Consider the following 57,671-nt stretch of genomic DNA (forward strand, 5'->3'; position numbering starts at 1 on the left):
TTTAAGAACTTTTGCGCCTCTCCATCTCGGTTCGGCTTTATTTCAATTGATTTCACCGATTTGACCTGGCGATTTCACTGATTTTACTTTTTCAACTTTCGCTTTCTGCGTTGCGCTTCGGCGACCCTTTTGGTTTGGGACTGCAAAGATGAGAAGTTTTTTGTTTCTCTGCAAATTTATTTGAAGATTTTTTTTCTTCGTTTAAACTTGCTCTCTGCTGGTTTTCAGTATCGTTAAAGCGTTTTGCTTTTGCTTTCAAACCTTCCCGTTTCGGGACTGCAAAGGTGAGAATCTTTTTTTAATCTGGCAAGAACAATTTTAAAATTCTTTTTGCCTTCTTTTTTCTCTCTTCTTTCAACTCCGGTAAGCCTTGCGCTCTTCCGTTTTTCCCAGCCCTGTTCGTTTTGGGACTGCAAAGGTGGGAGTTTTTTCTTTAGCCGTCAAGCTGTTTTTTAAAATAGTTTAAAACAAGTTGATGATCTGCGTGTTAGTGTTGGTTTTCCTCTCAGCAGATCTCCCATTCCTGTAAAACCTACTCCAAAACGAGGGGATTTTGTCCTTTAGTATTTGAGGGCTTCATTTTTTATTTTTTTCAATTTAGTGCTTTCCATCGGACTATCTATGCTTTATCTGTGCTTCATCTACGCACTAATTATGCTCTATCTATGCCTTTGGTATTCATGAGATATGTCTTTGCCGGAATTGTTGGAGGCAAAGAAGTATCAAATCCGCTAGTTGGTACACTCCATACCTAATCTTTCAGAAAGAAGACCAGCTTAACCTGTCCATTCTCCCCCCCTTTGTTCAGTTCTCGCTCATACCTTGGTTACCCTTTCTTCAGCTAAACAGGCCGGAAACGGGGTTTGAACTGAACAAGAACTAAAGAAGGACTGAACAAGAGCTGAAGAAATGGCTCGCCAAGTGATTGGATTATCATCACTTCACCGCCAAGTGCCGCCATTTCGCCGCCAGATACCGCCATCGATTTTCTTGAATGTCTGGTTGTTTTACATTTGCTAAGAGGAACCTTCAAAACTTTCATCCGCCCTTGGTGAGCTTCCATTCATGAAGGTTTTGACGGTAAATTAGCGGCAAGCGTCCTACCTGCTTTTATACTGCTTCGGATCTCTAGCCATCAGCTTCCGATCATCTGCAGATATCGTGCACTGAAAGCCCGCTTTATCAGCAACAGATGACCAACAGATCGGAAGCAGACCCCACCAGATCCGAAGGGGGTAGGAAGCATATAGGAAGAAGGTTCTCAGCCAAAACTCGCTAAAGCCTAAACAGGAATTTAAAAATCCTGGCAGGTGGACATTTCCAGCCAGTCACAAAGGGGTCAGCTTCGGGACAGGTTCGAGGCAGCTTCGGGAAGGCCCCCCAATTTTCCGAACAAAGTACCCCCTTTTCCCGAACACTCCCCGAAGAATGTACCCATCCTTCCGCATCTGGCCGCAAATACCCGCAATTCTCCGCAAAACGCCGCAAGGACTGGCTCTTTTGGTAAAAATGCTTCTTGACTTCCTTACATTTGTGCTGTTGGAAATCTCTTTGCTTTAGCCGTTACCTATTTTGAAGGAGCGCCAACAACCAAGACACTTGCATTGCTAGAAAATAGTATTATAAATCATATTACCGATTAGCTGCCTTGAGGCCGTAAATTAAAGCAAAACAAAAAAGGCTTCCCTTATCTAGAGAAGCCTGACTAATATCTGGACCAGTTATTTCCTTTTTTATTTAGGAAGTACTACATATACTATAACTGTACTAATTCATTCAAATACTTTTCCAACATAGTATAACCATCTTTTGACTTCTGGTTTCTATCTTCTGGGTTCTGAGGGTCGAGTTTGTTTTTAACTTCCCAACTATCCGGCATTCCATCATGATCAGAATCTTGAGGTGTTTCACCAGTTTTTAGAGCTGGCCATCCACCAATACTTTTCTGGGAATCTATTATACCCTTATTATTCCCATACTTACCACTACCAATATGAGCTCGTTTTCCAGATGCTTCAGCAACAATCCTTGAATCGACCGCATCCCTTTCAGGAAATATAGCCCCCGCTTTCTTCAGAACCAACTTGTAGGCATCATGAGCGGAATGAGTTTCTGGCTTCTCAACAGAAAATTCAACCTCTGCTTTGATGTTCTGGGCAGTTCCAACTTTACTTACGTCTACTCCTTTCCAGTTATCTCTATTCAAGTCGTTCTCTCCTTCCATAACGTTACCAGCGAAAAACCATTTAGCGTAACCTTTTGCTGCTCCAGGGCGAGACTCATAGGAAGGAGCTGCAAAGTAATGCGCAGCAGCTGTTGCTGGTCCCGGCTTGTGGTAATTATTTACCCAATTAATATTGCATTTTGCCAGCTGGGAATTAACCTCTAACTCTCCTCCATAAATAGCTCCTGCTTTTCCCCAGTTGTATATCACATTATTCCTATAATCGCAAAGAGCTATGGTATCATGAGACCGTGCCCCATTCACCCTCGGCGATCTACTAGCATTGCTTGCAATTAAGTTGTGATGATAGGTTGCATATTGACCACCCCACTGAGAGGCATAACTTCTCGCCCCTTTTGAATCAAATGAGCTATATAAACTTTCACTTAATATACACCATTGCACTGTTATATATTTATTATCGTAACAGGTATGGCTTTCTTCATTAGACCAGCTTAAAGAACAATGATCAATAATAACATTTTTAGAATTTTCATTCCCCAGAGATGACAGGTCAGCAAGACCAGCTTCATCGCCAGGTCTAAATCTTATATACCTGATAATAAGATTGCTGCCATTAAATTTTAAACAACCATTCTTAATACAAATACCTCCACCCGGGGCTGTTTGACCAGCTATTGTCATATTGGAGCGACCAACCTTAACCAATCCTTTATCTAAACTAATAGTACCAGATACACGAAAGATAATTGTTATGGGATCAGAGCCAGGTGTATTTAATGCAGCACGGAGGCTTCCAGGAGATTCGTCACCATTTAGATTTGTTACTTCCACTACTCGCCCTCCTCTACCTCCACTAGTAAATTTCCCATACCCCTCAGCACCAGGAAACGCAATTTGTTGAGAGTATGAAAAATGAGATGTAAGCACGATTGCAAACGCAAGCAAAGCAGACCTTAAAGAAAATATCATATTTTTTGAGGTTTATAAACCCTCAAAGCTAATAGCAACACGATCTATTTTTATGTATTTATTTTTCTAAAAGTTGTAGAATATAATCTTTATAACATCTGTACCCGTCATAAGCCTTTTCTCGTTTGGCCTGTCACCTTCCAAATAGGTAGAAGATGCTTAAACGACTACTGAAATCTTAGAAAAAAATAAAGCTCGAGATGGGCTCGAGCTCAAACTAACCAATTATAAACCTAAATTAAACGAAAGGAGCTGTAGGGGAAGGAGTCGAACCTTCAAGGAGTGGTTAAACCGTTGCCGGCTTTCCCAGGATCTCCGCCACCGAGACAAGGAGGTGTGTCTGCCAATTTCACCACCCTACAGTGTGTAACACCTTTTTGCTGAAGTGTTGATACAAAGATAAGCGACATCCTAATTCTATGCAAATATTTCAATAAAAAAAGTTAATATTTATCAATTTAATACTTGAACTTTAAAAAATATGCAATTTAAGCAAAAGGATATTTCAAAATTGCCTTGAATTTATGAGAATTAAAACAAATGAATGCTAATTGTAACCAGGAAGATGGTATTAGGAAATTAATTGAAGTAGAAAGTGCAGGGTAGTATTGGAATGGTTTAAAAAGCCAGGCAAAGCGGAATAATTACCCGGCTCTAAAATACCCTTTGGTAAATGGAAATGAACATCTAATATTAGCACATCCATTTTTGAACTTCGTCCCTTAACCGGTCCTGTTGTCCTTTTGCAAATCCCTTTACGAACTCTTCAGATTCGGCTTGCCACGAAGCTGAGGTATATCTAATTCCATCTTCCCAAGTATAATCCTTGCTGTGATAGCCTTTTTCATACCCCTTATTAAAATCAGATATGCATTTCGTAGTGCTTTCTTTGATTACAGTATTCATTATGTGATAATTAAAGTTTCAAAACAAAAATGCATTGTCCCTGCGGTTTAGAGAATGATACTACTCATCAAATGAATGAAAAAAGTTGACATTGATCTGGGCAGACATCAATCTATTACACCCTGATTAAATTGATTTAGCAATGCACAGTATATATAACAATTATTATACTTGTAGAAATTATATTTACTAAACATGTCATCTCTCTACCCACTAAAATTTAAAACTATTTACAAAGACAAAATCTGGGGTGGTCAAAAAATCAGGACTTACCTAGGGAAAGATTTTTCACCACTTCCAAACTGCGGTGAGACCTGGGAAATCTCGGGAGTTAAAAGCGATGTTTCTGTAGTTGAAAATGGTGTTTTAGCAGGAAAAAGCCTCGCAACATTATTAGAAGACTTCAAATACGAGCTAGTTGGAAAAAAAGTTTACGAGCGTTTTGGAAACGAGTTTCCATTGCTTGTAAAGTTTATTGATGCAAATGATGATCTTTCTATCCAGGTTCACCCTGATGATACTTTAGCAAAAGAGCGTCATAATTCCTTTGGTAAGACCGAAATGTGGTACGTTATACAGGCCGACCAGGATGCAACACTTATTGCTGGCTTTAATCAACAAGTGAACGAGGCTAGTTATCTTGAAAAATTAAACAGCGGCAATATCAATGACATCCTCAATAAGGAGCAAGTTAAAGATGGTGATGTTTTCTTTTTACCAGCTGGAAGAGTACATACAATTGGTAAAGGACTATTAATAGCCGAAATTCAGCAAACATCTGATATTACCTACCGCATCTATGATTTTGATCGTGTAGACGACAAGGGAAATAAGCGAGAATTGCATACACAGGAAGCGCTAGCAGCTATCGATTACAACGTTTACCCTGAGTATAAATCTATTTACGATAATAAGAAGAATGAACCTGTACAGGTTGTTAAGTGTGACTACTTTACTACCAATATTCTAGATTTCAGTCAGCCGGTAGATAGAGATTACTCTTCTATAGACTCTTTCGTAATACATGTTTGTGTTCAAGGTTCTTATACTTTAAATTTTGATGGAGGATCGCTCAACGTGAGAATGGGCGAAAGTATCCTTATTCCGGCTAACGTAGATAAGATTTCTATTGCCACAGATACCGGCTTCAAAATTTTAGAGAGCTACGTTTAAGATAAAATCTCTGTTGAGAATAGTACTAAAAACAAAAAAGCTTCCTGGGTACCAGAAAGCTTTTTTGTTTTTAATTAAAAAGGTACTAGTCATTAAGCGATTGATAAACTGCTGCTCGGAACTTATCCTGCACATCAGATCGAAGCGGTGATTGCTGGATAAATACTAAGCCCACGATCTTCTCCTTTGGATCAGCCCAATAAGTTGTACCAAAATATCCACCCCAACTAAAGGATCCTTTACTTACTCCCAGCTTCGCCTGTCCCTGTTTGCTTGTAATTTGAAAACCTAAGCCAAACTTGTCTGTACGAACATTCAGTTCACCTATCTGGTTTGAGGTCATCAACTCTACAGTTCTACGCGCTAATAACCTCTTTCCATTGTATACTCCGTGATTCAGGAGCATCTGAAGAAAAATTGCATAATCTGCTATAGTGGAACTAAGACCAGCTCCTCCTGAAAAGTAAGAGCTGCTACGGTTTGGGTAATCTGCTGTAATTACCCCGTTCCTTTCGTATTTTATCAACCTGTTATTGCCATCAAAAGTATAAATGGGTACCAAACGGGACTGTTTGGTACTTGGAATGAAAAAATAAGTATCCTTCATTCCTAATGGTTGAAATATTCGTTCCTGAAAAAATTTGTCAAGGGTTTTGCCAGACAGAACTTCCACTAAATACCCTAACAAGTCAGTGTTTAACCCGTAAGTGAACCTCTCTCCTGGCTGATGAGCCAGAGGCATCTTACCTAATCGTTCCATTGCATCCTTTAAGGATACGGCGCCACCTTCAAAACCAACGGGAATTCCTGCCTTTGCATATATGGCCTTGAAAGTTGCTGAACCGATAACTGCATAATCTATTCCAGAGGTATGAGTTAGCAGGTCTCGAATAGTAACCTCTCGCTTAGCCGGACCAGTAGTGTAGGATGAATCGGCAGCATTAAATTTATCAAGTACAACGGGCTTGGAAAATGAGGGAATATACTTCGAAATGGGATCGTCTAGCAGCAATTTTCCCTCTTCGAACAGCATCATTACTGCAACACTAGTAATAGCTTTCGTTTGGGAAGCTATTCTAAAAATATTATCTGTTCGTAAAGGAGTTTTTGATTCTACATCTGTAAAGCCAAGGGCCTTGTTATAAACAATTTTACCATCACGGGCAACGAGGGCGACAGCTCCTGCGATCTCTTTTTTATCTATGCTTTGTTGGAGAACTGCATCAATGCGTTTTAATCTTTCTGCACTAACATGTACTGAAGCCGGTGGCGCGGTTACAAGGTTTGTTTGAGCAGAAGACTGTAGAAACAGGCCAAACACTAAAACAAGCTTAACCCGCAAAAATTTAAGTTTCATAAAGAATTTGATAATGGGTTTGTAAAACTAGCAAAAGTTACGAGCTCACAATGATCGAGAATGCCATATAAGCAAAAAATTTCTAATTCCAAACATTTTTGTCAATCTGCAATTTATTAGACACTAATACTCTGTGCCTTGAAAAATTACGGTATACTTTCTTTAAAGATTCTTCTCTGGATAGTGGGAATTATTCTTTTCCTTGTGATGTTGGTTTTTGTGCTGATAGAAGTACCGGCGGTTCAAAACTTTGCGCGGGGCAAGGCGGTGAACTTTCTTCAGAATAAGATAGGGACAAAAGTTGAAATTAATCGTCTGAGCCTTGATCTTCCAAAGCTTATCGTATTGGAGGATGTATATTTTGAAGATCAGCAGCGGGATACACTTCTGGCGGGCGACACCTTGAAGGTGGATATCAGTTTGCTAAAATTGATGAAAAACACGGTAGAGATCAACGAAATCGATTTGCGTGGGGTTACTGCCAATATTTCCAGGACACCGGATAGCGTTTTTAATTTCGACTATATTTTAAAAGCGTTCGTGAGCGAGCAGAAAAAGCCTCAACCTGTTGATACTGCCGCAGCTCCAATGAAGTTTTCTGTTGATAAAATCAATCTTGACCGCATTCGGGTTAAATACAAGGATGCTCCAACTGCTAATGACGTAAAACTTTACCTTGGTCACTTCGATACGCGGGTAAAGGAATTTGACATGGAGAAAAGCATCTACAACATTCCAAAATTCACTTTGTCTAATGTTAATGCAGTTGTTATACAAGGAAAACCTGCCGTTCAAGTCGATTCTAAAGTTGCGGATGTTGCCGAAGCTCAAGAACCTATTGACATGACATTGGCTTTGGGAGAAGCAGATTTGGATAGGATTAAGGTTGTGTACCGGAATGCTGTTTCGGCCCTCGATGCAGACGTGAACTTAGGAAAACTAAATGTAAAGTCGGATAAATTAGACCTGAAAAATAAGGTAATAGACCTGGGAGACATTAATCTTGATAATTCAACCTTTAAGATCACCCTCGGTAAAAAAGTACAAGCCGAGGTAGTTAAAAAGGAAGTTAAGGAGAACGCAGATGCTGCATCCGATATCTGGAAATTTACTTCCGATAACATAAACTTTGCTAATAATAATCTTCGTTTTGATGACCAGAACTTGCCGCGGCAAAGAGTTGGCATGGACTACGGGCATTTAGACATCCGTAATTTAAACCTTAGTGCTTCAAACTTTGTGTATGCAATCGACACTATATCGGGAAAGATCAACTCAGGAAGCATGCGGGATAAAAGTGGGTTCAACCTGAAACGTTTAACCACAAACTTCTTTTATGGCAAGAACAACACCTACCTAAAAGATCTTTACGTTCAAACTTCTCAAACAGTAATAAGGGATGAGATACAATTGGCATACCCATCTATAGAAAGCTTAAGTACTAATCCCGGAGACTTGCGGGTAGATGCAAATTTACGAAATAGCCGCTTGGGCCTACGCGATGTACTGATTTTTGTTCCAGCCCTTGCGGCAACAGAACCTTTTAAAAGTCATTCTGCCGAAATATTGAACATAAACAGCGAGGTACACGGACTAGTTAAAAATCTATCCATTCCAGTATTTCAAGTTTCAGGTTTCGGCAGTACCACATTGAATGCCTCTGGTAAGATCACCGGTCTTCCTGATATGAACAAAGCAGTCTTTGACATTAATATTAAAAACTTCAACACCCGGAGTCGGGATATCTATGCACTGGTACCACGTGGAACAATCCCTCCTAATGTCCACGTTCCTGATGCCATACGCCTGGTTGGAACCTTTAAAGGAAGCATGAATAGTTTTAATACTAATCTGAACCTCAACTCGAGTGATGGAAGTGCCAAAGCTGTAGCTTTTGTAAAAAATGGTAGCACAGTAAGTTATAAGGCAGATGTGCGCACCTATAATTTAAATGTAGGCCGAATTATCAGACAGGAGAAAACAATGGGACGAGTTTCGATGGTGGCCAGAGTAGATGCCAGCGGAACTGATCCTAAACAATTGAACGGAACGTTTAGTGGACGAGTAGTGCAGGCTCAATATAATCGCTACAACTACCGCAATCTGACAATGAAAGGAAGAGCCAGAAATGGAGCAATCTCGGCTGTAGCTAATATGGCTGATCCAAATATCAACTTCGACTTGGTTGCAAATGCAAATTTCAGCAAGAAATATCCAGCAATAAAAATGACCCTTAACGTTGATAGCCTTAATTTGCAGAAACTGAACTTTATGGCAGAAGACTTTAGGTTTAGAGGAAAGTTAGAGGCAGATCTTCCAACAGCTGACGTGGATTACCTTAATGGGAATATCCGTCTTACTGATGCTATCATGGTTCGCTCGGGCCAACGGATTCAGGTTGATTCGGTTCATGTTACCTCGACAGCTTCTGCGGATAGTAATTCACTTCACGTTCGCTCTGACGTTTTATCTGCCGATGTGAGAGGAAAATATAAGCTGACACAGGTTGGCCCAGCAATTCAATCGGTTATCAACAAGTATTATAATACGGGTACCGTAACTGCACGTACTGCGCCTGATCAACATTTACAATTTAATGCACGGTTGATGAATGGCCCATTAGTACAGCAATTCGCGCCACAAATAAAAGAGCTGGCAACTGTGAATATGAGTGGCAGCTTTGACGGAAGAACAGGGCAACTTACTGCGCAAGGAACTGCTCCCCGGATAATTTATGGGGGTTATGACCTTAGCAATCTTAATTTCAACGTAGATACCCGAAATGAGGCTATTAACTATTCGGTTGCTTTAAACAGACTGAACGGTTCATCCTTCCAGCTATTAAATACTTCAGTAACCGGAAACATTCAAGATAATATTCTTAGCACAAGGCTGGAAGTAAGGGACGCTCAGAACAGGCAAAATTACCTGGTGGCCGGCGCGCTAAAAGCGATGGGTTCGAATTATGAATTTAGCCTCAACACTGATGGCCTTGTACTTAATCAACAGCGATGGAATGTTAGCGATGGTAATTTCATTCGGTTTGGAAGCCAAGGTGTGATGGCACAAAACTTTGTTATTTCTAATGCGGGCCAAAGTCTTTCGCTCAACACAACACCTCCAGGAATTAATAATCCTTTAGCTGTTACTTTCAGCAATTTTAAAATCGAAACCCTTACTGAAATAGCTAGAAAAGATTCATTGCTGATCGGGGGTACTATCAATGGTAATGCCCTTGTTAGAAACTTTCAAACCAGTCCGATATTCACTTCTGATCTCACGATTGGTGATTTAAATTTTAGAGGAGATACTGTTGGAAACATTGCTCTTCAGGTTAATAATGAAAGTGCGAATACCCTGGCAGCTAATATGAATATCACCGGCAAGGGCAATGATGTTAGATTGAACGGCTTCTACTATATTAATAACAGCAGCTTCGATATGAACCTGAACATTGCGAATCTTGACCTTCGTAGTATTCAGGGTTTTACAATGGGCAACCTTAAAGACGCCAGCGGAAGCCTTAATGGACGCATGAGCATTACCGGAACCACGGCTGACCCGAATGTTATTGGAGATCTTAATTTCAACAACACTGCCTTCCGGATAGGCATGCTTAATTCTCTGTTTCGAATTAATGATGAACGGATAAGGTTTAATGAAGACGGTATAAGGTTTGATAATTTCGCTATACTGGATTCAGCTGGTAACAATCTGACTGTTGATGGTGCATTACTTACTTCTAATTATCTCGACTATCGATTTAATCTCGATGTAACAAGCGACAACTTCCAGGCGCTGAATTCTACAGCTAAGGACAATGAAATGTATTACGGCCAGCTCTTCATTGATACGCGTCTTCGTATCCGTGGAGACATGAATGCCCCAGTGGTAGATGGCAATTTGAAAGTTCTAAAAGCAACAAGGCTAACATTAGTGCTACCACAAAGTGATCCAGGTATTGAAGAACGGGAAGGTGTAGTAGAGTTTGTGGACCTTGACAATCCGGAAAACGGCCGGGCGCTTACTTCTAACCTCGATTCGGCTAAAACTTCGCCTTTTACCGGAATGGATATCAATACTAATATAGAGGTAGACAAAGAGGCTGAGTTCAGCATCATAGTGGATCAGGGTACGGGAGATTTTCTTCGGGTACGCGGGCAGGCACAACTTAATGCAGGGATTGACCCTAGTGGAAAGATCAATCTGACAGGTAATTATGTTCTTGATCAGGGAGCATACGAGCTGTCATATAATTTTATTAAACGTCGCTTTGACATTCGTTCTGGAAGCACTATTACCTGGAACGGTGATCCTACCATGGCAGATGTCGATGTAACCGCTGTTTATGTGGCAGAAACAGCACCTTTAGATCTGGTAGCAAATCAACTTGGTTCAGCTCCTCCTTCTGAAGTAAATCAATACAAGCAACGCCTTCCCTTCGAATTATTATTGAGCCTGAAAGGAGAATTGATGAAGCCGCAGATTAGCTTTGATATCGACTTGCCTGAGAGAAATTATAATGTTTCCAGTACTGTAGTATCAACGGTAAATACGCGCCTCGATCAGCTGAAAACAGAACCTTCTGAATTGAACAAGCAGGCTTTTGCCCTGGTATTGCTTAACCGCTTTGTTTCCGACAATCCATTTAGCAGCAGCTCTGGCGGATCTTCTCCAGAATCACTGGCAAGGCAAAGTGTCAGCAAGCTTTTAAATGATCAACTTAACGATATTGCAGGAAACTTGATTGGCGGCGTTAACTTAAGCTTTAACTTGGAATCGACCGATGATTACACGACTGGAGAGCTTAAAAACCGGACCGATTTAAATGTTACGGCATCCAAACAATTATTAAACGACAGGATTAATGTGTCAATAGGAAGCAATTTCGAATTGGAAGGTCCACGACAGCCACGGCAGTCCTCCAATAATGTTGCAGGTGATATAGCAGTAGACTACCTGCTTTCACGAGACGGCCGTTACAAATTAAGAGCATACCGCAGAAACCAGTATCAAGTGGCAGTAGAGGGGCAGGTAATAGAAACAGGTTTAGGCTTTATCATCAACCTTGACTACAATAAATTCAAGGAAATTTTAAGACGCAAAACTGAAGAAGAGAAACAACGCCAGGAACAAGAAAAGGCAGAAAGAAAACTTGCAGCAGATGAGTAACAGATTTATTAAGTTCATTTTTTTATTTTCAACTCTAATTGCTGCAGCATGCAGTACCACCAAATATGTACCAGAAGGCGACTACCTTTATAGAGGAGCCTCAGTTAAAATAGAAGGTAAGGAGGTAAAATCGCGGGAAGCAAAGGCTATGTCCGGCGAGCTTCAGGGAGTACTTCGACCGCGCCCCAATAGTCGTTTTTTAGGTATACCTTTTAAACTCTGGATATACAACTCTTTTGGCAACCCCAATAAGACAAAAGGTTTCGGCAATAAGATTAGATCGAAGTTTGGAGAACCACCCGTATTATTTAGTTCGGTAAAAGTAGATTATAATATTCAGCTACTGACTAACAGGATGGAGAATCGCGGCTTCTTTCGCGCATCTGCCACAGCTGACAGTTCACTTGGACGAAAACAAGCAAAACTAACTTACCACGCTTTCCCTGGTCCTCACTATATGATTAGCACTGTTCGTTTTGCTTCAGACAGCAGCGATTTGGGTAAAGCGCTTACTCGCACAGCTCGTAGAAGCTTTTTGAAAATAGGCGATCCGTTCGACCTGGATATCATCAAGTCGGAAAGGGAACGCATTGATGCGAGGTTAAAGGAGAGAGGTTTTTATTACTTCAGCCCGGACGACATTATTATTCAGGTAGACAGCATTAATAACCAACATCAGGTTGATCTAGTTGTGAATATAAAGACCACAGCAGCCGAAGAAGCACGGCAGAAATACACAATCAATAATATATTTATCTATCCGAACTACAATCTTTCAAAAGATTCAATTGATGTAAGGGCAGGAGAACGGTATAAAGACTTTATTGTAGTTGATACGGCCAAGCTATTTAAGCCACAAGTTTTTGAAAGGACCATGTTCTTCCATAAAGGTGATATCTATAACCGTACAGATCATAACATGTCATTAAACCGGCTAGTGAGCTTGGGAACATTCAAGTTTGTTAAAAACAAGTTTACTGAGTCTATCGACGGAACCGGAAATCAACTGGACACTTATTACTATCTTTCTCCATATCCCAAAAAATCGTTGAGGGCCGAGCTACTTAGCCGTACTACGTCTGCAAATTTTAGCGGATCTGAAATTAACGTTAGCTGGAGAAACCGGAATGCTTTTAGAGGAGCGGAGCTTTTAACGGTTAATCTTTATGCAGGAACAGACATACAAGTTTCGGGAGTTAATCAAGGAAATAGTCTGTTTAGATATGGGGCTGAAGCTAATTTGAATATTCCGCGCCTAATCTCTCCTTTTCAATTTAATGCTTCGAGTGCATTCATTCCCAGAACAAAAATCATGTTGGGATATGATTTCCTAGATCGTAGAATGGCCTATTCGCTGAATTCATTTCGAACTTCATTTGGATATGTTTGGAAAGAGGATCAGAAACGGGAACATCAATTGAATTTATTAGCGGCCACCTATGTCTTGCCGTATAAGGTGGATAACGCATATAAACGACGGGCTGATAGTATTCCAGCTTTGCGAAGGGCAATTGACACCCAACTTGTTGTTGGTCCAAACTATAATTTCCTTTATACCAACACGATTCAGACCAATAAGAGGCATACCTTTTATGAGAATTTCAATATCGATGAATCCGGTGTTTTAATGGGTGTCCTTTCAGGTGCCAACTACAGAAACGGTAATACTAAAAGAATTTTCAATGCACCATTTTCTCAATACATCAGATTAGAGAACGATTTCAGACATTATTTGAATTTAGGTTATGGAAACCAGTTAGCAAGCCGACTAATTCTTGGCTATGGCTTTGCTTTTGGAAATTCACCTGCTCTCCCTTACATTAAACAATTCTTCATTGGTGGATCAAACAGCTTGCGTGCTTTCAGAGCCAGATCGATTGGTCCGGGATCGAGCGTGCCAAACTTTAGCCGGGAGAGGGGAATGGCAGCGCCGGATAAAACCGGGGATATTAAGCTTGAGTTTAATACAGAATACCGACCCAAATTCAACAATATAGTAAGAGGAGCAGTCTTTCTTGATGCAGGAAACATTTGGTTACTACGCGATGACCCAGAGCAACCAATTGCCGGTGCAAAATTCAGTAAAGAGTTTTTAAGCGAGCTGGCAGTAGGAACTGGTGTAGGTTTAAGGTTTGACGTGAATTTCTTCGTCTTAAGGACAGATCTGGCTTTCCCTATTCGTAAGCCATGGCTTCCTAAGGGAGAACGCTGGGTATTTAATGATATTGATTTTAGCAGAGAATGGAGAAAAGAAAATCTTGTATTTAACCTTGCGATAGGGTATCCATTCTAACAGAATTACCTCATTTAAATAAAAAATATTGAAATAGTAAGAATAAGCAAATTGCAAGAAACGCGAAGGCGGCAATGATGAGAACCCATTTTTTAATGGGAACAGTAGTCCTTGCCGCCGAAGCTGGAACGTCTTTAATGGAATGCCTAAGTCTTTGCCAAGCTGCAGGTGTGTCTACTCTGAAACTTTCGGGATATTCCCTGGCAATATCCCATGTTTCTTGAAATTCCCTGAGTAGTTTCTCTCTTTCAGGCTCATCTCCTATCCATTCAAGAAGCTCCTCGGTTTCCTGTAGGGTTAATTCATTAGAAACATAACGGCTTAATAAATTAAGGTATACATCATCGCTCATGTACAATGGAATAGAAATTTTCTTAAATGACGTATAGCGTTGGTCAGCTGACCTTCAACTGTATTCAAAGGTAGCTCTAATTTCATAGCTATTTCAGGATAGCTAAGCTTGTGGTAGCGACTAAGTATGAATACCAAACGACAAACTTCAGGAAGAGACCGGACTGCTTCTTCTACTCTTTTACCTACGCCTTTAAGAGCCATCGTGTTATCTTTGTCTTTAATGTCGGCATAACCATCTTCAGGATAAAGGTTCTCCTTTCCAAAAGCACATTGGAATCGTTTAACGTACTCTAAAGATTGATCCACTACTGCCTGAAATAAATATGCTTTAAGCGAAGTATTTGTAGTAGGCAATTCCTTTTTTTCCCAAAGCTTGTAAAAGATATCCTGTACTATATCCTCTGAAATATTTTTGTCTTGCACAATACGATAAGAAGTAATGCACAAGGCCTGATAATTCACTGAGAACAGTGCTTCGAATCCAGAAATATCAAGCATTAGAGACATGTATACCAAAAATAAAGTGTATTTAGTGAATAACGTTAGTGGTGGCCAAAACGCTACAGTAAGCAAAACATTTTACCCAAAAAGAGTTTCTATGTTAAAAATATAACTATAAATTGCCCCGCAAAATAACCTTAATTGTCCATTATGAAAATTACTGTAGTTGGAGCAGGTGCAGTTGGCGCAACCTGCGCTGATGATATCGCCCGCAAAGCACTCGCTGAAGAACTGATTCTGCTAGATATTAAAGAAGGTCTGGCGGAAGGAAAATCGATAGACATGATGCAAACTGCTGCATTACTTGGTTTTGACTCCAAAATCAAGGGTGTTACTAACGATTATGCAGCTACTGCAGACTCTAGAGTTGTTGTTATCACTTCAGGAATTCCGAGAAAACCAGGGATGACCCGTGAAGAATTAATCGGCACGAATGCTTCGATCGTTAAGACTGTTACCGAAAATATTCTTAAATATTCTCCTAATGCTATTATTATCGTAGTATCTAACCCTATGGATACTATGAACTATCTGACCTTAAAAGCATCAGGCTTACCAGAGAATCAGGTAATTGGTATGGGAGGATCTTTAGATTCTGCGAGATTTAAATTTTATCTAAGTAGAGAGCTAGGATGCTCGCCCACAGATCTGAATGCTATGGTAATTGGTGGACATGGAGACACTACGATGATCCCACTTATTAAACATGCCACTTGGAACAGCTTGCCAGTTACACAATTTTTGAGTGAAGAACAGCAGGAGCGGGTAATTAAAGACACGATGAGCGGAGGAGCAACATTAACGAAACTGATTGGAACTTCAGCCTGGTATGCTCCGGGAGCTGCAACTGCTGGTATGGTAGAAAGTATTGTGCGCGACCAAAAACGGTTGATCTCCTGCGGCGTTGCCTTGAACGGGGAATATGGCCAACAAGATATTTCACTTGTTGTACCTGCTGTACTTGGGAAAAATGGTGTAGAAAAGATTCTTGAACTTCGTCTTGATGACGAAGAAAGAGCAGCATTCAACCAGAGTGCGGAAGCTGTTAGAGCAATGAATAATGTTCTGAAAGAAACAGGAGTTCTTTAACAGGGAAAAAGGTTAATGATAAACATACCGTTAGAGATTCTAAATTTGAATGACGACGGCTTTCACCTCCTGGTGGAAGTCGTCGTTTTTCATAAGCGCTTCATGGCTGTGGTTGATACAGGAGCCTCAAGAACTGTTCTTGATAAAAGTACTGTTGAAGAATACATCGATAAAGAAACGTTACTGTTAAGTGATAAGCTTTCTACTGGGCTAGGAACAAATACCATGGAAAGTTATATTCTTGAAATCCCTCAATTTCAAATAGGAGCACTTAATATTCCAAACTTTGAAACTGCTGTCCTTGATCTTTCTTCTATTAATCAGGCCTATCAGCAGATTTATTCGGAAGCTGTAATTGGAGTAATCGGAGGAGATATCTTGATGGAATATGGTGCCATTATCGACTACTCGAATAAAACCCTCAATTTCTCTCTCTATGATTAGAATCATTTGCCAAAAAGTTAGATGTGATACTTTTGAATTATGAGAGCAGACATTCAGACACGGGAAGATATTGAGAAGTTGGTTAACGCTTTTTATACAAAAGTGCAAAAAGACAACCTCATCGGGCACATTTTCAATGAGGTTGCAAAAGTGAATTGGGAGGCTCATCTTCCTAAGATGTACGAATTCTTTGAGACTATTATACTAGGTCAAAAAGGCTTTAAAGGAAATCCAATGGAAGTGCATTTCCATTTAAACCGACAATTCCCCTTACAAGAGGAACACTTTGGCCAATGGAAAGCCTTATTCTTCTCCACAATAGACGACCTTTTTGAAGGTGCAAAAGCTGAGGAAGCGAAACAAAAAGCGACTTCGATAGCCGACTTAATGTCCTACAAAATCACCTCTTCAAAAACAGGTGTTCAAATTCGAAACCCTTTGAAAAGAAATCAGTAATTCTTATATTTATTTCTGAAAATTAAGTACTTACCTCAGCACAGAAAAGGGCTTTTTAAGCAGATGGGATGATTAAAACGCGGTAAATACCTAGCGACTAACATCTTTAAACCTATATCGCTTGAAAAAGAATCTACTACTTCTATTGACCTTCTTCGGCTGGATATCCGGCTTTTCGCAAGACTTGAAAGGGCTTTGGCACGGCTACATCACAGGTGAAGGGTTGATAAACCGGTCTGAATATACTCTACATGTAAAATCGCAAACAGCTGACGCTGTAACAGGGAGGGCCTATCTTTACAGCAATAAGCTCTTTATTTTCCAGGGAATTTTTGATTTCATCGGCAAACAAGACGGTAATAACTTAAAAATAACAGAGCTTCGTATTCTAAGTAAGGAAATGCCGGGAGACCAATTTGGGTTGTGTATCAAATACGAAAATGTAAAATACACTAAGGACTCTTGCGAATACTTAACAGGAGTATGGGATAATACTAGAGGAAGATGCCCTCCGGGAGATGTGTATCTAAAGCGAGTTATTCAGGGTAAGGCTGATACAGCTGCAATACCTGAAGCTGTGCTCCGAAGGATTCGTGAGGACAATATCTCTGAAATTCCATTCCTAAATACAGTCCTTGGAAAGCCAATAATTTTAGACGTACATCAAGTAGCACTAGAAATTACTATTAAGGACTATTTAAAGGAAGACAATGATACTGTTAGTGTTTATTTTAACAGGCAGGAGATTATAAAAAATCATCGGATTACAAATAAATCATATACTAAGAAGATAAAGCTTGATGTGCTTTCAGGCATGAATGAAATTGTAATCTATGCGAAAAACCTTGGTCAAATTCCTCCAAATACTTGTACGTTAATTGTGTACGATGGAGAAAGAAAACAAAAAGTGAGTATCATTTCTGATAAACAAACTAGTGCGGCTGTTTACCTCAATTACACCTTGAAACCAGGCTTTATATACCGGGCCTATGACAGTTTTCCAGAGGTGACGCCTATCAATTCAGCTCCCGGAATCCGGTAGTATTAAAACAAAAAATCCCGGTCTTTCAACCGGGATTGCTTAAATATTATAAACCTACTAAACGTCTATTCTTGCATACTTGGCATTTCTTTCGATAAAGTCACGGCGAGGAGCAACCTCATCTCCCATTAGCATGGAAAAGATGTGATCACATTCTGCTGCGTTCTCTATCGTTACTTGACGAAGCGTACGAGTAGCAGGATTCAGGGTCGTTTCCCATAACTGCTCCGCGTTCATCTCTCCAAGACCTTTGTATCGTTGTACGTGAACACTATCCTCTTTTCCTGAGCCTTTTAATCGTTGAATAGCTGCATCGCGTTGCTCATCGTTCCAGGCGTATTCGAACTCTTTCCCTTTCTTAACCTGATACAATGGAGGGGCGGCGATATAAACGTATCCGAATTCGATCAGCTCCTTCATATATCTAAAGAAGAAAGTAAGAATAAGTGTAGTGATGTGAGATCCATCTACGTCCGCATCGGTCATGATAATAATGCGGTGATAACGAAGTTTTTCGAGATTTAATGCCTTAGCATCCTCTTGAGTACCAATACTTACACCTAAAGCCGTAAAGATATTTTTAATCTCATCGTTCTCGTAGATCTTGTGCTCCATCGCCTTTTCCACGTTAAGGATTTTACCTTTTAATGGGAGAATGGCTTGAAAATTACGATCACGACCTTGTTTAGCCGTTCCACCGGCCGAGTCACCCTCTACCAAGTATAATTCACAACGAGAAGGATCTTTATCAGCGCAATCAGCAAGCTTACCCGGAAGTCCGGAGCCACCCATCACACTCTTACGCTGTACCATTTCACGAGCCTTACGAGCAGCAGCTCTTGCGGTTGCGGCCAGGACAACTTTATTTACAATGAGTTTTGCTTCTTTTGGATTTTCTTCAAGATAATTTCCAAGAATTTCTCCTACAGCAACATCAACAGCTCCAGTAACCTCATTATTGCCCAACTTGGTTTTCGTCTGTCCCTCAAATTGCGGTTCGGCAACTTTTACAGATACTACAGCTGTTAAGCCCTCACGAAAGTCGTCGCCTGTGATTTCAACTTTCATGTTCTTCAACAACCCAGACTTCTCGGCATAAGCCTTCAACGTTCGAGTTAAACCTCTTCTGAAACCGGCAACGTGAGTTCCTCCTTCAATGGTATTGATGTTATTCACATAGGAGTGAACATTCTCAGAGTAGGTATCATTGTATTGTAACGCTAGCTCAACAGGAATTCCTTGCTTAATACCTTCTACATATATAGGTTCAGGTATCAAAGGAACACGAGTACCGTCAAGATACTTTACGAATTCACGTAACCCTCCTTCAGAAAAAAATTGCTCCTGTAAATAACTGCCGTTCTCTAAAATTTCGCGCTCATCTATAAGGTCTAATTTGATTCCCTTATTTAAATAAGCTAATTCACGTAAACGGGCAGCTAAGGTGTCATATTTATATTCGGTAGTCATGGTGAATATCTCCGCGTCAGGGTGGAATTTAACAATAGTACCCGTTCTCTGACTTTCACCAATTACCTTAACATCGTATAAAGGTTTACCTCGCTCATACTCCTGGCGAAAGATTTTACCTTCGCGATGAACCGTTACAATTAACAAAGTAGACAGTGCATTAACACAAGAAACACCTACTCCATGCAATCCTCCGGATACCTTGTACGTATCTTTATCGAACTTACCTCCGGCATGCAAGACCGTCATTACTACTTCGAGAGCTGATCTCTGTTCTTTGGTATGCATTGCTGTTGGAATACCACGGCCGTTATCTTCAACAGAGATTGAATTGTCTTTATGAATTGTAACCTTTATATCTGTACAATATCCAGCTAATGCTTCGTCGATTGAATTATCGACTACTTCGTAAACAAGGTGATGTAAACCCTTTATACCGACATCTCCAATATACATGGCAGGACGCTTACGTACTGCTTCCAAGCCTTCAAGAACCTGTATATTATCTGCCGAATAGTTAGATTTCTGTTCCTTTTCTTCAACCATATTTTGAGTTAAACAATAGCTTCAAATTTAATGGTTTAAACTGGCATTCCACCAATTGTGGATAAAATATGACGGTGTAAAGAGGGAAATTAACAAGAAAAATGCTTATTAGACTGTGGTATTGAAGGAGATGAAAAACTGGATAACTTACCTAATGATAATTACGCTTTAAAACTACATAATCTGTATTCAATAGATCGCCTTTGATACTTCAGACGAAAACTTATCTTTGCGATAAATTAAACAGAAATGAAAAATTTTGTATCAATCTCCAAAATAAGTACTTCACTGATCATAGCCGCTACTTTAGTTGCATGTAACAAAGAACAACCCAAAACAACGGGTACTACAACTGCAACTGCACCAGCAAAGGCTGCAACAGAGATTGTTTATGTAAACTCTGACTCCCTGGTAGCAAATGCAGATTTCTACAAAGACATCAGAACAAAACTAGAGTCTAAGTCTAAAAAAGCGCAGGCTGATTTAACAGCAAAAGGAAATGCTTTTCAGCGCGAGGTTGCAGAATACCGTCAAAATGCCCAAACGATGAGTGCTGATCAACGTGCAGTTACAGAACAGCGCCTGGCTCGTAAACAACAAGAATTAGAGGCATTTAACCAGAACGCAAGCTCTGCACTTGCTAATGAGTCGGCTGATGAAAATGCTAAGCTTTATGATAAGGTAGCTCAGTTTCTTAAAGGTTATGCTAAAGAAAAAGGATATAAGTTTGTTCTAACTTATTCTAAAACCAACCCATCCATACTTTATGCAGACGAAGCTTTAGATGTAACAAAAGATGTAGTGACGAAGCTTAACGATTCTTACAAAAGCGAAAAGAAATAAATAAAACAGCTTAAAGATATTTTCATTTATTAGTCATATCCCCTTCTTTGCAGTTGGGGATTTTTTTTGAACTGTTGATATGGAGAATAGTAAAGAGCACGAAAAGTACATGAGAATAGCTATCAGACTTGCTGAAGAAAATGTAGATAAAGGTTTAGGTGGTCCTTTTGGTGCTGTTATAGTAAAAGATGGAAAACTAGTTGCAAAAAGTGCGAATAGAGTTACAACTACCATAGATCCAACTGCTCATGCAGAGGTTTCAGCAATCAGGCTTGCTTCAAAAAAATTAAAAACTTTCGACCTTTCAGGGTGTGTGATATATACAAGCTGCGAACCCTGCCCAATGTGCCTTGGAGCAATCTACTGGGCAAAAATCTCAAAAATTTATTACGGGAATACAAAGCATGATGCGGCAGACGTAGGTTTCAATGATAAATTCATCTATGACGAATTAGAGCTAGAAGTGGAAGAACGAAAACTACCTGTGGTACAATTACTACCGGATGAAGCAATAACCGCATTCAAGAAATGGGAGGTTTCGGAGTTTAAAGTCGATTATTAACAGCCCATGTAAAGTTGTATGATCTCGCTTCTAAAACTATTCGTGTAATTCGTGTAATTCGTGTAATTCGTGTAATTCGTGTAATTCGTGTTTATAAATTTATTCATCATCCTCCCAAAACTTTCTAACCTCTGGCGATTCATCTAATAGATCGTCAATATCCCTTCGGTCTTTCTTGGTCGGTCTTCCAGTACCTCGATCCCTTTGCAGTGCGGGAGCATGAAACATTGATTTGTATTTAAACGTTTCCTCTCGCGGAGTCGTATCCTCATAATAGTTAATTGCTGTTTTTGCATCTACACGGTTATAAAGCAGTCCCGTAACCTTAAGCTGCTTTCTCTCTATACCCTTCGACACATAGTACAACTCCCCTACTTTAACCTCGTGTGAAGGCTTTATATTTTGTCCTCCTAGTTTAACCCTTCCTGCTTTACATGCTTCGGTAGCTAATGTCCTGGTCTTAAATACCCTTATAGACCATAAATATTTATCTATTCTTAATTTTTCCTTTTCTCCCATGAATTAAAATTGATCAATTGCCGACATCAGAAGTTCATCCACACAAAAGATGCCAACTGCTAATATTCAAAGATGGTATCTCTTAACAAACAAGACGCTTTCGCAAAAATCCTTAAAAATGCTTTACTTTGCCAAAAATTTCTAATATAATAATGATACCACAACTAAAAAAACAGATTGAAGAAGCTTGGGAAAACCGCAATCTTGTAAGTTTCCCTGAATACGCTAATGCCATTGAAACTGTAATTGCAATGCTGGATAAAGGCGAGCTTCGCACCGCTGAACCTGTTGCTGGTACCTGGCATGTGAACGATTGGGTAAAGAAAGCTGTAATTCTTTATTTCCCTATTCGTCAGATGGACGTTATAGAAGTTGGTCCTTTTGTTTTCCACGATAAAATGATGTTGAAGACCAATTATAAAGAACTTGGTGTTCGTGTTGTCCCTCAGGCTACAGCTCGTTATGGAGCTTATTTAGCAAAAGGCGTAATCATGATGCCGTCTTATGTAAACATTGGAGCCTACGTTGACGAGGGTACAATGGTTGATACATGGGCGACTGTAGGGTCATGTGCACAAATTGGTAAGAATGTTCACCTAAGCGGAGGCGTTGGTATTGGTGGGGTTTTAGAACCTGTACAAGCATCTCCCGTTATTATCGAAGACAACTGCTTTATCGGGTCCAGAGCAATTGTTGTTGAGGGCCTACGTGTTGGACAAGAAGCTGTTCTTGGAGCAAACGTATGTCTAACTGCCTCTACTAAGATCATTGACGTAACCGGTCCTGAGCCTATTGAATATAAGGGAGAAGTTCCCGCCCGTTCGGTAGTTATCCCGGGTTCTTATACTAAAAAATTCCCTGGTGGAGAGTACCAGGTTCCTTGTGCTCTTATTATCGGGCAACGTAAAGAATCTACTGACAAGAAGACTTCCCTTAATGATGCTTTACGTGAGCATAATGTTGCAGTATAATACCGGGGTAAAAGAATAAAGGTAGAAGGTAAAATGTGAAGCAAAATTGCATGAGCAGTGTTTTCCTTTTACCTTTAACCTCTTATTTTAACCTAAAAATATGCGAATTGGATTTGATGGAAAAAGAGCAGTGCAAAACTTTACAGGACTAGGCAACTACAGCCGCTTTGTCTTGAATCTTCTTGCCGATCACTTTCCTGACAATCAGTATTACTTATATACACCCAAATCCCCTAAAAGTAATCTTGGCATTCCTAATGCCGTTAGATATTGTCACCCTTCTAAATTAATAAATTCAACTTTATGGAGAAGTGGGCTAATAGTATCCGACCTTAAAAGGGATAAAATTGATTTGTTTCACGGCTTAAGTAATGAACTTCCCATTGGTATTGCTAAGTCTGGTATCCCTTCAATAGTTACTGTTCACGACTTAATATTTCTTCGCTTTCCAGATTACTATCCCTACATTGACAGGCAGATATACAAGTATAAATTTGAATATGCATGTAAGAATGCATCAAGGATAGTTGCAGTGAGCAAGCAGACTAAGGAAGACATAATTTCTTTTTTCAAAGTTCCGGAAGATAAGATCGACGTAGTTTATCAGGGTTGTAATCACCTTTTTCAACATCAGGCTACGGAGGAAGAAAAACTAAAAATCCGCAAGGAGTATAACTTACCAGAGAAGTTTATTCTAAATGTAGGAACCATAGAGGAGCGAAAGAATTTGCTACTTATTGTAAAAGCGTTAAATAATGCAGTCTCAAAAAATGTTAAGCTGGTTGTTATTGGCAGGGAAACGGATTATGCTAAAGAAGTAAGAGAATACGTGGCAGCTCATCAAATGCATGAACGGGTTATTTTTCTAAAAAACGTACCCATTAAGGATTTGCCAACGATCTATCAAACGGCAGATATTTTCGTCTATCCTTCTGAGTTTGAAGGTTTCGGAATCCCGGTTATTGAGGCTCTTTACTCCGGAATTCCTGTTGTAGCAGCTACAGGCTCTTGCCTTGAAGAAGCAGGAGGACCAGGGTCTAGATATGTCCACCCGCAGGATGAAATACAACTCGGCTGGCAGATAAACTACATATTGAATAATCCTATAAAAAGAGCTTCCATGGTGCAAGAGGGTTTTCGTTATGTGCAAAAATTCACCGAGAAAACTTTATCAAAAAATTTGATGCAAACTTATTATAAAGCAATCAATAATGCTTAAAGACGACATAACCAAAGCTTTAGAAATTCTAAGCGCGGGAGGAATTATTCTATATCCAACCGACACTATTTGGGGTATCGGCTGCGACGCTACTAATGAAGCGGCAGTTGAACAAATCTTGAAGCTTAAAGGACGTGAGGTCTGTAAAGGCTTAATTATACTGCTTGATTCAGAAAACAAGATTGGAAGTTACGTTAGGGAAGTTCCGGAAATCGCCTACGATTTGATCGAGTTTGCTGAGAATCCTTTGACGGTAATTTACTCTGGAGCGAAAAATCTCCCGGAAAACGTTGTGCACGACGACGGAAGTATTGGTATACGAATTGTAAAGCATCAGTTTTGTCAACAATTGATTCAAAAATTCCGGAAGCCGATAGTCTCAACTTCAGCCAACATAAGCGGACACCCTAGCCCAAAAAATTTCTCAGAGGTTTCAGAAGAGATCAGGAATGGGGTAGATTTTATAGTAAATTTTGAACAAGACGATCTTAAAGAAAAGAAGATCTCTACGATAATGAAACTTGAACCCGACGGACGATTTGCCTTTATTCGCCGCTAATCCCAACAATTAAGTTATTTTTGTAAAAAAATCTTCCATCCTCAAGTACGGGGGATATTTCCGTTATATGAAGGAGCACCTTAAACTTCCGATATTTAAAAAGCTTTCAGTCCTGGCTGATAAAGAAGGGGCTGAGATATATGTGATTGGAGGTTTTGTCAGAGATATTTTTTTAAACCGTCCCTCCAAAGACATTGACATACTTGTGGTGGGCAATGGAATCACATTTGCCGAAAAAGTTGCATCTTCACTTAAAGTACAGTTAAATGTATTCAAAAATTTTGGTACGGCTATGCTTCGGTTCAATGAACTTGAGGTTGAATTTGTAGGGGCTAGAAAAGAGTCGTACCGATCACACTCCCGTAAACCAGTTGTAGAAAATGGAACTTTAGCAGACGACCAGAAGCGAAGAGATTTTACAATCAACGCTATGGCAATTTCTCTTAACGGAAAAACTTATGGTGAGCTACTAGACCCGTTTGATGGCATGAGAGACCTGGAATCGAAGGTTATTCGTACACCTTTAGATCCGACAGAGACGTTTTCAGATGATCCGCTCAGGATGATGAGAGCTATTCGCTTTGCCACACAATTAGAATTTTCCATTAATGATGACGCTTTGAATGCTATAAGAGATAACCGGGAACGGATTAAAATTGTCTCGACCGAAAGAATTATAGACGAAATCAATAAAATTATCCTTTCAAAAAAACCTTCTATAGGTTTTAAGCTTATGTTCGACACAGGCTTACTGCACCTTGTGTTCCCTCAAATGGTAGCCCTCTATGGCGTAGACTATAAAAATGGTAAAGGACACAAAGATAATTTCTACCACACTCTTGAGGTGCTAGATAATGTTGCAGAATTAAGTCCCGATCTATGGCTACGTTGGGCGGCAATATTACATGATATTGCTAAACCAGCAACGAAACGTTTTGATGAAATCCATGGGTGGACATTTCATGGACACGAGGAAAAGGGAGCGCGGATGGTTCCTAAAATCTTCACCCAGCTCAAGCTTCCCCTAAATGAAAAAATGAAGTTTGTCCAAAAACTTGTACAGCTTCATTTAAGGCCCATTGTCTTAGCTCAGGACGTAGTAACAGACTCGGCTGTTAGAAGGCTACTCTTTGATGCAGGTGAAGACATTGACAGCCTTATGATGTTATGCCATGCAGATGTAACCACAAAGAACGATTTCAAGAAAAAGAAATATCGCCAGAACTTCGAGTTGGTTAAACAGAAGTTGAAGGATGTGGAAGAACGAGACCAGATCCGAAACTGGCAACCGCCTGTTACTGGAAATGATATTATGGAAACTTTCGGTATCCCTGCGGGCAAGGAAGTTGGTATAATTAAAAATCAAATACGGGAAGCCATTCTTGAGGGGGAAATTAAAAACTCGAGAGACGAAGCTTTCCAGTTTATGCTGCAAAAGGCTAAAGATTTAGGACTTACTCCTTTAACAAAACAGAATTAAGAAATTTAAAACTTTGTAATAAAAAAGGCGTTAAATGTTACTCCAATTTTATTATTTCGCATAAAATAATTCAGACATGGCGATTTACAGATTTAGGGTTTCGTTCGAAGATTACGATGATGTAATAAGAGAAATCGATATAAAATCCACCCAAACATTCGAAGATTTGCATCATGCCATACATAAAAGTACGGGGTACAATCCTGAACATTCTTCGTCCTTCTATGTTAGTAACGATCAGTGGATTAAGGGAGATGAAATAGCATATCTACCTACTCAAAGAAAATTAGATCGTGGAGTAACTCAGATGACAGGTACCAAGCTTAATCGCTTTATTGATGATCCCCATCAAAAGTTTTACTATACATATAATTTCGATCGCCCATTCGACTTTCATGTTGAGTTAGTTAAAATCTTGGATCTGGAGCCTGGTAAAGAATATCCGTCACTTGCAAAAAGTGTTGGAGAAGCTCCAAAAGCGATAATTCCAACAATTGCTCCTGCCGGTACCGGAGAAGAACCTGATGATTTAGACTTCCTACTTAATGATGATGATTTTGAACCCGAAGAAACAGATGATCTAGCAGTAGAAGATGAAGACTTGGGCGTTGGGATGAGTCATCATACAGAGGAATCCGAGGACGAAGAGGAAAAAGACGAATTCATGGATGAGTTTTCTGATAATGAAGGCTTCGAATCAGACGACTACGGGAACAACAACAAGGACGACTACTAAACCCTAGTTGTAGTTTTACAAATTGAATAGTTCGTAGTGGTTGTTATCATCTAACTACGAGCTATTTTTATTTATGCCATGAGCGCTGAGAAAACATTAATAGTAATAGCCGGGCCGACAGCAATAGGAAAAACAGACCTGGCAATAAAAATAGCTCAAAATTTCGGTACTGAAATTATCTCTGCCGATTCCCGTCAGTTTTATAAAGAGATGTCTATTGGCACTGCTAAACCTTCCTTTGAGGAACTTAAAGCCGCCAAGCATCACTTTATAAACTCTCACCATATAACTGATAGTTTTACCGTTGGGGATTTTGAAGAGCAGGCGCTCGAACTAATCGAAGGTCTGTTTAAAAAACACGATATTTTAGTCCTTGTTGGAGGTTCAGGCCTTTTTATTAAAGCAATTACTAATGGGTTTGATAAATTACCCAAGGTATCTCCTTCCACAAGGATGGAGCTAAATGAATTATATACGAATCATGGAATCGGAGTAATTCAAAAAAAACTTCAAGAACTAGATCCTGTTTATTATGCTGAGGTCGACAAATCTAATCCACAGAGAATAATCAGGGCATTGGAAGTTTGCTTAAGCACGAACTTGCCTTTTTCGTCCTTCCGTACGGGAGCGCATAAAAACAGGGATTTTAATATTATTAAGGTCGGGCTAAATTGTGACAGGGATAAGCTCTATGATAGAATTAACCAACGTGTTGATAAGATGCTGGAGGCAGGGTTAGTTGACGAAGTTAAAAAACTTCTTCCATTTCGCAGTTTAAATGCACTTAATACAGTAGGATATTCGGAAATCTTTGATCATTTAGACGGTGTAATAACATTGGAGCAAGCAGCAGAACAAATAAAGCAAAATACCCGTCGATTCGCAAAACGACAGCTAACCTGGTTTAGAAAAGACGAGGGGTTTAGGTGGTTTCTACCAACAGAATACCATGAAATATTAAAATTTATAATAGCAAAGGCAGAACTCTAATTTTACCTTTGCTATTTAAACCTGGATCTAAGCTTGGGCCGTTGGTCCACCAAAATTCAAGGGCAAGCCTTCCTCCTGGATCCTTACTCTTCCATTAACAGCTTCAAACTTTGCTATATTATCTTCTAATGCATGCAAAAGGCGCTTCGCATGCTCCGGGGTTAGTATAACTCTCGATTTTACTTTTGCTTTTGGCACACCGGGCATCACACGAATAAAATCTAGCACAAACTCTGAGTTTGAATGGGTGATAATGGCGAGATTAGCATAAGTGCCTTCTGCTACTTCTTCTGATAATTCTATATTTAATTGGTTCTCGTTGTTATTCTCTTCCATGATGTAAAAATAAAAAAGTCCCTCCATAATCGAAGGGACTTTATTCTATTGAAGGAAGCCTCAGCCTTTTGAGCTGTCGACTCTAATACCTGCTTAATTACGCTTCAGCCTCTTCGTACTTAGAAGCCATCAGCTTGTCGTACTCTTCCTGAGAACCAACAATGATACGATCGTAGCTGCGTAAACCAGTACCTGAAGGAATCAAGTGACCTACAATTACGTTTTCTTTCAATCCTAATAAGTTATCACGTTTACCACTGATAGCTGCCTCGTTAAGCACTTTGGTAGCTTCCTGGAAGGAAGCTGCTGAAATGAAGGATTTAGTACCTAATGACGCACGAGTGATACCTTGTAATAACGGACTTGAAGTTGCAGCAATAGCATCACGAGCCTCAACAAGTTTCATATCCTTACGTTTAAGCATTGAGTTCTCGTCTCTCAACTTACGTACAGAGATGATTTGACCAGGTTTCAAGTTAGGAGAATCACCTGGATCTGTAACGACTTTCTTGTCAAATATATCATCGTTCTCAAGCATGAAATCCCAGCGATCAACAGCATCGTTCTCTAAGAAACGAGTATCTCCTGGATCCTCAATTCTAACCTTCTGCATCATCTGGTGAACGATAACTTCGAAATGTTTATCGTTGATCTTCACCCCTTGCAGACGGTAAACCTCTTGAATACCATTCACAAGATACTCCTGAACAGCTGCTGGGCCCTTAATTGCAAGGATGTCTGCAGGAGAGATAGAACCATCTGAAAGTGGCATACCAGCTTTCACAAAGTCATTATCCTGAACAAGGATGTGTTTAGAAAGCGGAACAAGATATTTCTTAATCTGTCCATCTCTGGATTCGATTGAAATTTCACGATTACCACGTTTAACACCGCCTAGGGTTACTACACCATCGATTTCTGTTACTACCGCAGGGTTTGAAGGGTTACGAGCCTCGAACAACTCCGTTACACGAGGAAGACCACCGGTGATGTCACGAGTCTTACCTGTAGAACGAGGTATCTTGGCAATAACTTCACCCATTTTAACTTTAGTACCTTCATCCACAGCGATATGAGCACCTACAGGAATATTGTACCCTTTAACGGCTCCACCTGTACTATCAACGATCTTAATAACAGGGTTCTTAGTTTTATCACGAGTATCGATAATTACTTTCTCCCTGTGACCAGTCTGTTCGTCTGATTCTTCACGGAAGGTTACGCCTTCAATAACCGCTTCAAACTCAATTTTACCAGAGAATTCAGAGATAATAACAGCGTTATATGGATCCCAGCTACAGATTCTGTCGCCTTTAGTTACCTTATCACCCTCCTTAACGTACAAGTAAGAACCATAAGGAATGTTATTCGTCATGATAACTCTACCGCTGTTTGGTTCAACAATACGGAATTCACCAGAACGACCAAGTACAACTTCCACCGGACCTTCTTCTGTTGTATAAGGAACAGTTCTTATATTTTCAAATTCAATAACGCCGTCAAACTTCGCATTGATTTGAGATTCAGCCGCAATGTTCGATGCAGTACCACCCACGTGGAATGTACGAAGTGTTAACTGAGTACCAGGCTCACCGATAGACTGTGCTGCAATAACACCTACTGCCTCACCTGCCTGAACGCGTTTACCAGTTGCAAGGTTACGTCCATAACAAAGAGCACAAACACCACGTTTGCTTTCGCAAGTTAGAACTGAACGAATTTCAATTCCCTCAAGAGCAGAATTTTCTACATTATGAGCGATGTCCTCGTCAATATCCTGACCTGCAGACACTAAAAGCTCATTTGAGATCGGATCATAAACATCATGTAGAGACGTTCTACCTAAAATACGATCGTATAAAGGCTCAACGATATCTTCATTGTCTTTCAAGGCCGTAGTGAAAATACCTCTTAAAGTACCACAATCTGTTTCTCCAACAATCATATCTTGAGCAACGTCATGCAAACGGCGAGTTAAGTAACCAGCATCCGCTGTCTTTAACGCCGTATCCGCAAGACCTTTACGAGCACCGTGGGTAGAGATGAAGTATTCGAGTACTGAAAGTCCTTCTTTAAAGTTCGAAAGGATTGGGTTCTCAATAATTTCACCACCTGATCCTGATTTCTGAGGTTTTGCCATCAGACCCCTCATACCGCAAAGCTGACGAATCTGCTCTTTAGAACCACGGGCACCTGAATCAAGCATCATGTATACAGAGTTGAAACCCTGATTATCTGTAGACAAGATCTCCATTACGTTTGCTGTCAAACGATTGTTGATACGAGTCCAGATATCAATGATCTGATTGTAACGCTCATTGTTTGTAATGAATCCCATGTTATAGTTATTCATTACCTCTTCAACTTCCTGAGAAGCCTGCTCGATCAATTTAACCTTAGCCTCAGGAATATTAAGATCCTGAAGGTTAAATGAAAGACCGCCACGGAATGCCATTTGGAACCCTAATTCTTTGATGTCATCTAAGAATTGAGCTGCACGTGCCATACCAGTAATTTTTACTACCTCACCAATAATATCACGAAGTGATTTCTTAGTTAATAGTTCATTGATATATCCAACTTCCTCTGGAACATGCTGGTTAAATAGAACTCGCCCAACTGTAGTATCAATAATCTTATTAACGATTGTGCCGTCCTTCTCTTTCGCATTCGCCTTAACTTTAATAAAGGCATGCAAGTCAATTTTCTTCTCGTTATAAGCAATAATAACCTCTTCAGACGAGTAGAAAATTTGTCCTTCACCCTTCATCACTCGTTTTTCATCTGTCTTACGACCTTTAGTGATGTAGTACAGTCCAAGTACCATGTCCTGAGAAGGAACTGTAATTGGAGTACCATTGGCAGGGTTAAGAATGTTATGAGAGGCAAGCATCAATACCTGAGCCTCCAAAATTGCAGCATTACCAAGAGGTACGTGAACCGCCATCTGGTCACCGTCAAAGTCGGCGTTGAAAGCCGTACACACTAAGGGGTGTAACTGAATTGCCTTACCTTCAACTAGCTTTGGCTGGAAGGATTGGATACCTAAACGGTGAAGCGTAGGAGCACGGTTTAGCAATACGGGGTGTCCTTTAAGAACATTTTCAAGGATATCCCAAACCAGGGGATCTTTACGGTCAACGATCTTTTTTGCTGATTTAACTGTTTTAACCACGCCTCTTTCAATCATTTTACGAATGATGAATGGTTTGAACAATTCAGCAGCCATGTCTTTAGGCAAACCACATTCGTGTAATTTAAGGTTAGGACCTACAACAATTACAGAACGGGCAGAGTAGTCAACACGTTTACCTAAAAGGTTTTGCCGGAAACGTCCCTGCTTTCCTTTCAGGATATCCGAAAGAGATTTTAAAGCTCGGTTACCTTCAGTCTTAACAGCGTTTACCTTACGAGAGTTGTCAAACAATGAATCAACAGCTTCCTGTAACATACGCTTTTCGTTACGTAAAATTACCTCCGGAGCTTTAATCTCAATAAGTCTTTTCAAACGGTTGTTACGAATGATAACACGACGATATAAGTCATTTAGGTCAGACGTAGCAAAGCGGCCACCTTCCAACGGAACCAACGGACGTAGCTCTGGTGGAATAACAGGAACAATCTTAACAATCATCCACTCAGGCTGATTCTCGATGTTCTCGCGGGCACCACGGAAAGCTTCAACAACTTGAAGACGTTTTAATGCCTCATTTTTACGTTGCTGAGAAGTTTCGTTAGCTGCCTGATGACGAAGGTCGTATGACAACTGATCAAGATCGATACGTTTTAACAATTCCTCAAGGGCTTCAGCACCCATTTTAGCAATAAATTTCTGAGGATCTTTATCGTCTAAGTACTGATTTTCTTTTGGAAGCGTATCTAAAATATCAAGGTATTCTTCTTCAGTAAGGAAATCCATTTTAGCGATTCCGTCTGTTTCTTTAATACCTGCTTGAATTACAACGTAGCGCTCATAATAAATAATAAGATCTAGCTTTTTGGTAGGAAGACCTAACAAATAACCTATCTTATTAGGTAATGAACGGAAGTACCAGATATGGGCAACAGGAACAACAAGGTTAATGTGTCCCATACGCTCACGACGTACTTTCTTTTCAGTAACCTCAACACCACAACGGTCACACACAATGCCTTTATAACGGATACGTTTGTATTTACCGCAATGACACTCATAATCCTTCACAGGACCAAAAATGCGCTCGCAGAACAAACCGTCTCGTTCGGGCTTGTAGGTACGATAATTAATGGTTTCCGGTTTCAAAACTTCACCACTTGAACGCTCTAGAATTGACTCAGGAGACGCTAAGCTGATAGTAATCGAAGTGAAGTTACTTTTTATTTTATTATCCTTTTTATAAGACATATCTCTTCTTAAGGTTAAAGGCGGAAAAGTGAAAGGTGAAAGGTAATTGCATAAATGCTTTTACCTTCTACCTCTTACCTTTTACCTCTTTATTAGTCTAATGTGATATCTAAACCAAGTCCTCTTAACTCATGAACCAATACGTTGAATGATTCAGGAACAGAAGGCGTTGGAAGATTTTCGCCTTTTACAATCGCTTCGTATGTTTTCGCACGACCAACAACATCATCAGATTTCACCGTCAGGATCTCCTGAAGGATGTTGGCAGCACCAAAGGCTTCAAGAGCCCATACCTCCATCTCACCGAAACGCTGACCACCAAACTGAGCTTTACCACCCAGAGGCTGTTGTGTTATCAAGGAGTATGGTCCGATTGAACGAGCATGCATCTTATCATCAACCATGTGCCCTAGTTTCAGCATATAAATAACACCTACTGTAGTTGGTTGGTCAAAGCGCTCTCCTGTTAAACCGTTGTATAGGTAAGTTCTACCAGACGCTGGTACACCAGCTTTTGCGACCCATTCTTCCACCTCTTCATGTGTAGCTCCATCAAAGATTGGAGTAGCGAATTTCACTCCAAGCTCTTTTGCAGCCCAGCCAAGAACAGTTTCGTAGATCTGTCCGAGGTTCATACGAGAAGGTACCCCTAGTGGGTTAAGAACGATATCTACCGGAGTTCCGTCTTCAAGGAATGGCATGTCTTCATCACGTACAATCCTGGCAACAATACCCTTATTACCGTGGCGACCAGCCATCTTATCCCCTACACGAAGCTTACGTTTTTTAGCGATGTAAACTTTAGCCATCTGAACGATTCCTGATGGAAGCTCATCACCCACGCTAATCGCAAATTTCTCACGTTTGTAAGCGCCTAGCTCTTCGTTCAATCTGATGTTGTAATTGTGAAGAAGTTGCTTGATCAACTCATTCTTATCATCATCGGTAGTCCACTTTGTTGGGTTAATGTTAGCATACTCTAACTCAACCAACATTTTTTGCGTGAACTTTGCGCCTTTTGGTATAAGGAGCTCTTTGTAAACGTTATAAACTCCTTGTGAAGTTTTTCCGTTAACAATCGTGAACAACTTATCAATCAAACTATCTTTAAGCTGCTTCATCGCTCTGTCATGACCTGCATCTAATTTATCAAGCTGAGACTTTTCTTCCGCTTTAGATGTCTTTTTAGCACGCGAGAACAACTTTGTATCAATTACCACACCGCTGATTGAAGGAGGAGTTTTTAAGGAAGCATCCTTAACGTCGCCTGCTTTATCACCGAAGATAGCGCGAAGTAGTTTCTCTTCTGGTGAAGGATCAGACTCCCCTTTAGGAGTAATCTTACCGATTAGAATGTCACCTTCTTTTACTTCAGCTCCAACGCGAATGATACCGTTCTCATCCAGATCTTTCGTTGCTTCTTCTGAAACGTTAGGGATATCCGGAGTCAATTCTTCCTCTCCACGCTTAGTATCACGAACTTCTAATTCAAATTCCTCTATATGAAGCGAAGTGAATATATCCTGAGATACTACACGTTCAGAAATTACTATCGCATCCTCAAAGTTGAAACCTTGCCAAGGCATGAATGCTACCTTAAGGTTACGACCAAGTGCCAACTCTCCGTCTTGCGTTGCATATCCTTCACAAAGAACTTGTCCTTTGGCTACTCTCTGACCTTTCTTAACGATCGGCTTCAAGTTAATACAGGTACTTTGGTTGGTTTTCTTGAACTTAGTAAGACGGTATGTTCTAGATTCGCCTTCAAAAGACACTAAACGATCATCATCATTCCTGTCGTATTTGATACGAATTTCATTTGCATCAACATACTCTACAACCCCGTCACCCTCTGCATTAATAAGGGTACGTGAGTCACGTGCTACACGACCTTCCAAACCAGTACCTACTACTGGTGCTTCAGGGCGTAATAATGGAACGGCCTGGCGTTGCATGTTCGATCCCATCAATGCACGGTTTGCGTCATCGTGCTCAAGGAACGGAATCAATGAAGCTGCAATAGAGGTGATCTGGTTAGGAGCAACGTCCATCAAATCAAGTCTCTCAGGTTCAATAACCGGGAAGTCACCTTCAAAACGTGCTTTTACACGAGGAGAATCGAAATTTCCTTTTTCATCGTATTGCGCATTCGCCTGGGCGATTGTCTTTCCATCCTCGTCTTCAGCTGAAAGGTAAATAACCGGCTCTTCAACTACTACCCTACCATTTTCTACCTTACGATACGGTGTTTCGATGAAACCTAAGTTGTTGATCTTTGCGTGAACACACAGAGATGAAATCAAACCAATGTTCGGACCTTCCGGAGTTTCAATGGTACAAAGACGACCATAGTGCGTATAGTGTACGTCACGAACCTCGAACCCTGCACGCTCACGGGAAAGACCACCTGGACCTAAAGCTGAAAGACGACGCTTATGCGTGATCTCTGCTAGAGGGTTGGTTTGGTCCATAAACTGAGACAACTGGTTTGTTCCAAAGAACGAATTGATTACAGACGAAAGTGTACGCGCGTTGATCAAATCGGTTGGCGTGAACACCTCATTGTCACGAATGTTCATACGCTCACGAATGGTACGAGCCATACGTGCTAAACCAACTCCAAATTGAGCATATAATTGCTCACCTACAGTACGAACACGACGATTCGATAAGTGGTCAATATCATCAACCTCAGCTTTGGAATTAATTAACTTAATAAGATACTTAACGATTGCAATAATGTCAGCCTTTGTTAAAACCTTAGTCTCATCAGGTGTATCTAATTTAAGCTTACGGTTGATACGGTAACGACCTACATCTCCAAGATCATATCTTTTATCAGAGAAGAACAAACGCTCAATAATTCCACGTGCAGTTTCTTCATCTGGTGGTTCAGCGTTACGTAACTGGCGATAAATGTGCTCTACCGCTTCCTTCTCAGAATTGGAAGTATCTTTTTGTAAGGTATTATATATAATTGAATAATCAGCGTTGCTGGCACCGTCATCCTTAGAAAGGATTACAGTTTTAACACCAGCATCAATGATCATGTCAATGTGATCATCTTCTAAAATAGTTTCCCTTTCAAGGATAATTTCATTACGGTCGATAGAAACAACCTCACCAGTATCCTCATCCACAAAATCTTCTACCCACTTCTTAAGAACCCTTGCAGCTAGCTTCCGACCAACAAATTTCTTAAGTCCGGATTTGCTAACTTTCACTTCATCTGCCAGTTCGAATAATTCAAGAATGTCTTTATCCGAATCGTAACCGATAGCACGTAAGAGAGTAGTTACAGGGAATTTCTTCTTACGGTCGATATATGCATACATCACGTTATTAACGTCTGTAGCGAACTCAATCCATGAACCCTTGAAAGGTATTACACGGGCTGAGTATAGTTTGGTTCCGTTAGTGTGGCGGCTTTGACCGAAGAACACACCCGGTGATCTGTGCAACTGCGAAACAATTACACGCTCAGCTCCATTGATTACAAACGTTCCCTTAGGAGTCATATAAGGGATTGTTCCCAAATACACGTCCTGAACAATTGTTTCAAAATCTTCGTGCTCTTCGTCATTACAAGATAAACGTAATTTAGCTTTTAATGGAACACTGTACGTTAATCCACGCTCAATACATTCCTGAATGTCGTAACGAGGAGGATCTATAAAGTAGTCAAGAAACTCCAGTACGAAGATGTTTCTTGAATCAGAGATAGGGAAATTTTCAGCAAACACTTTAAACAACCCTTCCTGATGACGGTCGTCTGAAGTTGTTTCCAGCTGGAAAAATTCTCTGAAAGATTGCAGTTGCACATCCAGAAAATCGGGATAATCTATCACGTGTTTGCTGGTTGCAAAATTTACTCTTTCGCTTTGATTTCTGTTTGCCAATGGATTAAGATTTTAGTTTATAATAAACTGCGACTTATTTGGACTTTTGTACCGATTCTTGCAAGTCAGACAAAAATGGGTATGATAGAAATGGCAATAGACCCCGGTGAAAACCGGAGTCTAGTCCATTAATTTATTGAGTTCGATTATTACTTAATCTCAACTACAGCTCCTGCTTCTTCTAATTGTTTTTTCAAAGCTTCAGCTTCGTCTTTAGCAACACCTGTTTTTAATTCTTTAGGTGCACCGTCAACTAGGTCTTTAGCTTCTTTAAGACCAAGACCTGTAAGATCTTTAACTAGTTTAACTACAGCTAATTTCTGACCACCAGCTTCTTTCAAAATAACGTCGAACGCAGTTTTCTCTTCTGCAGCTGCAGGTGCATCACCAGCAGGAGCAGCAGCAACAGCAACAGCTGCAGCAGCAGGCTCGATGCCATACTCGTCTTTAAGGATCTGAGCTAACTCGTTAACTTCTTTAACTGTTAAGTTTACTAATTGTTCAGCAAACGCTTTTAAATCTGCCATTTTATTTAAATTTTAAAATTCAATACTTTGTGTAAATTGACGTCCTTACAGGTGTCCGTCTTAACCTCTTTCTTGTAATGTTTTTACTAATCCTGCAATTGTAGTTCCGCCTGACTGAAGAGCCGAAAGAACGTTTTTCGCAGGTGATTGTAATAATCCAATGATATCTCCAACAAGTTCCTCTTTAGATTTAAGGCTTGCAAGTGCATCTAATTGTTTGTCTCCAACAAATACAGCTGTATCAATGTAAGCACCTTTCAAAACAGGTTTGTCCCCAGTTTTTCTAAGTTCTTTGATTAATTTAGCAGGAGCATTTGCTACTGTTGAAAACAATATTGTTGATGAACCTTTTAATGCCTCTGCAAGCTCAGGAGCTTCAACTCCTGCTGCTTCCATAGCCTTACGAATCAGAGAATTCTTTGCAACCTGGATTGAAATTCCGTTGTCAAAAAATTTACGACGGATAGCGTTAACTTTCGCTACAGTAAGATTTGCAGTATCAGTAATATAGAAATTACCGTACTCTTTGATCTGCTCAGAAAGAGCCTGAACAATTTCGTGTTTTTCTTCTCTGTTCATGCTTAGATCCCCGCTACTGATTTAGTTTCGATTTCAATTCCAGGAGACATAGTAGAAGAGATATGGATACTCTTGAAATATGTTCCTTTTGCCGCAGATGGTTTTAATTTTGACAATGTCTGAAGAACTTCAAGCGCATTCTCATAAATTTTCTCTGCATCGAAAGATACTTTACCGATTGAAGTATGGATGATACCAGTTTTGTCAACTTTGAAGTCGATCTTACCGCCTTTAACATCAGTAACTGCTTTACCAACCTCAGTTGTTACAGTTCCTGATTTAGGGTTAGGCATTAAGTTACGAGGACCTAAAATACGTCCTAAACGACCAACTTTAGCCATAACACTAGGCATAGTGATAATGATATCAACATCTGTCCATCCACCCTCTATTTTAGCAATATACTCATCTAGTCCAACGAAATCTGCTCCGGCAGCTTTAGCTTCTTCTTCCTTATCTGGAGTTACCAAAGCCAAAACACGAACAGTTTTCCCTGTACCATGAGGTAGTGAAGCGATACCACGTACCATTTGATTTGCCTTACGTGGATCAACGCCCAAACGAACGTCGATATCTACAGAAGCATCAAACTTGGTAGTAGTGATTTCTTTAACTAATGCAGATGCATCTTGTAAAGAATAAACTTTACCAGCCTCAATTTTGGATAGTGCCTGTTTTTGATTTTTTGTTAATCTAGCCACTTCTTAACTGAATTTGTGTTAATTAATTGTTCCAAGGAGCAGTACCAGAAACGGTAATCCCCATGCTGCGTGCTGTACCGGCAACCATTTTCATAGCTGACTCTACAGTAAATGCATTTAAATCAACCATTTTGTCTTTAGCAATGGTTTCAACTTGTTCCCAAGAAACCTGAGCCACCTTTTTACGGTTTGGCTCCGCTGATCCACTCTTTAATCCTGTAATTTCCAGTAACTGGATTGCAACAGGAGGAGTTTTAATGATAAATTCAAATGACTTGTCTACATACACAGTGATTACAACAGGTAATACTTTACCTGGCTTATCTTGGGTACGTGCGTTGAATTGCTTGCAAAATTCCATGATATTCACACCCTTAGCACCCAATGCAGGTCCTACCGGAGGAGATGGATTAGCAGCGCCGCCCTTGATTTGTAATTTTACTAACGCACCGACTTCTTTTGCCATTTTATTAATTTAATTAGTACTTAATGTTAGTAGTGGAAGCATGTAACATTTAAGATCTTTATAATGAGATATGAGATCGCAAAATTAAGATCTGAGGCTCGATACCTTACCTCAATCTTGTTATGTAAAATCCCAGATCTGACTTATTCTTTTTCTACTTGCATGTAGTTTAATTCGAGAGGGGTACGACGACCGAAAATCTTAACCATAACTTTCAGTTTTTTCTTCTCTTCATTCACCTCTTCGATAACACCACTGAACCCGTTGAATGGACCATCCATTACTTTAACGTTTTCGCCAACGTAATATGGAACATTCATCGTTTCTCCCTGAGAAGACATTTCGTCTACTTTTCCAAGGATCCGGTTAATTTCTGCCTGACGCATAGGTACAGCATTACCTCCTTTATCTCCAAGGAACCCGATAACACTGTTGACGTTTTTGATGATATGTTCAAGCTCACCATCTAAAGCCGCTTCTATCAAAACATATCCAGGGTAGTAATTGCGTTCTTTAGCGATCTTTTTACCCTCACGCATTTGATAGTATTTTTCCATAGGTATAAGAACCTGAGGAACTAAATGAGAAATACCAAGGCGATTAACCTCGGCTTCTATATACTGTTTTACTTTTTTCTCTTTGCCGCTAACAGCCCGTACTACGTACCACTTCAGTTGATCACTCATTGATTCTTTAAATTATGCAACTGATTGATAGAACAATTTCAAGCTGCCTCCAGACAATTGATCCATTGCAAGAACAACAAGAGCAATAATAAGGGAAGCAACAAGTACGATGACAGCAGAACTTTGAAGTTCAGACCACGTAGGCCATGACACCTTCTGCGTCATCTCATCGTATGATTCTTTTAAAAATTGAATTACGTTAGCCATTTTAAAGCTTTTGCACGGGAACAAGGATTCGAACCCTGATCAAAGGTTTTGGAGACCTCTATTCTACCGTTGAACTATTCCCGTGGATGAATAAGTCCGTCACAATAACGGACTTATTATATTTTTAATATATCTTATTTTAAGATTTCAGTTACCTGACCAGCACCTACTGTTCTACCACCTTCACGGATAGCGAAACGTAGACCTTTCTCCATTGCGATAGCGTTGATCAATTTAACAGTGATTGTAACGTTATCACCAGGCATAACCATTTCTACACCTTCTGCTAGTGAAATCTCACCAGTTACGTCTGTAGTACGGAAATAGAACTGTGGACGGTATTTGTTAAAGAATGGAGTGTGACGACCACCTTCTGCTTTTGACAATACGTAAACCTCAGCTTTGAAATCTGTGTGAGGAGTTACTGAAGCTGGCTTACAGATAACCATACCACGACGGATATCAGTTTTCTCAATACCACGTAACAATAAACCTACGTTGTCACCTGCTTCACCTCTGTCAAGGATTTTACGGAACATCTCAACACCTGTTACTGTTGATTTCAGGTTCTCAGCACCCATACCAAGGATCTCTACAGGATCACCAGAGTTGATAACACCACGCTCGATACGGCCAGTTGCTACTGTACCACGACCAGTGATTGAGAATACGTCCTCAACTGGCATCAAGAATGGAAGATCAGTCAAACGTGGAGGAATTGGAATGTAGTTATCTACAGCATCCATAAGCTCCATAATTTTACCTACCCAAGTAGCATCTCCGTTCAATCCACCTAATGCAGACCCTTTGATTACAGGGATATCATCACCAGGGAAATCGTAGAACGATAATAATTCGCGAACTTCCATTTCAACAAGCTCTAACAACTCAGGATCGTCAACCATATCCACTTTGTTCATGAAAACAACTAGAGCTGGTACACCTACCTGACGAGCTAAAAGAATGTGCTCACGAGTTTGTGGCATCGGACCATCAGTAGAAGCAACTACAAGGATTGCACCATCCATCTGAGCAGCTCCAGTAACCATGTTCTTCACATAGTCAGCGTGACCTGGACAGTCAACGTGCGCATAGTGACGGTTAGCTGTAGAATACTCAACGTGAGCAGTATTGATTGTAATACCTCTTTCTTTTTCTTCAGGAGCAGAGTCGATTGAATCAAATGAACGAGCTTCTGACAAACCAGCGTCAGCCAATACTTTAGTGATAGCTGCAGTCAAAGTAGTTTTACCGTGGTCAACGTGACCGATAGTACCGATATTTAAGTGCGGTTTACTGCGGTCAAATTTTTCTTTTGCCATGTTTTTATACTAATTAGTAGGTTAATTTTACTTTCTAAATAAAACGAATAATTTATCGCTGAGCCAAAGATGGGACTTGAACCCACGACCTCTTCCTTACCAAGGAAGTGCTCTACCGCTGAGCTACTTCGGCCTTATACTAAACAGTTAACTACTAAGAAATACATCTTAGTAGTTAACTTCTATTAGCTCATGAGCGGAAGACGAGGTTCGAACTCGCGACCTATAGCTTGGAAGGCTATCGCTCTACCAACTGAGCTACTTCCGCATGAACTGGTGAACCTAAATTCACCATTGTGGGGAGAGAAGGATTCGAACCTTCGTAGCCGAAGCAGCGGATTTACAGTCCGCCCCATTTGACCGCTCTGGTATCTCCCCAGGGCTTTCTTTTTCGGTCTGCGAAGGTACAACTTAAATTGAATAACGCAAACTAAAAATTAAAATTTTTGAGCCTCCTATCGGAATCGAACCAATGACCTACTGATTACAAGTCAGTTGCTCTACCAGCTGAGCTAAGGAGGCTTTTAATTTTCTTTTATCCTTTTAAAGAACGCTCCTTTCATCGTTTTTCTCTTATTGAGAACCTCTCCGAAAGGGAATGCAAATCTACGCAAATATTATATCCATCAAAATTTTTTTAAAAAAAAATCCGGCAGTGAAAACTGCCGGATTAATATGCTAAGCAACATAAAGCTATGCCCAGGCGTGACCCATATTAATTTCCGCTTTGTAATTAGCCAGCCTTATTCGATTCTTAGTTTTATGTTTGGTTACCTGTCTTCTCAAGGACTCTACCGCCAGATCCATTGCCTCTTCAAAAGACTTACACTGCTCTTTAACAAAAAGTTGACTACCCGGAAGGTTAAGTTTAACCTCTGTTATTTTATTAGCATCATCACCAGTTTTTTCCAGTCGCAGATACACCTCTGCGTTTAGGATACTGTCAGAAAACTGATCCAGCTTTTCAGCCTTTCGTTGAATAAAAGCCAACAATTTTTTGTCTGCATTGAAGTGGATAGATTGAACAGAAATTCTCATTTTTCCTCCTTTTTTTAAGCCCTTGGGTGAGCTTGTTTATAAATTGATTTTAACTTTTCAACAGAATTATGAGTGTAAACTTGAGTAGCAGCCAAACTTGCATGCCCCAGTAACTCCTTTATTGCGTTTAAATCTGCCCCATTATTTAATAAACTGGTGGCAAAGGAATGCCTCAACACATGCGGACTCTTTTTCTGATTTGTAGTAATATAATCAAGATACCGCTTTACAATCCTATATATTAAAGTAGGATATGCCCTCTTTCCATCCTTTGTTACGAATAATTGGTCAGGAAGGTTATCAAAATTTTGAAGTTCACGCAGAGATAAATACTCTTTTATTTCAGAAATAATCTGTGGTGACACAGGAGCTATCCTCTCCTTACTTCTTTTTCCAAGTATTTTAAGGGTATGGTCAAAAAAATTAACATCTCGCTCCTTAATATTTAAAAGTTCAGCAAGACGAATCCCAGTACCAAACAACAGCTCAATAATTAACTTATCACGCCTTCCTTCGAAGTCTTCAGCGAAAATGCCCTCACTGTCTAACAGATCATCCATTTTTGACTCATGCACCACAACAGGCAAGCGCTTAGGCGCTTTTAATGCCTTTATTAATAAAGTGGGATTTAATTCTACTAACTTCTCCCTTTGAAGGAAGGTATAGAAAGTACGCAATGTCGAAAGCTTACGGTTAATAGTATTTGGAGCAATACTATTATTCATCAGGTCAACCATCCAGGAACGAACATCTTGGTGGCCCACCAACAACATATCAGGATTTTGCGATTGAATGAATGTCTGGAATTGTTCCAGGTCATTCATGTAGGCAGCTATTGTATGCTCTGAGAAACGTTTTTCGTACTGCAGATAACTTTTAAAACGCTCTAAAAACATAAAAACCTATTTGAATAATGCAAAAGCAATATACAAATAGGTTAATATTATTTAAAGAAATTTTAAAAAAATCTTAAGCAGTCTCCTGAGTAAGAGTTTGTTTATAAACAGCTTTCTTAACCACGTTACGACGTGCAACTGATTTCTTTTCGAAAGCCTGGCGACTACGTAATTCTCTTAATACTCCGGTTTTCTCAAATTTCTTCTTGAAGCGCTTTAACGCTTTATCTAAAGATTCTCCGTCTTTTACGTTGATAATAATCATGTTCTTATACCTCCTCTCATTTTTTTCGGGACTGCAAATTTAAGTAAAATATTAACAGTCAAAACATTAATTTCAAAATAATTAAGAGGACAAAACTTTCAAGCTAATAAACCCGATCAAAAGCTGATATAGGGCGCTATTTTCGCAATTACCTCATCATTCAGGAGGAGTACCTTCTTTAAATCCGTCGGCGAGCCATAATTCCCATGTTGCTTCCTGTATTGCACTATAGCATTGATCTGCTTGTAACTTAAGTAGGGAAACCGCTTCAGGTCTTCAAAACTAGCAGAGTTTACATTCGTCTTTAACACAGCACCTGGTTCCACCATTATTCTATCCTCGAAGCCTTTATACTTTATTGAATCTAAACCGTAAACCTCAAGCAATTGCTCCTTTTTCCAAAAGCCTCCCAGCCTGCTTCTATATTTAATGATACGACTAGCGAAAGCCGGTCCTATTCCCCGTAATGTTTCTAGCTCCGCAGAATCAGCCGTATTGATATTAATAATACTTTTCTCCCTTTCTGATAATCTCTTCTCAAATTTCCTGAAAAGCGGCTTAGTGCGATAAGAATTAGGTATAGCAATGTAAGGCTCAAGGCGATCGTAGTCTTCACTCCGCAATGAGTAAATCTTCTTCAAGTCTTCTTTTCTGTAGAAACGACCACCCTTGGCCTCATAATTCTTTATAACCTTAACTTGTTTGGCAGAAAGCCCTAAATCCAGCCATTTCGATTCCGGCAAATTATTGGGATTAAACAAGAAGTACCTGACATTTTTCTTTCTGGTATCTGAAGCCCATTTGCGACGACCATATGCTTTTTCATTTGCCTCGTCTTCATTCACAGCAGAAGCAAGGAACTCCGCTACCTCTGCCCGGAAACTCGTATCCTGCAAGTCCTTATCCTCTGACTTCAGTTGCAAGTACAGCTCGGGCGTTAGAATAATTAGGACTAACAGTACGCATAAAACAATTAGTCCGTTTAATTCTTTCTTGGAAAACTCAAAATACTCTTTCAGATTCATATAGATAAGGTTTGAAACGATCCGAGAACTAGTCTTCCTTACGTTTTAAGTATGGATTTTCAAATTCCGAATTAAACCAAGCCATAGGAATATCCGACTCAAATCGTCCGTTTCTTGAATCTATACGCCGCTCGAACCGCCCCTCTATCCGGAAATCAATACTTCTATAAAATGAAATCGCTCTGAAATTAGTTTCTCTAACAATCAACTCTACCCTTAATATATCTTTCCTGTTCGTTTTAATTTCTTGCTGTAAACTTCTAAATAACAGCTTTCCAGCTCCCTTGCCCTGCACCTCCGGAGCGACAACGATAGTAAGATCTGTAAGTACATGAGCAAATACACTCTGAGAAGGCTTATAACAATGAATTTCAGCTAAAACATCTTCGGGATCACTGTCTCCATATACCACTAGTTGTATCCCATTATATTGTGCCTTTAACATGAAATTTTTGATATAAGCTTCGGATATTTCTTCTTCCAGATGAGATATCCCTCCAACAGTAGCGGCTACCTTCTTATATAGGTTAAAAATGGCCTGAAAATCCTTACTTTCTGCGGCACGAACTTTAAACATTGTAGGGCTTATTATGAGTTCAATGAATCGTTTCTTTTTACTAATAAAATCTCATCCTGATTCAGCCTTAAGTAACCGTATTCGTAACAGAAGAAATACTTTGATCCTTTATAAGTCTCGTAGGTGTGAGTGAAATAATTGAAATTGAAGCCTAATTTTAACATCTTCTCTGATGTTATTTTCAACTTCCCTTCAGGGTTCAGTTTCTGTAAAATAGCCCTATTCCTTTTAAGGATCGCATTTATTTGCTTTACCGTCGAACTATCTTCTATTTTAAGCCTATTATTATAATTATTGCGGCATTGATCATCACAGAATTTCTTATCAGATCGTCCTTTTATTGAATTACCGCAATCAAGGCAAAAGCGCTCCGTCATACTATTTACTTTACATTATCCGTGTACAAACGCTTATAAACGAATAAAAGCGCTTATCAACCGACTAACCCACCCCCTCCTACTCAACTTTGTATCGTTGAAAGTAAACAAAAACTAATAATATAAAAATAACATATGTCATGAGTAATCTAAGAAACAGTGTAAGACTAATTGGCCATCTTGGCATCGATCCAGAAATCAAAACTGTTGGCAACAAAAAAGTAGCAAAGCTTTCGATTGCAACAAATACGAATTACAGGAATGAAAATGGGGAAAAGATAGAAGAAACACAATGGCACAATCTGATACTATGGAATAGAAACGCAATAATTGCTGAGAAGTACCTTTCTAAAGGATCAGAGATAAGCATTGAAGGTAAGCTTAGCTCGAGAAGTTACACTGATAAAAGCGGAATGAAGAGGTATGTGACCGAAATTGTTGTGAATGATTTATTGCTATTAAGCAAAAAATAGGCAGTCGGGAAGCTTGAAAAAAGAAGAGGGCTGACTCACGTCAGTCCCTCCTCACAACACTAAACCAAAATTAGTTTCGTTCAATGTCAATCTATCGTTTTTTTGTTTTTAGAATGCGTATACCACAGCTAGTGAAAACTGAGAAGCAGATTTTGTATCAGGTGTTCCTACGGCCAGGCTTTCTGGCTTTTTGTAGAAAGAGTTCACTGATCCGTTGTCAAATCTTACTTCTGGAATAAAAGTTAATCCACCGGCTTTTAAGTTAGCAGAAACGGTAAGTGCAGTTACAGACTCATCAGCTGCAGGACCGAAGCCCACACCACCATTTTTCTTTGTTTTAAAATATTCACCGCGCAATCCCAAACCAAAGGCAGGAGTTACAGCAACAGAAGGATAAAGCGCTACACCAGTATACCCCGCATCATCAGCGCCTTCACCTGCTGACCAATCGGCAACATTCAATCCTAACCTAAATTTCTCTGTAACTTGATACGCTGTAGTTAAATCAAGGATAGTTCCTGAAGAATACCCAGTTAATACGTTAAAGTAAGCGCTCCAACCCTCTACCGGAGTAACCGATAACTGAGCACCAAAGGTATTTACACCCTGACTAGCATCAGCCTGGTAAACGTTCCATTTATTATTAAATAAACCGGCCATTAAACCCACCTTGCTCGAGATAGCATAATTAGCCTTAATACCTGCATTTTGGAAAGGACCATTGGTGAACAGGTAGGATGTTGAATAATTAATGTTACCTACTGGTGAAATAACTTCATACCCTACAAACGTACCCATATAACCTGCAGTCATAGAGAATTTATCAGTGAAAGCATAAGTAGCATAAAGGTTTTGAATGTGAAATGAGTTTTGATCTGCATTATCTCCATTAAGAATGGATTGATATTGCCCTCTCGGCCCGAATGAAACCTCACCCACAAAAGATGCTTTCCCTGTTGATTTTCTTAAGGCGATATCGATCATTCCAAGAGAAACTGAATTTTGATCAGTTGCAAAGCTTGTAGGTATATTTGGAACTTTTGAAAAATCATATTTATAATATGCATCTACTGATCCAGAAATACTTAAAGGGGTTGAAGTTGAAGTTGAAGTTGAATCTTGAGCATTTGCATAGCTGGTCGCTGCCAGCGCAATAAGAGCTAGTACTTTTTTAAACATAATTGAAAAGATTGATTGTTAAATAGTGTTTATCGAATGTTGAATAATGATTATGTGCTGAACTTCGAGTGTTAGAATTCTTTTACTTCTTTCTCAACTACTACCCCATTTTCAGAAATTAACAGAGTTCCTTGCACATATTTCTCGTTGTGTTGACTTTCATCAAGTCCTAACTCCTCTTCTTCAGAACTTACACGAATAGGTTGGAACAAGTTGATCAATTTGAATATAGCATATGAAACAGTAAAGCTGTAAGCCACTACGATCACCATTGCTTTAGCTTGGGTAAGGAAGAAATCAATATTTCCATAGAACCAGCCATCGTTACCAGCAGCATTTACTGTTTTAGTAGCGAACACACCTGTAAGCAACATACCTACCATACCGCCAAGACCATGGCAAGGGAATACATCAAGCGTATCATCAAGAGTAGATTTTTGTTTGTAGTATACTGCAAGGTTTGAAATAATAGCTGCAATAAATCCTATGAAAATACTTTGAGGAATAGCCACAAAACCAGCACCAGGAGTAATTGCAACAAGTCCGACAACTGCACCGATACAGAAACCTAACACAGAAGGCTTTTTTCCACGGATAACATCGAAGAACATCCAGGATAAACCTGCTGATGCAGCAGCCGTATTTGTAGTAGCAAAAGCAGACACTGCTAAAGCATTTGCACCAAGAGCAGAACCAGCGTTAAATCCAAACCATCCAAACCAAAGCAAACCGGTACCTATTAATACATAGGGAATATTTGCTGGTGGAACTTCTTCGTTCGCCATGTGAACTTTACGACGTTTAAGCACTAAGGCTCCTGCTAATGCAGCGCAACCTGCTGAAATGTGAACTACCGTTCCTCCCGCGAAATCTAGAGCTCCCATTTTAAACAAGAACCCTTCTGGATGCCAGCTCCAATGAGCCAAAGGCGCATATACAAATAGGCCGAAAAGAACTATAAAGCTTACATATGAAGTAAATCGGATACGTTCAGCAACTGCCCCAACTACCAATCCTGGAGTTATAATGGCAAACATTAATTGGAATAAAGAGAAAAGTGTAAAAGGAATTGTTGGAGCAAGACTCCAGGGAGCACCGGAATTAACGCCTTTGAAAAAAAGAAAGGTCGATGGGTTTCCGATGATACCATTAATTGACTCTCCGAAACAAAGGCTGAATCCTACTACGATCCATAACACAGTTACTACTCCTGCAGCTACAGTACTCTTGATCATGGTTGAAAGAACGTTTTTACGGTGAACCATTCCACCATAAAAGAACGCTAAAGCAGGAGTCATCAAAAATACTAGGGCAGTAGATACAATAACCCATGCAATATCAGAGCTATTGTACACTTTACTACCGTCAAAATCCGGAAGTGAGGGAATAAAAAGCGCGGCGATTGCTGCAATCGCTAAGACCAGAAAAGGTCCGGCTTGTTTTACTACATTTTTACTCATTTTTGGTTGTTATTTTAGTGTTGTTAATAATAAACTGTTGTGATATTTATCATTATGAATGTAAAAGTAGCAATTTTGAACCAAATTCATAATGTTTTATACTTTTTTTTTAAAAAAAATAGAATAAACACCATCAATAACACAAAAAACAAGCAACAACACAACAAAAACACCAAGAACTTAGACCGAAAACGCAAGAAATACAATAAAAAGACCAGACAATACCAGAGTATACTCGAGATAAAATTGGATTAAAACAGAAAAAACCAAAAGAATCAAGATTCCAAACAGCAAAATCTCGAGAAAATGAGCCTCAGAAAGAAAATTAGAAGAAAAACCTACATGAGCAGAACACTCAAATGGAGGATGAAAGGAGATTAAGGGCTCTTTCTAACCAACTCCAGTCACAGCCTAAAATTTGCAGATATTATCTTGATATAGGTGACCGAGCCGGAACGGGTACAGGACCGACGGAAGACCGACGAAGGACCGACGAAGAAACCTTCTGGTCAGAAACAGACAAAATGAATCAATAATGAAAAATGCGGACATTTTCCAATGCTAATATCGTATAGGGCTGTTATTAATAGTTAGGTTAAGGTGAAGGCTCAGTATTTAAGTGAGAAATAATTAGAAAGACCAAAGACTATTAAACAAGAGCTTCGTACTTAGCCCCCTGCAAAACCCCGCGTCGTTCCAACTCTTTATCTATGTAGGTTTGAATTTCCGCCTTTTTCAAACCCCAGTTTGGAGCAATAAGCAAATCATAGTCTGCAAGGCCAAATAAGCGCTGAAGAATAATGTCTGGCCTAAGTAAGGGAATAAACTCGGCGAGAAAATCTGTATAATCTTCAATTGAAAAGACAGGAAAGGGATTACGCTTATACTGAACTCCCATTATTGACCCCTCAACAATATGAAGATGATGCAATTTTGCAAATTTAATCTTTGGGAAACGATTTATTTCATCTGCATACTTTAGCATCATTTCCCTGGTTTCCCATGGAAATCCAAAAATAGTATGTACACAAACATCTAATGGGGAGTTTTGAACAAGATTTAAAGCAGTTTCCAGTTCTTCGTGCGTACAACCACGATTAATTTTTGATAAAGTTTCGTTATATATAGACTCCATCCCCATTTCCAGATCTACATCCAAACCGCGGTCCCTGTAGCTTTCCAGCAAGGCAACCTTTTCGGCATCTATACAATCAGGCCTTGTACCCACAGACAAACCAACCACATTCTCAGGAGCGATACTCAACGCTTCATCATACATCATCTTCAAATAATGCGTTGGAGCATAAGTATTCGTATTAGGCTGAAAATAAATAATAAACTTCTCCGCAGCATACCCCTTCACTGCTCTCTCCATGCCTTTCTCAATCTGCTCTCTAATAGTTGGTCCCTTACGTGATAATTCAGGAGTAAAAGAATCTACATTACAATAAGAACAGCCGCCGTACCCCTTACTACCGTCGCGATTGGGGCAAGTAAAGCCTCCATCGACAATTATTTTAAATACACGCTTGCCCTCGTACTTCTTTTTCAAATACGCCCCATAATAATTGTACGGCTTTACTCCAAAATCTAACGGCGTTCCCATTGCTATATAATATAAGGCACAAATTAAGTTGCACCAGTAAAATGAACGCCAAAGATAGGAAAACCATGTGCCGCTGAACAATTTAGACCACACAAAAACACTTTTTTACGGTTTTCAGATTCTTTCTATCTTTCAATTTGCTATTTAACTCTACTTATTGCCCTGTTAAACGTTGATAATACAATTTAGGAAAAAAGAAGATCTGAAGAACCCACAGTTGGAGATATAACAATTCCGTTCGTTTGCTCTTACGGGTTTTACTTTTTACTTTTAAGCGCTATGCTGAGGATTTACTACAAAAAAGATAGAAGATTAGCGAAAGAGACGGATTTGGAATCATTGCGTGAAATCCCTATTGAAAGCCTGATTTGGGTAGACCTGCAAAATCCGACCGACAAAGAGAAAGCAACTGTCGAGACATATTTTGATATTAAATATTCCTCAGAAGAAGAATCTCAGGAAATTGAGAGTTCGTCAAGATTCAACGAGGTAGAAGATGAACTCATCATAAACTCCAATTTTTTATCAATAAAAGAAAAGGGATTTGCCTATTGCCCCGTCTCTATTATAGTGGAAAAAGGAATTCTTTTTACCTACCGGGACGACGATCTTAAAACATTCGGAGAAGCTGTAAAACGCATCAAAGCAAGTCCGGCGAGCTATATAAATGGGTATCAAATCTTTCTTACTATCCTCGAAACCTCCATTGATAATGACGCAGATTTAATCGAAAACCTGGCCAGGCGAATTGCAGAGTTGAATCAACAGCTTATTTTAAGGAAAAAGAGATCCGACGAGCAATTCCTAATTCAAATCTCATCATTCCAGAATGAAACCATGTCTTTGAGAGAAAATATCATAGATAAACAACGCCTGGTTTCTGCGCTGATGAAAAGCTCCCTCTTTCCCGAAGAGTATATGGGTGTGCTAAGGATAATGATCAAAGACATTAGCTCACTCGTAGAGCATAATAAGTTTGCATTTGAACGACTTGAATATCTACAAGACACCTTCATGGGCTTTGTAAACATTGAGCAAAATCACATTATTAAAATATTCACCGTCGCTACGGTAGCATTCATGCCTCCTACATTAATTGCTAGCATTTATGGGATGAACTTTAAAGCAATGCCTGAAATTGAATGGGAATATGGTTACCTGCTTGCGATTGTACTCATGATTCTATCATCGGCTGGAACATTAATTTACTTCAAGAAGAAGAACTGGCTTTAGTAGGAACGAAGGGATCCCTGGCCCATAAAGAGTTTTTAGATCTACCTAATCCAAGGCAAATACTTTTCTGCAATATCCCCTACTTAAGCTAGCTCCCGGTGGAGCAATGCGATACGGCTAGAAGGATTAAATACAAAGATCTTTTTAACAACCATATCAAAACAGGTAAATTACACCTTACTGAAACAACCCTACTGCAGGTTAAATACCTAGTAGAAAAAAGACATCAATTTTTAATTTTAAGCAGTTTCTTTTCCTTTCCACTCAAATCCTAATTATCTCAAACATAGCTCCCTAAGGCCTGTTAGCACTTTGATAATTAACAAATTATTCACTTTAAAAAAAACATCTACTATGTTTTATCATGACAAACGACTGCAGTACAAAGTGCGTGTCGAAAAACCAAACCCTCAATTTGCAAGACTGCTTCAACAAGCTATCGGAGGAATTGAAGGAGAAATTCGTGTATGCCTTCAGTATCTTTTCCAGGCTTGGGGAAACCGTGGTCCGGTAAAATACAGGGACATGCTTCTGGAGACTGGAACGGAAGAGATTTCACACATCGAAATGCTATCCACAGCTGTAGCTTTAAACCTTGAAGGAGCATCGGGTAACATGGTCGAAAAAATTGTACAAGAAAATCCGGTTGTAGGTGAAATAATGGGAGGAATGGATCCTCGTCATTATCTTTCTACTGGATTGGCTGCAATGGCAACTGATTCTAATGGAGTTCCATTCAATGGTTCATGGATTGTCGCAAGTGGCAATACTGTTGCAGATATGTATTCCAACGTAGCAGCAGAATCAACAGGAAGAGCTTTGGCTACTCGCCTATGGAAATCCACTGACGATCCTGGCATGAAAGATATGCTTTCATTCCTGATAGCAAGAGATACTATGCACCAGAATCAATGGTTGGCAGTAATTGAAGAGCTTGGAGGGATGAATGCACACCCTGTTCCAAACAGTTTCCCTCAGTCAGAAGAGAATCAACAGTTCAATTACTCCTTCGTATCTACCAATATAGAAAATGAGGCACTTACTTACGAAGGATCTCGCTTTACTCACGGTCCGTCGATAGATGGCAAAGGAGAGTTTAAAGTCGTAAAAGCACAACCTCTTGGAGACGAACCAAAATTAGGCGCACCTGCTCCGGAAGGCTTTGCTCAGACAGAACAGATGACTAACAATGATGGTATTCTGGGAACTCTCAGTGATATGGTTAGCAAATAATTGAGCTATTCAACAAAAAAGAGATGCTTGCCGCATCTCTTTTTTGTATCTATTTTTTCCAATATTCTAACAAAGGACCTTCACTACCGAAAATTGGATCAGTCGAAGGGACGGGTACTTGCCGAATATTAGTTAATGCAGTTTCACGCTCCGCTGCCTCCCCAGTTAAAAGATCATAGGAACTACCACCAGGATAGGCGCCGATGCATAGAAAGTCGTCACTTGCCTTTAGGCATTTATGTGCAACTCCTGCTGGTATGATCACAACATCCCCGCGAACAATTTCCACACATACACCTTCCTTTCCGCCAAGTTCTATATCAGCAACACCGCAAAACACACCTAAAACTTCATGTGTATTGCTATGATAATGATGGTAATCGAAAATACCATCTTCCCAACTATTAGTCCAGTTATTTATTTTAAATCTTTCAACAATAGCCTGAGTGTCATCCCCTGGATGAAGATGTAAGGCGCCTTTATAAACCAGTGCTGGCAGGATTGGATTATTCGGAAATTGCCCGTCGTCCTCAAAAATATGAGAAGCGACATGACCATGTATTACTTCAGAAACGTGGCTCATAGAAATCTCTTTTATTGGATAACAAAATAAACAGCATTAAGATTTAAGCAAGAACGATTAAAACATCTTAGCTCTCTTAAGCAAGTAGGCATGTAATATACTATAGAATCCAGCATTAATGTCTGCATCTATAAGGTCTATTCCGTATTGCGCACATTTCAACTTCAGCTCTCTCCTAAAATCCAATATACTTTCCTGATACTTTTCCTTTACTTGTTGCGGACGTAACTTCATCTCTTCACCCGTCTCAATATCAACAAAATGATAAGGCATATTTCCGAATTCGAAATCAACTTCATGCTTAAAATCCAGCACATTAAAGACCACCACCTCGTGTTTATTATATTTTAAGTGCTGCAACGCCGAAAAAATATCAGAGATCTTCTTTTCATCCGGTCCTGTTTCGAACATATCGCTGAAAATTATCACTAATGACCTCTTATGTATTAGCTCGGCAATCTCATTCAAGCCTAATGACACTGACGTTCTAACATCGCGTCCGTCTCGCTGCATCAGCTTCTCCAGCTCTGAGAACAGATATTTCTGATGGGCAGTAGTTGACTTAGCCGGAGAAGAAAACTCCACCTTGTCAGAAAAAAAGCTTAAGCCGAAAGCATCTCGCTGCCTTTTAAACAAATACATTAAAGAGGCTGCTGAATAAATTGAGAACAGTATTTTATTGAAATCCTTTTTGGGGTAGTACATGGAAGAAGATATATCCATTACCAGTTGGCAACGCATATTAGTTTCCTCTTCAAACCGCTTAACAAACATCCGGTCAGTACGGCCGTACAATTTCCAGTCGATATTCTTTATTGGATCTCCCGAATTATACAAGCGATGTTCAGCAAACTCAACAGAAAAGCCGTGAAAGGGACTTTTATGCAGCCCCGTAATAAAACCTTCAACCACTTGTTTGGCTATCAACTCCAGGTTTCCAAAATCCTGCAAGTCTTTGTAAGTATTTAAATCAGGCTGCATCAAAGAAATACAAATTAGTATTACTAAAGTTAGAACATTTCACTTCCGTTCTAAAACAAAAAACTCCGCCCATTATCTGGACGGAGTTCAATCATTCTATTAAAATATTATTTGTTATGCTAATTGTTTGCTCAATTTGTCGGCAAGTACTGATTTTGGCACTGCACCAATCTGCTTGTCAACGATTTCGCCATTTTTGAAAAACAACAAAGCAGGAATATTACGGATACCAAATTTCATTGATACTCCAGGATTGTGGTCAACATTTACTTTACCAACAATCGCTTTGCCTTCATATTCCTTAGATAGCTCTTCAACTACAGGACCTACCATACGGCATGGACCGCACCATTCTGCCCAAAAGTCAATAAGCACAGGTTTATCTGATTTCAGCACTACTTCTTCGAAGTTTGCATCTGTAATTTCTAAAGCCATAATTATAAATATTAACAGTTATTGAATTCAAATTTACATTAACAATAACCTTACCACAAATAGAGCAAGACAATCTGACAGGGAAATGATTAAAAGAGGAAGTAGATGTTGAAACCGAGATTGGTTATTGCACCTGAAGTAGAGATACTAAAGGAAGACGTTCTCATATCTCGATCTCCACTATTTACGTCCGAACTTTTACTATATGAAGCACCGGCATTTAACAATGTGGCTTCGAGAGCAAGATGCTTGAACGGGAAAAACGCTAACCCGCCGCTAGCATTTAAACTATACTGATTAACCTTTGAGTCCTGACGTATATCTGAATTTTCATACTCGGTCTTGTGTAAAGAGTATCCTAATCCGCCCTCGGTGTACGCATAAAGCTTTTTTAACAAAGGATAATATTTCTGCATTGCCACTGTGCCCCCGTAAGTACTAGTACTATTTTGGTAGTTAGAATTGCCCGGATCCGTCTTCTGCTTTCCATAAAACCCACTCAATTTTATCCTAGCATTATCTGTAAAGAAATAGCCATAGGTTAATGAAAAGTTATTAATTTTTTGCTTATAGGTATTGCTTGGAGATGTACCTGAATAAGTGGTCTTGTGGTCTTGCGAACTAACCCCAAACCCAATTGCATGAGTTCCTTTTGTTTGTGATTTGGCAGTAGATGCACAGGCAAGCGCTAATAGCGCCGCAAATAAGGCTTTTTTCATAATTGTCTAAGTGTATGTTTATTTACTGCAATATAGCATTCGCATATTAAATAAAAATTAACAGAGACACTCAACAAGGTTAAAAAGTGTTAAATATTAGGAAGGTAAATTTCTTAGTTCAACTTATAGGTGATGTTATGTTCTTGCAACTTATCTAAAAATTCATTTCCAGGGAATATTTTGAAAGTTTTCGACGGCATATCGATCACAACATTCTCCTCCTTTATCCTGTCATAAACCGTAAACTTCAAAGCGCAGTTACGATTGGGATACTGCTCTGCGTTTGCTTTAAACATCTCATCAAGATCATCTATCAATTTGCTGGAAAGCTCCTGCAGTGGTAGCTGGATGGTAAGACTCTTAGACATCTTGTCTCTCAAGTCGGATAATAATGTAATAGAGGAGACTTTGAACTCCCAGTTATCTTTTTGCCTGAACCTTTCCGACGCAGTTCCCCTTATTTGTAAAAAGTAGCCTTCAGTAAAGAAATGCTTCCATTTCACATAGTCCTCACCAAACAAGGCAATTTCAAAAGACTCGTGATAATCCTCAAACATCATCGCCCCAAAAGGCTTACCCATCTTGGTAGTCCTATGCGAAGCACTTGAAACAAGTCCACCAATAACAAGCTCCCTGTTTTTAATCTTCGCGAACTCCTCAGCATCAACTTCTGATAGCTCCCCACTCTTTGCCTTATTAATTAATGACAAATGGCTCACCTTGTGTTGACAGAAGTGTTCCATCTCGAACTTGTAGTTATCCAGCGGGTGACCGGTTAGATAGATCCCGATCATGTCGCGCTCGTATTTCAGCTTGTCAATCAAACCCCATTCCGGGCAATCGAACAGTTGAGGCTCTGCAATTTGAGCATCAGATGTACCTCCGAAAAGAGAAGCCTGAGAAGTAGTTAAGCTATTTTGATAGTCGCTGTTATACTTTATAAGTCTCTCTATACCATTCAACATTGCACCATCAGGCTTGAAGAAAAACTGCGCCCGGTGAAATCCAAAACAGTCGAAAGCTCCACTATAAATTAAATTCTCATAAACCTTCTTATTTACGGTCCTCGAGTTTATTCTTTTTGCGAAGTCACAAATATCAGCGTAAGGTCCATTGATCCTCCTCTCCTCAATAATGCTCTCAACCGCCTTTTCTCCAACTCCTTTAATTCCAGCCATTCCAAAGCGAATCTCGCCCTTTTTATTTACGCCGAAGCTAAATTCAGACTCGTTAATATCCGGACCAAGAACATTGATTCCCATTTTACGGCACTCTTCCATAAAGAAAGAAATCTTCTCTATATTACCCTGGTTGTTCAAAACCGCAGCCATATATTCAGAAGGATAGTGAGCCTTTAAATAAGCTGTCTGGTAAGCAACGAAAGCATAACAAGTGGAGTGTGATTTATTGAAGGCGTAGGATGCAAAAGCTTCCCAGTCGGTCCAAACTTTCTCCAGCGTTTTCTCGTCGTGCCCGTTCTTCTTGGCGTTCTCGATAAACTGAGGCTTTAGCTTATCCAGTGTTTTGCGGTCCTTCTTACCCATCGCCTTACGCAGAACGTCGGCATCACCTTTGGTAAAGTTCGCCAGCTTCTGCGATAAAAGCATCACCTGCTCCTGGTAAACGGTGATCCCGTAAGTATCGGCCAGATACTCTTCCATATCGGCAAGGTCGTACTGCACAATTTCACGCCCATGCTTACGGGCAATGAAATTAGGGATGTACTCTATTGGTCCCGGACGATACAAGGCGTTCATAGCGATCAAATCCTCGAACTTGTCGGGCTTTAACTCGCGCAGGTACATCTGCATCCCATCACTTTCAAATTGGAATGTCCCGTTAGTATCTCCCCGCTGATAAAGTTCAAACGTCTTTTCGTCGGTTAAAGAAACGTAATCGATATCTATGTCGACATGATGGTTACGCTTGATCAAACGAAGAGCATCCTTGATAATGGTTAGCGTCTTCAGACCCAAAAAGTCCATCTTGATAACGCCCGCGTCTTCAATCACCTTACCGTCAAACTGCGTAACCAAAAGATCAGAATCTTTAGCCGTGGCAACCGGAATAATATTGGTAAGATCTTCTGGGGCAATAATGATACCCGCAGCATGGATCCCCGTATTACGAACAGAGCCTTCTAACTTTCCAGCTTCCTTTAAAACTTTCGCTCGCAGATCATTGCCTTGAAGAATTTCCTGAAGCTCAGGAACTTGAGCGAAGGCATCCTTCAGAGTGATCCCAAGGGTATCGGGAACAAGTTTTTTAAGAGCCGCTACTTCAGACAAGGGCACATCCAACACTCGCGCAACATCCTGAATACTTGTGCGGGCCGCCATTGAACCATAGGTAATGATCTGTGCTACCTGGTTCTTTCCGTATTTATCTACGGTATAATCAATCACCTTCTGGCGTCCTTCGTCGTCGAAATCCGTATCAATATCGGGCATCGACTTTCTATCAGGATTTAGGAAACGTTCAAACAGGAGATTATATTTTATGGGGTCAATATTAGTAATGTCAATACAATAGGCAACAGCCGAACCAGCAGCCGAACCCCGTCCCGGACCCACGAATACTCCAAGGTCCCGCCCAGCCTTTATAAAATCGGATACAATCAGGAAGTATCCGGCGAAACCCATTAT

At 39.8% G+C, this 57,671-nt stretch carries 50 protein-coding genes and 6 tRNA genes (1 of these 56 running past the window's edge); 18 read left to right on the forward strand and 38 right to left on the reverse strand.

Translation table 11 applies throughout. The annotated features are described in order from the left end of the window. Positions 1-841 precede the first annotated feature (841 nt). The 4 genes from J4N25_RS25345 to J4N25_RS25360 all read right to left on the reverse strand — a co-directional run bounded on the left by J4N25_RS25345 (position 842) and on the right by J4N25_RS25360 (position 4,063). Positions 842-1,063 (reverse strand): hypothetical protein, encoded by a 222-nt coding sequence (locus tag J4N25_RS25345; RefSeq protein ID WP_207424700.1) that lies wholly within the window; start codon positions 1,061-1,063, stop codon positions 842-844. 693 nt (positions 1,064-1,756) lie between these two features. Beyond that, positions 1,757-3,157, reverse strand: a complete 1,401-nt coding sequence (locus J4N25_RS25350) for a pectate lyase family protein (protein WP_207424701.1) — start codon at positions 3,155-3,157, stop codon at positions 1,757-1,759. A gap of 252 nt (positions 3,158-3,409) precedes the next feature. Then, a tRNA-Asp gene (locus J4N25_RS25355) sits at positions 3,410-3,519 on the reverse strand. Between the two features lie 331 nt (positions 3,520-3,850). Then, a complete protein-coding gene (locus J4N25_RS25360; protein ID WP_207424702.1) occupies positions 3,851-4,063 on the reverse strand; it encodes a hypothetical protein in 213 nt (70 codons plus the stop codon). A 195-nt stretch (positions 4,064-4,258) separates the two neighbouring features. On the opposite strand from J4N25_RS25360, the gene J4N25_RS25365 reads away from it, so the two are divergent. Further along, the gene (locus J4N25_RS25365) at positions 4,259-5,236 is read left to right on the forward strand and encodes a type I phosphomannose isomerase catalytic subunit (protein WP_207424703.1); all 978 of its coding nucleotides are present in this window, start codon (positions 4,259-4,261) and stop codon (positions 5,234-5,236) included. 85 nt (positions 5,237-5,321) lie between these two features. On the opposite strand, the gene J4N25_RS25370 is transcribed toward J4N25_RS25365, so the two are convergent. Then, positions 5,322-6,593, reverse strand: a complete 1,272-nt coding sequence (locus J4N25_RS25370; protein WP_207424704.1) for a serine hydrolase domain-containing protein — start codon at positions 6,591-6,593, stop codon at positions 5,322-5,324. A gap of 138 nt (positions 6,594-6,731) precedes the next feature. On the opposite strand from J4N25_RS25370, the gene J4N25_RS25375 reads away from it, so the two are divergent. Together J4N25_RS25375 and tamL are read left to right on the forward strand one after the other, a co-directional pair. Next, positions 6,732-11,765, forward strand: a complete 5,034-nt coding sequence (locus J4N25_RS25375) for a translocation/assembly module TamB domain-containing protein (RefSeq protein WP_242696030.1) — start codon at positions 6,732-6,734, stop codon at positions 11,763-11,765. Next, positions 11,758-14,058 (forward strand): translocation and assembly module lipoprotein TamL, encoded by a 2,301-nt coding sequence (tamL, locus tag J4N25_RS25380; RefSeq protein ID WP_207424705.1) that lies wholly within the window; start codon positions 11,758-11,760, stop codon positions 14,056-14,058. The genes J4N25_RS25375 and tamL overlap by 8 nt, the downstream gene beginning before the upstream one ends. A 10-nt stretch (positions 14,059-14,068) precedes the next feature. On the opposite strand, the gene J4N25_RS25385 is transcribed toward tamL, so the two are convergent. Continuing rightward, positions 14,069-14,410 carry an anti-sigma factor gene (locus J4N25_RS25385; RefSeq protein WP_207424706.1) on the reverse strand — a complete coding sequence of 114 codons (342 nt, stop codon included), beginning with the start codon at positions 14,408-14,410 and terminating at the stop codon, positions 14,069-14,071. Next, complete coding sequence (locus J4N25_RS25390; RefSeq protein WP_207424707.1) at positions 14,407-14,910, reverse strand: RNA polymerase sigma-70 factor; 504 nt, start codon at positions 14,908-14,910, stop codon at positions 14,407-14,409. The genes J4N25_RS25385 and J4N25_RS25390 overlap by 4 nt, the downstream gene beginning before the upstream one ends. Positions 14,911-15,063: 153 nt before the next feature. Here J4N25_RS25390 and mdh point away from each other — a divergent pair, with 153 nt between their 5' ends. The 4 genes from mdh to J4N25_RS25410 all read left to right on the forward strand — a co-directional run bounded on the left by mdh (position 15,064) and on the right by J4N25_RS25410 (position 17,944). Further along, complete coding sequence (gene mdh / locus J4N25_RS25395; protein WP_207424708.1) at positions 15,064-16,002, forward strand: malate dehydrogenase; 939 nt, start codon at positions 15,064-15,066, stop codon at positions 16,000-16,002. 15 nt (positions 16,003-16,017) lie between these two features. After that, entirely contained in the window at positions 16,018-16,446 is a 429-nt protein-coding gene (locus J4N25_RS25400) for an aspartyl protease family protein (protein ID WP_207424709.1), read from the forward strand. A 39-nt stretch (positions 16,447-16,485) separates the two neighbouring features. Beyond that, positions 16,486-16,902, forward strand: coding sequence for a group III truncated hemoglobin (locus tag J4N25_RS25405; protein WP_207424710.1), 417 nt, complete (start codon positions 16,486-16,488; stop codon positions 16,900-16,902). 121 nt (positions 16,903-17,023) lie between these two features. After that, the gene (locus tag J4N25_RS25410; RefSeq protein ID WP_207424711.1) at positions 17,024-17,944 is read left to right on the forward strand and encodes a hypothetical protein; all 921 of its coding nucleotides are present in this window, start codon (positions 17,024-17,026) and stop codon (positions 17,942-17,944) included. A 57-nt stretch (positions 17,945-18,001) separates the two neighbouring features. Here the strand turns inward: J4N25_RS25410 and gyrB are convergent, their stop codons facing one another. After that, a complete protein-coding gene (gene gyrB, locus J4N25_RS25415) occupies positions 18,002-19,960 on the reverse strand; it encodes a DNA topoisomerase (ATP-hydrolyzing) subunit B (protein ID WP_207424712.1) in 1,959 nt (652 codons plus the stop codon). Positions 19,961-20,209: 249 nt separating this feature from the next. Here gyrB and J4N25_RS25420 point away from each other — a divergent pair, with 249 nt between their 5' ends. Both J4N25_RS25420 and J4N25_RS25425 read left to right on the forward strand, forming a co-directional pair. Continuing rightward, positions 20,210-20,803: an OmpH/Skp family outer membrane protein gene (locus J4N25_RS25420; RefSeq protein ID WP_207424713.1), complete on the forward strand. Its 594-nt coding sequence runs from the start codon at positions 20,210-20,212 to the stop codon at positions 20,801-20,803. Between the two features lie 79 nt (positions 20,804-20,882). Beyond that, a complete protein-coding gene (locus tag J4N25_RS25425) occupies positions 20,883-21,365 on the forward strand; it encodes a nucleoside deaminase (RefSeq protein ID WP_207424714.1) in 483 nt (160 codons plus the stop codon). A gap of 99 nt (positions 21,366-21,464) precedes the next feature. Here the strand turns inward: J4N25_RS25425 and J4N25_RS25430 are convergent, their stop codons facing one another. Next, positions 21,465-21,884, reverse strand: coding sequence for an RNA-binding S4 domain-containing protein (locus tag J4N25_RS25430; RefSeq protein ID WP_207424715.1), 420 nt, complete (start codon positions 21,882-21,884; stop codon positions 21,465-21,467). Positions 21,885-22,036: 152 nt separating this feature from the next. Here J4N25_RS25430 and J4N25_RS25435 point away from each other — a divergent pair, with 152 nt between their 5' ends. The 6 genes from J4N25_RS25435 (at position 22,037) to miaA (ending at position 27,839) form a co-directional block, all read left to right on the forward strand. Continuing rightward, positions 22,037-22,855: a 2,3,4,5-tetrahydropyridine-2,6-dicarboxylate N-succinyltransferase gene (locus J4N25_RS25435; protein ID WP_207424716.1), complete on the forward strand. Its 819-nt coding sequence runs from the start codon at positions 22,037-22,039 to the stop codon at positions 22,853-22,855. 100 nt (positions 22,856-22,955) lie between these two features. Further along, entirely contained in the window at positions 22,956-24,074 is a 1,119-nt protein-coding gene (locus tag J4N25_RS25440; protein ID WP_207424717.1) for a glycosyltransferase family 4 protein, read from the forward strand. After that, on the forward strand, positions 24,067-24,633 hold the full coding sequence (locus J4N25_RS25445; protein ID WP_207424718.1) for an L-threonylcarbamoyladenylate synthase: 567 nt from the start codon (positions 24,067-24,069) through the stop codon (positions 24,631-24,633). The genes J4N25_RS25440 and J4N25_RS25445 overlap by 8 nt, the downstream gene beginning before the upstream one ends. Positions 24,634-24,700: 67 nt before the next feature. Next, positions 24,701-26,113, forward strand: a complete 1,413-nt coding sequence (locus J4N25_RS25450) for a CCA tRNA nucleotidyltransferase (RefSeq protein ID WP_207424719.1) — start codon at positions 24,701-24,703, stop codon at positions 26,111-26,113. Between the two features lie 76 nt (positions 26,114-26,189). Further along, positions 26,190-26,849: an IS1096 element passenger TnpR family protein gene (locus J4N25_RS25455; protein WP_207424720.1), complete on the forward strand. Its 660-nt coding sequence runs from the start codon at positions 26,190-26,192 to the stop codon at positions 26,847-26,849. Positions 26,850-26,927: 78 nt separating this feature from the next. Further along, positions 26,928-27,839 carry a tRNA (adenosine(37)-N6)-dimethylallyltransferase MiaA gene (gene miaA / locus J4N25_RS25460; protein ID WP_207424721.1) on the forward strand — a complete coding sequence of 304 codons (912 nt, stop codon included), beginning with the start codon at positions 26,928-26,930 and terminating at the stop codon, positions 27,837-27,839. Positions 27,840-27,866: 27 nt separating this feature from the next. Here miaA and J4N25_RS25465 read toward each other — a convergent pair whose 3' ends face one another. From J4N25_RS25465 to J4N25_RS25565, 21 genes are all read right to left on the reverse strand, one after another. Further along, positions 27,867-28,175 carry a DUF3467 domain-containing protein gene (locus J4N25_RS25465; RefSeq protein WP_207424722.1) on the reverse strand — a complete coding sequence of 103 codons (309 nt, stop codon included), beginning with the start codon at positions 28,173-28,175 and terminating at the stop codon, positions 27,867-27,869. Positions 28,176-28,272: 97 nt separating this feature from the next. After that, entirely contained in the window at positions 28,273-32,559 is a 4,287-nt protein-coding gene (rpoC, locus tag J4N25_RS25470) for a DNA-directed RNA polymerase subunit beta' (protein ID WP_207424723.1), read from the reverse strand. Positions 32,560-32,651: 92 nt separating this feature from the next. Further along, complete coding sequence (gene rpoB / locus J4N25_RS25475; RefSeq protein ID WP_207424724.1) at positions 32,652-36,458, reverse strand: DNA-directed RNA polymerase subunit beta; 3,807 nt, start codon at positions 36,456-36,458, stop codon at positions 32,652-32,654. A 149-nt stretch (positions 36,459-36,607) separates the two neighbouring features. After that, complete coding sequence (gene rplL, locus J4N25_RS25480; protein WP_207424725.1) at positions 36,608-36,985, reverse strand: 50S ribosomal protein L7/L12; 378 nt, start codon at positions 36,983-36,985, stop codon at positions 36,608-36,610. Positions 36,986-37,045: 60 nt separating this feature from the next. Continuing rightward, positions 37,046-37,564 (reverse strand): 50S ribosomal protein L10, encoded by a 519-nt coding sequence (gene rplJ / locus J4N25_RS25485; protein ID WP_207424726.1) that lies wholly within the window; start codon positions 37,562-37,564, stop codon positions 37,046-37,048. A 2-nt stretch (positions 37,565-37,566) separates the two neighbouring features. Beyond that, a complete protein-coding gene (gene rplA / locus J4N25_RS25490) occupies positions 37,567-38,265 on the reverse strand; it encodes a 50S ribosomal protein L1 (RefSeq protein WP_207424727.1) in 699 nt (232 codons plus the stop codon). Between the two features lie 22 nt (positions 38,266-38,287). Then, positions 38,288-38,731 (reverse strand): 50S ribosomal protein L11, encoded by a 444-nt coding sequence (gene rplK, locus J4N25_RS25495; protein ID WP_207424728.1) that lies wholly within the window; start codon positions 38,729-38,731, stop codon positions 38,288-38,290. 143 nt (positions 38,732-38,874) lie between these two features. Beyond that, positions 38,875-39,417 carry a transcription termination/antitermination protein NusG gene (gene nusG, locus J4N25_RS25500; RefSeq protein ID WP_207424729.1) on the reverse strand — a complete coding sequence of 181 codons (543 nt, stop codon included), beginning with the start codon at positions 39,415-39,417 and terminating at the stop codon, positions 38,875-38,877. A 12-nt stretch (positions 39,418-39,429) separates the two neighbouring features. Continuing rightward, positions 39,430-39,624, reverse strand: a complete 195-nt coding sequence (secE, locus tag J4N25_RS25505) for a preprotein translocase subunit SecE (RefSeq protein ID WP_207424730.1) — start codon at positions 39,622-39,624, stop codon at positions 39,430-39,432. 13 nt (positions 39,625-39,637) lie between these two features. After that, positions 39,638-39,708, reverse strand: a tRNA-Trp gene (locus J4N25_RS25510). Between the two features lie 50 nt (positions 39,709-39,758). Then, positions 39,759-40,946 (reverse strand): elongation factor Tu, encoded by a 1,188-nt coding sequence (tuf, locus tag J4N25_RS25515; protein ID WP_207424731.1) that lies wholly within the window; start codon positions 40,944-40,946, stop codon positions 39,759-39,761. A gap of 61 nt (positions 40,947-41,007) precedes the next feature. Beyond that, positions 41,008-41,079, reverse strand: a tRNA-Thr gene (locus J4N25_RS25520). Between the two features lie 62 nt (positions 41,080-41,141). Beyond that, positions 41,142-41,214: transfer RNA gene (locus tag J4N25_RS25525), tRNA-Gly, on the reverse strand. 29 nt (positions 41,215-41,243) lie between these two features. Continuing rightward, positions 41,244-41,324, reverse strand: a tRNA-Tyr gene (locus J4N25_RS25530). A gap of 71 nt (positions 41,325-41,395) precedes the next feature. After that, positions 41,396-41,468 (reverse strand) — tRNA-Thr (locus J4N25_RS25535). A 171-nt stretch (positions 41,469-41,639) separates the two neighbouring features. After that, complete coding sequence (gene hpf, locus J4N25_RS25540; protein WP_207424732.1) at positions 41,640-41,984, reverse strand: ribosome hibernation-promoting factor, HPF/YfiA family; 345 nt, start codon at positions 41,982-41,984, stop codon at positions 41,640-41,642. 14 nt (positions 41,985-41,998) lie between these two features. Continuing rightward, positions 41,999-42,880: a tyrosine-type recombinase/integrase gene (locus J4N25_RS25545; protein ID WP_207424733.1), complete on the reverse strand. Its 882-nt coding sequence runs from the start codon at positions 42,878-42,880 to the stop codon at positions 41,999-42,001. 73 nt (positions 42,881-42,953) lie between these two features. Beyond that, positions 42,954-43,145, reverse strand: coding sequence for a 30S ribosomal protein S21 (rpsU, locus tag J4N25_RS25550; RefSeq protein WP_207424734.1), 192 nt, complete (start codon positions 43,143-43,145; stop codon positions 42,954-42,956). Positions 43,146-43,261: 116 nt separating this feature from the next. Next, positions 43,262-44,170, reverse strand: coding sequence for a helix-hairpin-helix domain-containing protein (locus J4N25_RS25555; protein WP_207424735.1), 909 nt, complete (start codon positions 44,168-44,170; stop codon positions 43,262-43,264). Between the two features lie 28 nt (positions 44,171-44,198). After that, complete coding sequence (locus tag J4N25_RS25560; RefSeq protein ID WP_207424736.1) at positions 44,199-44,747, reverse strand: GNAT family N-acetyltransferase; 549 nt, start codon at positions 44,745-44,747, stop codon at positions 44,199-44,201. 11 nt (positions 44,748-44,758) lie between these two features. Beyond that, complete coding sequence (locus J4N25_RS25565; RefSeq protein WP_207424737.1) at positions 44,759-45,124, reverse strand: DUF2116 family Zn-ribbon domain-containing protein; 366 nt, start codon at positions 45,122-45,124, stop codon at positions 44,759-44,761. Between the two features lie 140 nt (positions 45,125-45,264). On the opposite strand from J4N25_RS25565, the gene J4N25_RS25570 reads away from it, so the two are divergent. Then, entirely contained in the window at positions 45,265-45,597 is a 333-nt protein-coding gene (locus J4N25_RS25570) for a single-stranded DNA-binding protein (RefSeq protein WP_207424738.1), read from the forward strand. Between the two features lie 108 nt (positions 45,598-45,705). On the opposite strand, the gene J4N25_RS25575 is transcribed toward J4N25_RS25570, so the two are convergent. The 3 genes from J4N25_RS25575 to mnmL form a co-directional block, all read right to left on the reverse strand. Continuing rightward, entirely contained in the window at positions 45,706-46,776 is a 1,071-nt protein-coding gene (locus J4N25_RS25575; protein ID WP_207424739.1) for a porin, read from the reverse strand. A gap of 71 nt (positions 46,777-46,847) precedes the next feature. Beyond that, positions 46,848-48,236, reverse strand: coding sequence for an ammonium transporter (locus tag J4N25_RS25580; protein WP_207424740.1), 1,389 nt, complete (start codon positions 48,234-48,236; stop codon positions 46,848-46,850). A gap of 649 nt (positions 48,237-48,885) precedes the next feature. Beyond that, complete coding sequence (gene mnmL / locus J4N25_RS25585; RefSeq protein WP_207424741.1) at positions 48,886-49,842, reverse strand: tRNA modification radical SAM protein MnmL/YtqA; 957 nt, start codon at positions 49,840-49,842, stop codon at positions 48,886-48,888. Positions 49,843-50,121: 279 nt separating this feature from the next. On the opposite strand from mnmL, the gene corA reads away from it, so the two are divergent. Both corA and J4N25_RS25595 read left to right on the forward strand, forming a co-directional pair. Next, complete coding sequence (gene corA, locus J4N25_RS25590; protein WP_207424742.1) at positions 50,122-51,075, forward strand: magnesium/cobalt transporter CorA; 954 nt, start codon at positions 50,122-50,124, stop codon at positions 51,073-51,075. 354 nt (positions 51,076-51,429) lie between these two features. Then, the gene (locus J4N25_RS25595) at positions 51,430-52,308 is read left to right on the forward strand and encodes a manganese catalase family protein (RefSeq protein WP_207424743.1); all 879 of its coding nucleotides are present in this window, start codon (positions 51,430-51,432) and stop codon (positions 52,306-52,308) included. 49 nt (positions 52,309-52,357) lie between these two features. On the opposite strand, the gene J4N25_RS25600 is transcribed toward J4N25_RS25595, so the two are convergent. The 5 genes from J4N25_RS25600 to dnaE form a co-directional block, all read right to left on the reverse strand. Then, on the reverse strand, positions 52,358-52,891 hold the full coding sequence (locus tag J4N25_RS25600; RefSeq protein WP_207424744.1) for a hypothetical protein: 534 nt from the start codon (positions 52,889-52,891) through the stop codon (positions 52,358-52,360). Between the two features lie 57 nt (positions 52,892-52,948). Then, positions 52,949-53,872 carry a DUF58 domain-containing protein gene (locus J4N25_RS25605; RefSeq protein WP_207424745.1) on the reverse strand — a complete coding sequence of 308 codons (924 nt, stop codon included), beginning with the start codon at positions 53,870-53,872 and terminating at the stop codon, positions 52,949-52,951. A 114-nt stretch (positions 53,873-53,986) separates the two neighbouring features. Next, a complete protein-coding gene (gene trxA / locus J4N25_RS25610) occupies positions 53,987-54,307 on the reverse strand; it encodes a thioredoxin (protein WP_207424746.1) in 321 nt (106 codons plus the stop codon). Between the two features lie 89 nt (positions 54,308-54,396). Then, the gene (locus J4N25_RS25615; protein WP_207424747.1) at positions 54,397-55,026 is read right to left on the reverse strand and encodes an outer membrane beta-barrel protein; all 630 of its coding nucleotides are present in this window, start codon (positions 55,024-55,026) and stop codon (positions 54,397-54,399) included. A 113-nt stretch (positions 55,027-55,139) separates the two neighbouring features. Further along, on the reverse strand, positions 55,140-57,671 hold the 3' portion of the coding sequence (gene dnaE / locus J4N25_RS25620) for a DNA polymerase III subunit alpha (protein WP_207424748.1). It continues 1,044 nt past the right edge of the window; the window shows 2,532 of its 3,576 coding nt (coding positions 1,045-3,576); its start codon lies off the right edge, out of view; its stop codon occupies positions 55,140-55,142.

Source organism: Desertivirga brevis, from assembly GCF_017355835.1.

What these genes read in the sequence shown, in the direction of transcription:
- J4N25_RS25605 (WP_207424745.1), bottom strand. Translation starts at nt 53,872, where the DNA reads ATGCAGCCTGATTTAAATACTTACAAAGACTTGCAGGATTTTGGAAAC.
- rplJ (WP_207424726.1), bottom strand. Translation starts at nt 37,564, where the DNA reads ATGAACAGAGAAGAAAAACACGAAATTGTTCAGGCTCTTTCTGAGCAG.
- rplL (WP_207424725.1), bottom strand. Translation starts at nt 36,985, where the DNA reads ATGGCAGATTTAAAAGCGTTTGCTGAACAATTAGTAAACTTAACAGTT.
- J4N25_RS25575 (WP_207424739.1), bottom strand. Translation starts at nt 46,776, where the DNA reads ATGTTTAAAAAAGTACTAGCTCTTATTGCGCTGGCAGCGACCAGCTAT.
- J4N25_RS25560 (WP_207424736.1), bottom strand. Translation starts at nt 44,747, where the DNA reads ATGTTTAAAGTTCGTGCCGCAGAAAGTAAGGATTTTCAGGCCATTTTT.
- mnmL (WP_207424741.1), bottom strand. Translation starts at nt 49,842, where the DNA reads ATGGGAACGCCGTTAGATTTTGGAGTAAAGCCGTACAATTATTATGGG.
- J4N25_RS25600 (WP_207424744.1), bottom strand. Translation starts at nt 52,891, where the DNA reads ATGAGCCACGTTTCTGAAGTAATACATGGTCATGTCGCTTCTCATATT.
- J4N25_RS25615 (WP_207424747.1), bottom strand. Translation starts at nt 55,026, where the DNA reads ATGAAAAAAGCCTTATTTGCGGCGCTATTAGCGCTTGCCTGTGCATCT.
- J4N25_RS25430 (WP_207424715.1), bottom strand. Translation starts at nt 21,884, where the DNA reads ATGGGAGAAAAGGAAAAATTAAGAATAGATAAATATTTATGGTCTATA.
- J4N25_RS25400 (WP_207424709.1), top strand. Translation starts at nt 16,018, where the DNA reads ATGATAAACATACCGTTAGAGATTCTAAATTTGAATGACGACGGCTTT.
- J4N25_RS25555 (WP_207424735.1), bottom strand. Translation starts at nt 44,170, where the DNA reads ATGAATCTGAAAGAGTATTTTGAGTTTTCCAAGAAAGAATTAAACGGA.
- J4N25_RS25365 (WP_207424703.1), top strand. Translation starts at nt 4,259, where the DNA reads ATGTCATCTCTCTACCCACTAAAATTTAAAACTATTTACAAAGACAAA.
- J4N25_RS25580 (WP_207424740.1), bottom strand. Translation starts at nt 48,236, where the DNA reads ATGAGTAAAAATGTAGTAAAACAAGCCGGACCTTTTCTGGTCTTAGCG.
- J4N25_RS25595 (WP_207424743.1), top strand. Translation starts at nt 51,430, where the DNA reads ATGTTTTATCATGACAAACGACTGCAGTACAAAGTGCGTGTCGAAAAA.
- J4N25_RS25405 (WP_207424710.1), top strand. Translation starts at nt 16,486, where the DNA reads ATGAGAGCAGACATTCAGACACGGGAAGATATTGAGAAGTTGGTTAAC.
- J4N25_RS25360 (WP_207424702.1), bottom strand. Translation starts at nt 4,063, where the DNA reads ATGAATACTGTAATCAAAGAAAGCACTACGAAATGCATATCTGATTTT.
- J4N25_RS25385 (WP_207424706.1), bottom strand. Translation starts at nt 14,410, where the DNA reads ATGAGCGATGATGTATACCTTAATTTATTAAGCCGTTATGTTTCTAAT.
- rpsU (WP_207424734.1), bottom strand. Translation starts at nt 43,145, where the DNA reads ATGATTATTATCAACGTAAAAGACGGAGAATCTTTAGATAAAGCGTTA.
- J4N25_RS25420 (WP_207424713.1), top strand. Translation starts at nt 20,210, where the DNA reads ATGAAAAATTTTGTATCAATCTCCAAAATAAGTACTTCACTGATCATA.
- J4N25_RS25435 (WP_207424716.1), top strand. Translation starts at nt 22,037, where the DNA reads ATGATACCACAACTAAAAAAACAGATTGAAGAAGCTTGGGAAAACCGC.
- J4N25_RS25390 (WP_207424707.1), bottom strand. Translation starts at nt 14,910, where the DNA reads ATGCTTGATATTTCTGGATTCGAAGCACTGTTCTCAGTGAATTATCAG.
- nusG (WP_207424729.1), bottom strand. Translation starts at nt 39,417, where the DNA reads ATGAGTGATCAACTGAAGTGGTACGTAGTACGGGCTGTTAGCGGCAAA.
- J4N25_RS25425 (WP_207424714.1), top strand. Translation starts at nt 20,883, where the DNA reads ATGGAGAATAGTAAAGAGCACGAAAAGTACATGAGAATAGCTATCAGA.
- J4N25_RS25440 (WP_207424717.1), top strand. Translation starts at nt 22,956, where the DNA reads ATGCGAATTGGATTTGATGGAAAAAGAGCAGTGCAAAACTTTACAGGA.
- tuf (WP_207424731.1), bottom strand. Translation starts at nt 40,946, where the DNA reads ATGGCAAAAGAAAAATTTGACCGCAGTAAACCGCACTTAAATATCGGT.
- secE (WP_207424730.1), bottom strand. Translation starts at nt 39,624, where the DNA reads ATGGCTAACGTAATTCAATTTTTAAAAGAATCATACGATGAGATGACG.
- J4N25_RS25570 (WP_207424738.1), top strand. Translation starts at nt 45,265, where the DNA reads ATGAGTAATCTAAGAAACAGTGTAAGACTAATTGGCCATCTTGGCATC.
- corA (WP_207424742.1), top strand. Translation starts at nt 50,122, where the DNA reads ATGCTGAGGATTTACTACAAAAAAGATAGAAGATTAGCGAAAGAGACG.
- J4N25_RS25465 (WP_207424722.1), bottom strand. Translation starts at nt 28,175, where the DNA reads ATGGAAGAGAATAACAACGAGAACCAATTAAATATAGAATTATCAGAA.
- J4N25_RS25445 (WP_207424718.1), top strand. Translation starts at nt 24,067, where the DNA reads ATGCTTAAAGACGACATAACCAAAGCTTTAGAAATTCTAAGCGCGGGA.
- gyrB (WP_207424712.1), bottom strand. Translation starts at nt 19,960, where the DNA reads ATGGTTGAAGAAAAGGAACAGAAATCTAACTATTCGGCAGATAATATA.
- J4N25_RS25370 (WP_207424704.1), bottom strand. Translation starts at nt 6,593, where the DNA reads ATGAAACTTAAATTTTTGCGGGTTAAGCTTGTTTTAGTGTTTGGCCTG.
- hpf (WP_207424732.1), bottom strand. Translation starts at nt 41,984, where the DNA reads ATGAGAATTTCTGTTCAATCTATCCACTTCAATGCAGACAAAAAATTG.
- tamL (WP_207424705.1), top strand. Translation starts at nt 11,758, where the DNA reads ATGAGTAACAGATTTATTAAGTTCATTTTTTTATTTTCAACTCTAATT.
- J4N25_RS25545 (WP_207424733.1), bottom strand. Translation starts at nt 42,880, where the DNA reads ATGTTTTTAGAGCGTTTTAAAAGTTATCTGCAGTACGAAAAACGTTTC.
- J4N25_RS25450 (WP_207424719.1), top strand. Translation starts at nt 24,701, where the DNA reads ATGAAGGAGCACCTTAAACTTCCGATATTTAAAAAGCTTTCAGTCCTG.
- J4N25_RS25455 (WP_207424720.1), top strand. Translation starts at nt 26,190, where the DNA reads ATGGCGATTTACAGATTTAGGGTTTCGTTCGAAGATTACGATGATGTA.
- trxA (WP_207424746.1), bottom strand. Translation starts at nt 54,307, where the DNA reads ATGGCTTTAGAAATTACAGATGCAAACTTCGAAGAAGTAGTGCTGAAA.
- mdh (WP_207424708.1), top strand. Translation starts at nt 15,064, where the DNA reads ATGAAAATTACTGTAGTTGGAGCAGGTGCAGTTGGCGCAACCTGCGCT.
- J4N25_RS25565 (WP_207424737.1), bottom strand. Translation starts at nt 45,124, where the DNA reads ATGACGGAGCGCTTTTGCCTTGATTGCGGTAATTCAATAAAAGGACGA.
- J4N25_RS25345 (WP_207424700.1), bottom strand. Translation starts at nt 1,063, where the DNA reads ATGGAAGCTCACCAAGGGCGGATGAAAGTTTTGAAGGTTCCTCTTAGC.
- J4N25_RS25350 (WP_207424701.1), bottom strand. Translation starts at nt 3,157, where the DNA reads ATGATATTTTCTTTAAGGTCTGCTTTGCTTGCGTTTGCAATCGTGCTT.
- rplK (WP_207424728.1), bottom strand. Translation starts at nt 38,731, where the DNA reads ATGGCAAAAGAAGTCGGTGCGTTAGTAAAATTACAAATCAAGGGCGGC.
- rpoC (WP_207424723.1), bottom strand. Translation starts at nt 32,559, where the DNA reads ATGTCTTATAAAAAGGATAATAAAATAAAAAGTAACTTCACTTCGATT.
- miaA (WP_207424721.1), top strand. Translation starts at nt 26,928, where the DNA reads ATGAGCGCTGAGAAAACATTAATAGTAATAGCCGGGCCGACAGCAATA.